Genomic DNA, 57,671 nt, shown 5'->3' with positions numbered 1-57,671 from the left:
TCGCACGACTACTCAAGGGCGATACGGTGCGTGCGGCGTTCGAACACACGCTGGCCGCAGTCGATGCCGTACTGGCCGCCACGCACCTCGCCGGACGCTACGAACTGGAGATCGTCCGTGCGCAGGACGAGATCGTCACGCCGCCGCGCCGTTACGAAGCGCAGGCGGTGTGACGTCAACGCGCTCCCCCCGGAGCGCCCGGCATACGCCTGGCAAGGCCGTTCTTATCCCCGTCCTGAACCCCGTTCTGAATCCCGTTCTGAATCCCGTTCTTAACGAGCGATTACCGGGCGATCAGTAGGCCCGCAGATGTTCGGCGTGATGTGACAGATGATCTGCCATGAACGTCTGAATGAAGTAATAGCCGTGGTCATAACCTTCGTGGCGGCGCAGGTTCAGCGGTTGCCCGGCTTCACGGCAGGCGCGCTCGAAGATGTCCGGATGCAGCTGGGCTTCGAGGAACTGGTCGTTCAGACCCTGATCGATCAGAATACCGCCCGGAAACACCGCATGCGCTGCCGCGGCGATCAGCTCGCTCGCATCGTACTGCCGCCACGTCTCGCGATCCGTCCCCAGATACCCCGTGAACGCCTTCTCTCCCCACGGGCAATGCATCGGCGCCGCAATCGGGGCAAAGGCCGACACGGAGCGGAATTTGCCGGGATTGCGCAGCGCAAGCGTCAGCGCGCCGTGACCGCCCATCGAGTGACCGAAGATGCCGATACGCCCGGCATCGATCGGCAGCGACTGCGTCACCAGTCCGTATAGCTCATCGACGACGTAGCTGTACATGCGGTAATGCGTCGACCAGGGCGCCTGCGTGGCGTCGAGATAGAAGCCCGCCCCCACACCGAAATCCCATGCATCGGTCTCGCCGGGCACGCCCGCCCCGCGCGGGCTGGTGTCGGGGGTAATCAGCGCCACGCCGTGTTCTGCGGCGAGCCACTGTGCGCCCCCCTTGATCATGAAGGTCTCTTCCGTCGACGTGAGCCCCGCGAGGTAGAACAGCGCGGGCACGACGCGACCGTCGCGCGCTTGCGGCGGGATGAAGACGGAAAAACGCATCGGCAATCCGATCACGGTAGACGTATGACGATAAAAGCGCTGCGTGCCGCCGAAGCAACGGTGTTCGGAAATGAGTTCGAGCATGGCGAAATCCGGGTGAGTGCGAGAAGTCGGTCAATCAATGAACCACTGACGTCGGCAGGGGCCGCGACCGGCGCCGATGCCGGAAGGACTTAGCGGCATGACAGCGTGGCGGGCGGCGCCTCTTGCGAGATATGGCCGTTATCTTACCTTGCGATGCGACGAGTGACATTGGTCAGGTACCAGGCGAGCGCAGCGCGCATGTCGTGCGTACCCCGGGGCCGGGAACCTATGTCGCGCTTTCTGCGGTTTGATGTCTTGTGACAGGCGAACCGGCGTCGCTACGGTTGGCGTCCCTTCCTCGTTACCCGGAGCGCCCCATGTCGACCCCACCGTTCGACCTCGACGATGTCACCAATCTCGTGCAGCACCACGGCATTTCCGCTCGCCTGTCGGAGCAGGAAAAGCGTTTGCTGGTGCGCCTTGCCGCACGTCCGGGCAAGGTCTTCGACAAGCCCGCCCTGATGGAAGCCCTGTGGGGACAGCGCGCGCAATGGATGGAAGACGCCGCCCTCGTACAGCTTGTCTCGCGCCTGCGACGCTCGCTCGCGCCACTCGGCCTGCACCGCGCGATCGTGACCGTCGCTCGCGTGGGATATCGCTTCGATATGCCGGTCGCTTCATTGGCTTTCGCGACCTCAGCAACCTCAGCAACCTCAGCGGCTTCAGCGGCGTGCGATTCGCGGCAGGCCGAACCGGATAAACCGGACGAACCCGGAGATGCCGACGTCATGACACCGGCAACGCCCCCTTACCCGCATGTCGATGCCGGCACGGCGGCACTGTCGATCGGGGACGCAACCGCCCACACGTCGCCCGCGTCCGCGCTCCTGCACGGCGTCGCGCGTGACGGACACGGCGAAGTGCGTCGTCAGGGTGTCACCGTGCGAATTCCGCAAATCGAGTACCGCTTGCTGTGCGCGCTGCGATCACCGCCGGATGTTGCGCATGACAAACGTACGTTGATCGCCACGCTTTGGCCGGAACGCCCCGATCAGGACGACACCAATCTGATGCAGGTCGTCTCGCGTCTGCGGCGCAGGCTCATTCCGCTGGGCCTGCATGGCCACATCGTGACCGTGCCACGCATTGGCTATCGATTCGAACCCTGGCACGAGCCGGGGAACGCTTCGTCGACGCGGACTGCGGGCACCCCCTCCGATACTTCGCCTCCTGCGTCCGGGCGCGGCCGAACGGGGTTTGCAGCAGCGCTCTTGAATGCGCTGCATCGTCTTGGACACCTGACATGCCTGACACGGCGTTTGCGCTGGCGACGCCGATAAGCGAGCGCGACGCTGATCGTGCCGATGCCAACGCGGCAAGCGCCGCCCGGCGACGGCAATCGTCCATTCACTTTCAGGAGTTTGTCGCATGTCTGAATCGTTCGAATCATCCAAGCCATCCCAACCCGGCCAATCGGGCAAACCGGGCAAACCGGGCCAACCGGCAACATCCCCCCAACCGTCCGCCAACGCCAATGCCAACGCGTCGCGTGCGCTCGACGCAACCCCACTTCCTCTGGATGCCTCACCGAGCCAACTGCTGTTCCCGACCGATCCGCACGAGGGCGCGACCGAAACGACCTACGCTCAGAACGGCTTCGACCCGGCCACCAGCACGACGCAGTTGTCATACACGTCGGCGCGTGTGGCGCGCCGCGTCTACAACCGCTACGCCAGAAACGCCTTCGAGCTCTCCGGCTACTACACCGACTGGTCGCAATACGACGGGCGGCTCGACGGCGACTTCAGCAACGAGGCCGCCGGGCGCGGCGTCGATCTGATGTTGCTCGATCCGTTCGCCTACGACCGGCTGGTCGTCGGCTTCGCCGGCATCGTCGGCGATCGCGGCGAGAAGGCGCAGACGATTGCGCGCGCGGCCACGGACTTTTCCCGCAAACCCGATCAGGCAACGTTTGTCGACAGTTGGGGCGACGTGCTCGCGTATCGCAACTGCGGCTTTGCCGGCTGGGTCAGCAACGATGTGATCCCGATGTTCCAGCAATCGCGCGCGCAGGGGGTGCTGGGCGGCTTGCGTCTGCTTCACGCCAGGAACCCCGCGCTGAAGCTGGCCCTCGCCATTGGCGGCTGGACAATGAGCCAGGCGTTTCATGCCTTGGCGGCGAGTCGCGCGCGACGCAAGACGTTCTGTGCGAGCGTCGTCGATCTGCTCAAGCGCTTTCCGATGTTCTCGGAGATCAATCTCGACTGGGAATATCCCGGCTCTCCCGGCGACGACGGCAACCTTTACGACGACGCCGACGGCCCGAACTACGCCGCGCTTGTGAGCGACCTGAAGACCGCATTGATCGCTGCCGGACGTCAGGACGTCGAGATCTCGATTGCCGCCTCGGCCAGTGTGGCCGACATGCGCAAGGCCAACCTGCCCGGGCTGATCGCGGCGGGCATCTCGCGCATCAACCTGATGACGTACGACTTCTTCGGCACGCCATGGGCGCCTGCCCTCGCCCATCACACCAATCTGCACGACACGAATCCGGCCGACGCCGGCGGCTTTTCGATCGACCGCGCCGTGACATGGCTGCGTCAGGCGGGCGTGCCGCTCGCCAAGGTGCACATCGGTTATGCGGCCTACTCGCGCAACGCCCTTGACGCGCAAATCACTCAGGTGAGCGGACTCTCGGGCACATACTCGCCGGGCACCGGCGTGAGCGCCGGCACGTTCGAGTCGGGCACGACCGAGTATTACGACCTGCTGCGCAATTACCTCGATTTGGAAAACGGAACGACACGCAACGGCTTTGTGCTCTACACCGATCCGGTGGCTGACGCGGACTTCCTTTTCCACCCATCGACCGGCCTGTTCATGTCGCTCGACACGCCACGCACGGTGCGCGCCAAGGGCGACTACGTCAAACGCAACGGACTCGGCGGGCTGTTCACCTGGACGATCGATCAGGACAACGGCGTACTCGCCAACGCGGCGCACGAGGGATTGGGGCATCGGGTGACGGTCTCCCACATCGATATGTCGCCGTTCTACTTCGGCGGAAAGACGTCGCTCGACGATTCGCCCGTGGAGGATCGCGCATGAACTTCCTCTTGTCCCGGCTGCTGGAGCCGTCGACCTGGGCCGGTCTGACGGGACTGGCGGTGTCGCTCGGCACGTCTCCCGACGTCATGCATGAGCTGGCGCAGGCCGGCGCGGCGCTCGCCTCGCTCGCGGCGATGGTCTTGCCCGAACACGCGCCGCGCCGCACGTCGAACGACGGCGTTTCCGGACAGCCGTAAGGTCGATTGCCGACGTTGCGGCAGTCGTCGCCGTCGTCGTCCCCATCGCCCTCGCTGTGGTTGTCGCTGTTGTGACGGGTCTGACATGGGCCGGAAGCCTCGCCGCATCTGGCTTGCGGCTCATGTCACTAAAAAATTGTCACGATTTCTAAACTTTTCGCTGCGCGCGTCGCTATACGTTAGAGAACACGCATCAGCGTGTTGCACTGCGTCGCACCATGAAGTTTTGGGAAACCCCGGAAAGTTGTCACATTGACACGCTAAGATGCCGACGACGTAAACAACGGCATTGCGAGACACCCGGAGCCCCAGTCCGTCAGGCAGTTGCGGCAACGAAGTCCCTCAGCATGCATAACAGAAGCGTCGCGCCGGCATCGACCGCGCGGCCCGCTCGTCGGGCGAGCCAGCGGATGCACGATGCGACGACGCACCATAACGACCAGATTCGCCAGAGATTGACCGGGGGCCCTATGAAGCTGATCCTGTTGGCGCTTGCCGCCTCGCTTTTTACGCTCGTGATGATGGTGCAGGCGCGCAGCGAAGCGAATGATGTCGCCATCTCGAAGTCCACCGCACAACCTGCCGGCATCAGCGTGAGTGAGCGAGCGCGCACCCGCAAGGACATGGCGATGTGGAACGCGCGTCGCAAGATGCATGCCGTGCGTCAGGAAGACTGACCAGCCATCCGGCAACCTGGCAAGCCTGTCCCCGGGGGCACGACATACCCCGGTAGCGCCGGTCGCATCGCCATTTCCCATGGCCGCAACATGCTGCGACGCACCAAATTTGGGCATCCTTCGACACCGTCCTATAGTGGAAAAGCACTTAGGAGAGGAGACAAGAACGATGCCCGCATTCCACTTCAATCTCTACGACCTGACCTTGTTCCTGCCGATGGCGGTGGCGGGCGCTCTGCTCGTTGGCGGCATCCCCGTCGCGACCCGGACCACGCGTTACAGCCTGCGTGCCGTCGGCGCGGTCGTCGGTGCGCTCGTCGCATTCCTTGTGGTGGAGGCGCTGCCCGTGCTCGTGTAGCCGGCACGCCTCAGGCAACGTGAACCGACGCAAGGGCTTTGGCGCGCACTCCGCGCGGCGAGAGGCTTTTCGTCCGAATTCCCCGGTCATTGCGGCATGCGACAGGATGGGCATGCCGGGTATGACGCATTCGTCCCGGTCAACCGCGCCCGATAGTCATGGCGCTGTCACGGCTGCGACGTAAGCTGGCTTACGGCAACTTCGGTTGCGCTGTCACCCTCTCTGTTGCGCCGCCGACCCGCTCGGCGGCTTTTTTTATGTGGCTGGCGGCCCACGCGGCAAGATGCCCCTCCGGCCACAGGTCGTCATCGGTGGGCGACGCCTCTCGCACGTCTTGCCCCGTTTTCCCGTTTTGTGGCGACGGGCACCGCCCCATCGCCTACAATCTCCGGAAGTGCAACGCATACGCGTGTCTCCGCAGCACGATTGGCTGGGGTTGCGCGCCACGCATTCAGAGGAGGTCTGCGCATGTCCGACGCGTTCTCCCGCGCCTTCGCCGTCGTCGTCAATCAGTACCGTTCGCCGCGTCAGTACACGGTTTCCGTGGAGCGAGCCAGCGAGATGATCGCCAAGAATATCGGTCTCTTCTCCGACGGTTTCGCCGCCGAGCCTCACCTGATCGTGGGCCTTTTCGAAACGGAAGCCGAAGCCTGGGCGCTCGCCCGGCGACTTCAACGCACGCGCACCACGATGCAAGCCCTGCTTCAGACGCCTGCGCGTGCCTCCACCTCATCCGCTTCGACCAGCACCTCGATGTCGCCGCCAGCGCTGGACGCCAGCGAGTGAGCGCCTTGCGGGCCGGCCGACTTTCGCCATCGCCCGTTTTCCGCCCTTCCCGTTTTTTGCCCTTTCTTGCCGTTTTCTTGTCGGCTTTCCATCTCCTCATCCCTTGCCGTCGAATGCGCGAAAAAACTTGCGCCGGAAGGTGCGTCCCAGCGTAGAATTCGGAATTCCAGATATCACGTCCTCGGGAAATGCCGGGAGCCCCTCTTTGCCCATGTCGTCCCCCGCCGAATCCGACGCGCCACTCGCCCCGCTCTCTGCGCTGGCCAGTTCACCGGTGCTCATCGAGCAGGTGTACTCGCGTTTGCGCGACGCGATCGCCGACCTCACGCTGGCGCCGGGCGAGCGTATTCGTCAGGCCGAACTGGCCGATTCGCTGGGCGTGTCGCGTCAGCCTGTGAGCCATGCATTGCAATTGCTCAAGCGAGACGGACTCGTTTGCGAGAGCGGACGTCAGGGACTCGAGGTCGCGCCCATCGATGCGGACCATCTGCGCCAGCTTTATCAGGTGCGCACCGCGCTTGACGGTTTGGCCGCGCGACTCGCAGCCATGCGCCGGGCGCAGGGCTCTCTTCCCCAAGACGCACTTGAGCGTCTGCAAGACGCAGTCGCTGCCGGCATGGCCATGGCGCGCGGCACGCCAGTGGCGAAACAGGTGCGTGTGGAAGTCGCGTTTCACACGGCGTTGCACGACGCGTCGGGCAACCCGCTGATCGGGCAGACCGTCGCGCCACAGTGGCCGCATATCATGCGCGCGATGGCCGCCACGCTCGGAACGCTACCGATGCAAGAGGTCGTCTGGCACGAGCATGGCGAAATCGTGGCGCGCATCGCGGCGGGCGATGCCGATGGCGCGGAACGCGCTGCGCGTGAACATACCGAGACCGACGGCGGCAACGCACGCCGCGAATGGCTGGCTCGTCTGGCGCAACCGGAGTGAATTGCCGACTCATGCAAGCCGTCATCTCCGCCGCCTTCCCCGTGTTCGGGCTGATCTTCCTCGGCTATCTCTGCGCACGCCGGTCGTGGCTCGGCAATAGCGCCCTCGACGCCCTGAATCGATTTGTCGTCTACCTCGCACTGCCCGCCGTGCTGTTCCAGTCGATGGCGCAAATCACGTGGGCAGAACTGGTCAATCCCGGATTTCTGGGGGCATTCGGCGGCGGCATGGCGGCGACGTTCGCGCTGTCGTTTGCGCTCGACCGGGCCGTGCGCGGACGGCTCACCGACGCGAGCATCGAAGGCATGGGCGCCGCCTACCCCAACGCGGGCTTCATGGGCTTGCCGCTTTGCCTCGTGGCGTTCGGCCCGGCGAGCGTGCCGGCCGTGGTCGTCGCCATGCTGCTCACGGCCACAGTGCTCTTCGCCATCTCCATCGCGATCATCGAAACGGATCTGCAGCCCGTGCCCGACTGGCGACGCACCACCCGATTCGTTGCCCGCGCCCTCATTCGGAATCCGCTGGTCGTCTCCCCGTTCATCGGCATGGCCTTCGCGGCAGCGGGTATCGCACTGCCTGCGCCGGTGCTCCATTTCACGACACTGCTCGGCGGCGCCGCAAGCCCCTGCGCGCTGGTGGCGATCGGCATGTTCCTCGCACAGAGCGCCGGCGCAGCGAAGGAACCACGCATTGCGCGAGCGGTCGGGCGTCTGGTCGGCTTGAAACTGGTTTTCCAACCGGCGATCACCGCATTTCTCGCGTTTCGCGTGTTCGATCTGCCCGCCATTTGGGCGCATAGCGCACTGCTGCTCTCGGCACTGCCCATCGGCACGGGACCGTTCATGCTTGCGCAACTCTACGGACGCGAAGCCGCCGTCGCCTCGCGCGCGATTCTGATTTCCACGGTGCTATCGGTCGTGACGGTGTCGCTGCTAATCGGTTGGTTTAGCGTGCGGTGATCGCTGGCGTGCGTGCGCGACGCAGGTCGGCCGCGCTCCACGCCGAAGGATTCCAGCACTCCCTCACCAGGGTCGATCGACTAGCGAAGGCTCACCGCAGGGGCGACGACCACACGATCGCGCCCAGAGCGCTTCGCGGCGTATAGCGCGGCATCGGCGGCGCCGAGCATGCGCATCGGCAAGGTTTCCGGATCGGCGACATCTCGCGGATCGACGCTGACCAGACCGATGGAGATGGTGAGCGGCACGAGCGTGCCGTCGTCGTCGGGGACTTCCAGCCGCGACACCGCGCGACGCACCCGTTCCGCTACCGTCCCCGCCCAGTTCTGCTCCGTTTGCACGAGCAGCGCCGCAAACTCTTCCCCGCCGTAACGCGCGAGGGTGTCCGTGACGCGCAACTGCGCGCGCATGCACGCGCTGGCCGCGCGCAATGCGCGGTCGCCAGTGGCGTGACCATGACTGTCGTTGACCCGCTTGAAATGGTCGATGTCGATGAGCAGGCACGCGAGCGGCGCGCCGTAACGGGCCCCACGAACGACTTCTTCGCGCAGACGCTGATCGAAATAGCGGCGGTTGGACAAACCTGTCAACGGGTCGGTCAGTCCGATGCGCTTGAGACGTTCGCGATTCCACATGTTCTCGAGGCACACCGCGACAACCGCACCGAAGCGCTCGAGAAAGTCGGTCGCCATCTCGGGCGCGAAGCGCCGTGCATCTCGACTGCCCAATGCAATCACGCCGATATACCGCCCGTTGCGGGCCAACGGCATGACAACGGCGCTCGCCGGTGCGCGCTCGCCGAACAACGGCGCGTGACGCTCGCGCGGCGCGCCGATCCAGAGTTGGCCATTGCCGCACACTGCGGCGAAGGTGCCGGCGTCCTGCGCGATGCACAGGCCGGCATCGAGCGCACGAATGCCTTCGGCGGTGTCGATGAGGTCGCGCAGCGTGTCGTCGACCTCGGCGAGCATCAGACGCACCCCCGACAAATCGAAATCATGGCGAAGGCGATTGAGCACCACCTCCAGGAATTGCCCGAAATCCGGCGCGCCCATGAGCGCCAGTTCGATGTCCTGAAAACGTTTTAGCGAGCGCTCATTGCGCTGCACGGTCGCCAGCAGCGATTGCAGAGTGTCGAGCGTCGGTGCCTGATTGGATGCCACGTAAGGTCTCGAAAGACACGCGGCACTGCGCGGCCGCCTAGCGTGTTTGCCTCACCATGATGACGTCACGACGGGGCTTGTTGCAATGCCGCCGTGAGCCAACCATGAGGCCGTTAACGGCACGCGTGCGTCAAATTTAAGGGTGATGAGAATCATTTTTGCTACCGCGAAATCGTGTAGCGACGCGTGCTTTGCGTACCGCTAGGGAAAGTACCTAGACAAAAAGAAGGCGATGCCGCAACGCACAAAACTCGTCCATTTGGGTGCGTGACGGCACTTGGGCGGTCGGTCGGCCATCGTTCGTCTCGACAAGGCATTTTTGCGGCCCTACAATCGCGCCCGCCCGATCACCGGCAGGAGGGACATGACGGCCGTCAGGGCCATTGATTCCCCTTGAGCGGTGGCAAACAGGGCATGCCGTCCGGCGGCCGCCTTTTGTCAGCCTTTGACTCGATCTGACGCTTGCCGGGCGCTTTCAATTCCATGGAGACACGGTTGTCCAAGTTCTACTCACGCACCCTGCGCAATGCGTACGTTGTCCTTACGACGTTTTCACTGGCGCTCGCCGCCATGGTCGCGCCATCGGCATACGCCGCGACGACATCGAAGACGTCGCATGGGTCGTCCCACACATCGCATGCGTCACATGCAGCACGAGCGAAGTCCGCACATCGCTCGGCACCCCATCCCCAAGTGCGCCACGCGTCACATGCGAAAGCGCATATGACGCCGCATGCGTCCAAGGCGAAACGCAGCGCCGCATCGAAAACGTTGCATCGCCACAGCGCGAAGTCCGCTTCACCGAAAAAGACACACCTCTCAAAAACATCAGGTACGCATCGCGTTGCCGATCGCAAGCACGCCACCTACGCAATCAAGCATCGGAAGTCTGGCAAACGCGCATAGTGCGGTGACACCCCGGTGAAACCATGGCGTGACGGCACGTACGTTGTGCCTGCGCCACATGATGTGATGCAAGCGTGCTGTCGCGCGAAAATATTTTTGCTTCGTGATGGGCATGTGGCTAGCGCCCTGCCTGTCTCACTTCACTGAGAAGACTTCCCGGCAAACGGGAAATGGGGAGGTGAAATTCTGCCGGTGTCCGACGCGTGCTGCGCTATGGCGGCAGCGCAGAGCGCTGCCGCGCCGCGCGACGTTGCGAAAGCGATTCGACCGGCCGTCCGGTCATGCCGAATGCATGTCGCATCGCAGCGAAAAATGGCTGGAAACTGGCGTGGATCAACAATCCCACAGTTTCCCTGCTTGACACCTTCCCACCTTTCCCGTAAAAAAACGGGTGCATGAACGTTGTATGGCGAGTCTTGTGTCATCTAATGTCGCCCTCTGCGTCAACTCGGTTGTACCTGATCAGCTTTAATGTCATGCGCTCGCTGAGCATCTCGCTCGCTCATTTGAAAACTTTAAGGATTTAAGAAATGGCAACTGGTACCGTCAAGTGGTTCAACGACGCCAAGGGTTTTGGTTTTATTACGCCGGACGAAGGTGGTGAAGATCTCTTCGCTCACTTCTCGGAAATCCAGGCAAAGGGCTTCAAGTCCCTGCAAGAAAACCAGAAGGTCAGCTTCGAAGTGAAGATGGGACCGAAGGGCCGTCAAGCCAGCAACATCCAGCCCATCTAAGGTCTGATGCTTCGCTGAGCGATCGCTAACGCGATCGACGCGCCTCGGGCGGTGCGCTTACCCTAGCCACTGCCCGAACTGAAAACCCCGCTCAGGCGGGGTTTTTTCGTTTCCTGTGCGATAGCGGCGTCATGCGACTCGTTGCGAAACGCAAACGGGCGTCGCAAGCCGAAGCCTACGACGCCCGCTTGCTGCGCGCTTGTTCCCTGCTAATTACCGTCCAATGCCCCGGCGCGCTTAACGCGTTCAACGCATTCAACGCTTTTAACGCTTTTAACGCATCCAGCGCAAGATGCCCAGCATCGTCAAACCGCGCGCGGCTTCACACGGCTTGCCGCTTCCACCGCGTTGCGTCGGGCAACGTCGAGGTTCTCATCGTAAGCCAGCGCCACGCCCATCCGACGCTTCACGAAACTCTCCGGTTTGCCGAACAGGCGAATGTCGGTCTGCGGCACTTGCAGCGCCTGATCGACGCCATCAAAGACAATACCCTGCGCATCCACACCGCCATAGATGACGGCACTCGCACCCGGCGTCTTCAGCGTGGTGTTCACTGGCAGGCCAAGAATCGCACGCGCGTGAAGCTCGAACTCGTTTTGCCACTGCGTGATCATCGTCACCATGCCCGTGTCGTGCGGACGCGGACTGACTTCGCTGAACCACACATCGTCGCCCTTCACGAACAGTTCGACACCGAAAATGCCCTGCCCGCCGAGATTGTTCGTCACCTCGCGCGCGATCACACGGGCGCGCTCAAGCGCAACCGATGACATCGGATGCGGCTGCCAGCTCTCCACGTAGTCGCCGCTGACCTGCTTGTGTCCGATCGGCGCGCAGAAGTGCGTTTCGACTTGCGCATCCGCACCCCGCGCACGCACGGTCAGCAATGTGATCTCGTAATCGAAGTCGATGAAGCCTTCGACGATGATGCGGCCGTGGCTCACGCGACCGCCCGCCATCGCGTAGTCCCATGCGGCCTTTACGTCGGCTGCGCTGTCGATCTTGCTCTGCCCTTTGCCCGAACTGCTCATGACAGGCTTGACGATGCACGGATAACCGATGCCGCCGTCGATGGCCGCTTGCAATTGTTCGAGCGAATCGCAGAACTGGTACGGGCTCGTCGGCAGACCCAGCGTCTCGGCGGCCAGACGGCGGATACCTTCGCGGTCCATCGTCAGGCGCGCGGCGCGCGCCGTCGGGATCACGCGCACCACGCCATCGGCTTCCAGCGCTTCGAGCATGGGGGTGGCAATCGCCTCGATCTCGGGCACGACGAGATCCGGCTTCTCGGCTTCGATCAGCGCCTTGAGTTGTTCGGCGTCCGTCATCGCAATCGTGCGCGCATGGTGCGCAACCTGCTGGCCCGGCGCATTTTCGTAGCGATCGACGGCAATCGTCTCGACACCAAGACGCTGCAACGCGATCAGCACTTCGCGACCGAGCTCGCCTGCGCCCAACAGCATGACCTTCGTCGCATTCGGCGACAGCGGGGTTCCGATAGTGGTCATTTTCGACCTTTGGAGAGTGAGAAATGAGTGAGGACGACAGGCATCGCAAACCTGTGGGGGGGTTCGCCGCATGAGGTGTCGTACGCGAAGGACGTATTGTAGCGAGCCTGCGCGACGATGCGGCACTTCCCCGGGCGAGGCGCTCAAACTGCCATTTGCACGATATGCACGTTATGCGCGATATGCACCATATGCGCGGCGCGGCATGTCAGCGCGGCATGTCAGCGTATCAGGCCAACGCACCGCCGAGCACGCGACGGCAACTCGCCACCATGCGCGCCTGTGTGTCCTGATAGCCCGTGAGCACCCACGCCGTGCCCGCGTTCGTCATGGCGCCGACAAGCGCCAGACCGACGATGCGGGCCTGCGCCTGCGCCTCGTCGTCGAGCGGCGCGGACCTCTGCGCGACCGGCGTCATGGCAAGAATGAGCTTCGCGAACTCGAAGATGTAGCGCTGGTACGTCTGATCCATCTGCGGACTTACGCCCATCACTTCGAGCAGTAACACCCGCGCCGCGTGAGGATTGCGCAAGAACGCGAAGAAGGCATTCAGCCCCGCGTCCAGGCGGGCGTCGAGCGTCGGCTCGCTCGCGGCAATGGCGGCCTGCAACTGCGCGAGCAACGCTTGCGCATGATGCGCGTATGTCGCCCGCAGCAGATCCTCCATATTGTCGAACGCCGCATAGAAGTACCGATCGTTGAGTCTGGCCAGGCCGCACACCGCTCGCACAGTCGCCCGGCGAAAGCCGAGCGTGCCGAACACTTCCGTGGCCGCGCCGATCAGCGCCGCGCGGCGCGCCTGCTCGCGCTGCGCCTGCCCCAAGCCGCCATAGCGCCGCCCGCGCGCCGGGGGATCGCTCTGATGGCGCTCTGCCCCTTCAGCACCTTCAGCCGCTTCAGCCCCCGCAACGCTCGTCGTCATGTCCGTCGATTCGAGTCCCTGTTCCATTTCGCTATTTGACATCAACGAGGCCAAAAACTAAAGTGGTGACACTCAACACCAGATTCAGTAAGCGAAACGTATCCAGCGATTCACGAGCGATGTATGAGCGATGTATGACCAATATAAGCGCACCCCGAGCGCACTCGCCGGGCGCGCGCGACGCCATCGATGCTGCCGTCAGGGAGACAGCGTAATGAAGACATTCACCGACAAGGTCGCCGCCATTACCGGGGCAGGATCGGGCATGGGTCGCTCGCTGGCGCTCGAACTGGCGCGTCGGGGCACGCATCTCGCGTTGTCCGATATCGACGAGGCCAGTGTCGCTGCCACCGCAGCAGCCTGTCGCGCGCTGGGGGTGCGTGTCACGTCGCAACGCCTGGACGTGGCCGAGCGCGAAGCCGTCTTTGCCTGGGCGCGTGCGAGCGTCGCGGCGCACGGCAAGGTCAATCTCGTCTTCAACAATGCCGGGGTCTCGCTGTCGGTACCGGTCGCGACCGCGCGACAGGAAGACTTCGTCTGGCTGATGGATATCAACTTCTGGGGCGTCGTTCACGGCACGCAGGCGTTTCTGCCGTATCTCACCGCCTCCGGCGAGGGGCACATCGTCAACACGTCGAGCCTGTTCGGCATCATCGCCATGCCCACGCAATCGGCGTACAACGCCAGCAAATTCGCAGTGCGCGGCTTCACCGAAGCGCTGCGCATGGAACTCGATCTCGCAGGCGCCCCGGTGTCGTGCACTTGCGTACATCCCGGCGGCGTCGCGACGAACATCGTGACGGCGTCTCGCATCGACGACAGCATCGCCGCGTTCACCGGCGTCGACCCGCAGACCCACCGGCGCCGTGCCAACCAACTCATCGATGTGACCAGTGCGGACGCCGCGGCGCGCCAGATCCTCATCGGCGTCGAGCGCAATGCGCGGCGTGTTCTCGTCGGGCCAGACGCGCGCCGCGTGGACAAACTGGCCCGCGTGCTGGGGGCGAGCTATCAGGCGTTGGTCGTGTGGTTCTACCGACGCTCCGCCATGTCGGCAAAGCGCTCGCGGGCCAGCGCTGCGGCGGCCGATGCAACCACGCACTCCACGAACTGATGCTGCGCCAACCGAAGGACATCGCCATGACGCCATCTTCACCCACGGATCTCGACGTCATCATCGTCGGCGCAGGACTGTCGGGCATTGCCGCCGCGCACTACCTGCGCGAGCAGTGTCCGGGCACGCGCTTCGCCATGCTCGAAGCACGACAGTCGCTCGGTGGCACGTGGGACCTGTTCCGCTATCCCGGTGTGCGCTCGGACTCGGACATGTTCACGCTCGGGTTCAGCTTCCGCCCGTGGGCAAGCGATCAGGCGATCGCCGACGGCGGCAAGATTCTCGATTATCTGAAGGAGACGGCTCGCGCCGAACAACTCGAGGACGTCATCCGTTACGGACACAAGGTCAGCGAAGCGCGTTGGGATTCCAGTATCGCGCGCTGGACGCTCGACATCGAGCGCACGCATGCCGATGGACGCAAGGACACGCTATCGCTGACCTGCCGGTTCCTGTTCATGTGCAGCGGTTACTACGCGTACGATGCCGGTCACACGCCAACCTGGCCGGGCATAGAGACATACGCCGGCACCGTCGTCCACCCTCAGCACTGGCCCAGGGATCTCGACTATCGCGACAAGCGCGTCGTGATCATCGGCAGCGGCGCCACCGCCGTCACCCTGGTGCCGAGCCTGGCTGCCACTGCCGCGCACGTCACCATGCTTCAGCGCTCGCCGAGCTATCTGCTCTCGATGCCGCAGCGCGACGGCGTGGCAGAGCGGCTGCGCGCCTGGCTGCCCGCCGGCATGGCACATCGCATCGTGCGCATAAAAAACGTGCTGATCACGCTCGGTTTTTACAACGCGGCGCGGCGATGGCCGCAAGCGATACGGCGTGTTCTGATCCGGCGTGCCGCGCGCCAGGCCGCGGGCCATGCCGATGTGCAGCGCGATCTCACGCCCCGCTATAACCCTTGGGACCAGCGCTTGTGTCTTGCGCCGAACGGCGACATCTTCAAGGCACTGCGCAGCGGGCGCGCCAGCATCGTGACCGACGAGATCGCGTCGTTCACACCGCACGGCATCGCGCTCAGACACGGCAAGGCGCTCGACGCGGACATCGTTGTGACCGCGACCGGATTACGCGTGCAATTGATGGGGGGTGCGCGACTGCTTGTCGACGGCAAGCCCGTGTCGCTCGCGCAGACGGTCGCGTACAAAGGCATGATGTACAGCGGTGTGCCGAATCTGGCGTCGATCTTCGGCTACACGAACGCTTCGTGGACCCTGAAGGCCGAACTGATCGCGCAGTACGTCTGTCGCTTGATCAACCACATGAACGCCCACGGCGCCGACACATGTGTCCCGCAACTGCGCGAGGGCGAGCATGGCGATTTGCCGGCGATTGGCCTCACCTCCGGCTACATACAACGCGCCGCCGGGGCGCTTCCCAAACAGGGCGCACGCAAGCCATGGGTCTTCTATCAAAGCTATCTGCGCGACTGGCGCCTGATGCGCTGGGGGAGTGTCGACGACGGCGTGATGCGTTTCGAGCGACGGGCGACGCGCCGCGTGACGCCACAGACGAGAGAGGCCGCCGCGGGCATGGCGAATGTACCGAATGTGTCTAACGACATTGCCGCAACACCGGGGGCGCACTGATGTTTATCGTCTATGTAATCGCATGCCTTGCCATCGCCATGATCGCGGTGACGGCCGTGCTGATGCGCTTCACGCGTCGCGTTGCCCGACGGGCCGAAGCCGCCGTCCCGCCAGACGGGCAATTTCTGGACATCGACGGCGAACGCTTGCATTACGTGGACTTCGGCCAAGGGCCGGCGATTGTCTTTATTCACGGGCTTTGCGGCCAGTTGCGCAACTTCGCCTATTTGCCGTTGGCGGCATTGGCTCGCACGCATCGCGTCGTGCTGATCGACCGTCCAGGTTCCGGGTATTCCACGCGCGCCCGGGGACGCGACGCCGCCCTGGCATGGCAGGCGAACATCGTCGCGCAGGTCATCGACAGGCTCGGTCTGGACCGCCCGCTGGTCGTCGGACATTCGTTGGGCGGCGCCGTATCGTTGATGCTTGCCCTCAACCATCCGCAACGCGTTGGGGCGCTCGCGTTGATGGCGCCGCTGACCCAACCGGTGTCCGAGGTTCCCGCCGCCTTTCGCGGGCTCGCGATACGCAATGCATGGTGGCGCCGCTGGGTCGGACGCACGCTCGCGGTACCCATCGGCATGATGACGGGACGCGCCACGCTTGCTTATGTCTTTGGACCGGAAGACGCCCCGAAGGACTTTCTGATTCGCGGCGGCGGTGTGCTGGGCTTTCGTCCGGGCAACTTCGAATCGGGCAGCGTCGATATCCTCGCGGCAGAACGCGACATGACCGCACTGGCCGCCCGTTACGCCGCGTTGACGGTGCCCGTCGATATCCTTTACGGACGCGGCGACCGAATTCTCGACTACCGCCAGCACGGCGAGCGCATGCCTGTTGCGAGCCATCGTGTGCGCCTGGCGCTCGTCGATGGCGGCCATATGCTGCCGGTAACGCAGCCGGAAGCGACGATGCAGTGGTTGCAAGCGGTGGCTGCGCGTATGCCGCCGACGCACGACAACCGCGCGACTCACGACGTGGCGACCGTCTCGACGCAGGCCGCGAATGATGCAGCCTGATAGCGCCGGGCAGATAGCGTCGGAAGGTGTCGGATGGTGTCGGCCGCGCACCGCTCCGATTCGCCGCGCCGTCCCGATTTCCTCGCATTCGTACGCTAACGACTGACGTGCTGCCCGGTGTCGCCCAACCCGGCTCTCAACCCGGCTCTCAACCCGGCCCTCAAGCCGGCGCCCCCCCGGGGCTCACCCACCTGCGGCGTTACCATTCCGATGGCACACTAGGGACTTTCCAATTTCGCGCGACTTGCGCGCGTACGTCGTCATGACAGATCGTCCGGATACCTCTGCTGCGCTGCCGTCGTCGTCCGCGGCTGAGCATCGCCCGTGCGCGCCGGTGTCGCTCCGGATGGCGGCGAGTCTCGTGGTTTTGCGCGAGCGCCCAAGCGGCATGGAAGTGTTGCTGCTGCGACGGGCTGTGCGCGCCGGCGACTTCAGCTCGGACGCTTACGTCTTCCCGGGCGGGGTGCTCGACGCGGCCGACCGACTCGGACATGCCGTGTGCGAGGGCTTGGATGAGGCCACCGCGAGCCAACGTCTGGCCCTCGACGCCGGGGGACTCGACTACTACGTCGCAGCAATACGCGAGTGCTTCGAAGAGACAGGCGTGCTGTTCGCGCAAGACGTCGATGGCGCGCCGTTGGATGCGAGACGCCTGAATGACATCCGGGCGCAGCGCGAAGCGCTGCACGACGGCAAGATCGACATCGCGTCGCTTTGCCGCTCGCGGGATATCCGGCTCACGCCGCGCCATCTGCATTACCTCAGTCACTGGGTCACGCCGCTGGCCCTGCCCAAACGCTTCGATACGCGCTTTTTCCTGACCATACTGCCTGACGGCCAGCATGTCGAAGTCGATCAGACAGAGACGGCCGCGCATCGCTGGATGCGTCCGCACTATGCGCTGGCACACGCCGATCAATTGCGCCTGCTGCCCCCCACGCGCAAGCTGCTGCAATGGCTGGAGGGCATGGCAACGGCGGAACGGGCGATATCGACAGCGGCCGCATTGCGTGAAGTGCCGCGGATTGAGCCGCGTCTCGCGAATGGCAAACGTGGCCGCTGGCCCGTCACGCCGGATGAACCGGCATGGGCCGAACTCACGCTGACGGATCCGCAGGCGCGGGGCACGGGGAGCTACGAGATCGTCCCCGGAGAGGTGGTCACGCTCATGCCCGGTGTGCTGCGCATCGCCGCACCAAATCCGGGCATGATGACCGGCCCCGGCACGAACACGTATCTCGTCGGTGGGGGCGCCGACAACGACTGGGCCGTCATCGATCCGGGGCCTGACGATCCGATCCATATCGACGCCATTTTGCGCGCCGCGCCAGGCGCCATCCGACAGATTTTCGTGACGCATACCCACCGCGACCATTCGCCCGGGGCGCGGTTGCTCAAACAACGCACGAATGCAACGTCCTATGGTTTGCAAGCGCGTCACCGCGAGGGGCAAGACACGCTGTTCTTGCCGGATGTGACGTTATCGGATGGCGATGAAGTCACGCTGCCCGACGGGCGAACCCTGCGTGCCATTCATACACCGGGTCATGCGGCCAACCATCTTTGCTATGAACTCGCCGACGTGAAGCTGGTGTTCACCGGCGATCACGTCATGCAGGGCTCGACGGTCGTCATCAATCCGCCTGACGGTCACATGGGGACATATCTGGCATCGCTCGAAAAGCTCGCGACGCTCGGCCCAGCGTGGCTTGCCCCCGGGCACGGGTTCATGATGGATCGCCCGGCGCAGCGCATTGCGCGACTCATCGCCCATCGGCTGGCACGCGAAGCGAGCACTGTGCAAGCGCTTGAGCGGATCGGCGCTGCGAGCATCGAAGCGCTAACGCCGTTGGTCTATGCCGACGTGCCCGCCGTGCGGCATGGCGTTGCACGGCGTTCGCTGCGGGCGCATCTGGAGAAGCTTGCGGAGGATGGCCGGGCCGAAGTGTCCGACGATGGGGTGTGGCGCTTGCGGCGTTAGTACCGATTGTGGCGTTTGCCCAATTGGACAGCGATGCGCAGACAGCCCGCTACGGGCGCCACGGTCGGGACATTCCACCGATCGGCCCGGCCGAAGCATGGGCGTTGGCATCGAGGCTGCGCGCTCGAATGCGCGAGCGTGACCACAGGTCCGCCACGGGCACCGCATTCAGTGCCATGGGCCGTTCGTTACGGCGCTCGTAATGCCGCCCGGCGTCAGGCGTCGCCGTCTCCGAGCAATTCGTCGACGATGCGCTCGCCGGCTTTTCGTCCGGCCATTTCCGCATCCAGGCGATTGTCGCGATGGCCGTCCGGCGAGCGCACCTCCGGTCCTTCCGGCTGGTCGTGCCTGAGCACCTGCACCAGATAGTCCCACGGTCCGGCGTATTCGCTCTGAAAAGCGCGTACGCGAATTCGATAGCCCGCGCGGTAGTCGTAGACCTGCTCATGCGATGCATAGCTCATGACAGACTCCCTGTTTCCGGTTAGCGAGGCGCCGCCCAGGCGGCCAGGTGGATTGGCATGGTGCGACGTCGTGCAAGCGGCGCTCGGCCGCGTCGGCGCGAACGCCGTTCGGCCGCCTCAGGGGGCCGTGACGTCGACCGGTTCGGTGGTCGCCCCCTTGGCGACGGTTTTGCCTGCCAGTTCGACGATTTCATCTTCAAAGTCGACGAACTGATCGAAAAGGGCTTCCCCGCCTGCGTCGACGCCTGAGAGACGATTCAGCGACGCGCGCCCGATCTGGCAAGTCCATACCTTGCCGTCAACATTGACGTTAAACCGTACGGACTCGCCGTCGCTGCCCAGCCCGAGGCCGCCGTGCAGAAAGGTGCTCATGGGTGTCTCCGATGTCACGAAGGTCGAAAAAACGCGCTGTCTTGCCAAAAATCCTAGCACGTTCGACTTCGATCGGTGACATTGCGGCAGCATGCCAACGGCGCAAACCGCCCTGTCCGGGCCAAAAAAAACCCACCTCAGGAAGGTGGGCTTTGAACCGGGACGCATGGGGCACCATGATCACCCCGGGAAGACAGGGTCATGAAAACATGACGAATCCATTATGGACCGCGCCACCCTGCCTGGCGGCACGCGTCGAACGACGAATTAGACCTAGATCAAACTTTGCGATTGCCCCGGGGGCGAGTTTAGGTCGCCGGGTGTTGCCGGTGACGAGAGGGTACGCATTGGAAACGCATAAAGCGTGCCCGCAGACCAAGGACATCGCGGCAGAAAGGGAGCGCGAACCCGCCAGGGGTTCGCGCGAATCATCATCGAACGTGACGCCGTACTGGGACCGTTACAACGCATGGGACATGCGTGCCCGCAATGCATCCGAAGTGTTTCTTGCTATTTAGCAAGAGCGCTTTGGTTTAATCGGCGTCATGGCATACCGACTGCGGAAATGGCGGTGTTCTAGGAGTCGGGACGTAGAAGCGAAGCAATCGGCGTTTGACCGGAGCGAGTGATGGGTATCGAGCAAACCGAGTACTCCGGACTGGAACATCGACTGCCCTTGCATGCTTCTTCATATGTCGCCCGGGTCACCGATTCAGGCCCTTCGATGACGAAACGGCTCTTATCGGTCCACTGCCCGGAACCGGCGACATCGACGCCCCATAACGTGCACAGAGCGTCTCCCGCAGCCCCGCCGCATGTCCAGGTCGCTACGATTGCGGTCATGCCACCGCATATCGCCGCGTCAGTTAGAGGTTGGGCATGCACGAAACCGCTCGCACATGCGGATGTCAGAAAAAATGCCAACTTACGCGCTGCAAACATTGTGTTTGATTACTCAGCACCCCGACCTATCAATTATCTTTTTTTGAAATATACCTGAGGCGTTCGAAATTGGCCAAATCACTGAGACCGGTGTCTAACCGATCTTGGTGGCATACGCTCCCCGGGGCTTCATTTGCCAAGCTTGGCACGCGAAACCACCGCCTGAAATCGACCGTGCCCCGCATTTGCCGCGAACGGCTTCGAGCCGACTTCAGCAGACGCGCGAGCCCGAGCCGTGCAGCGGACTTCCCAGAGACATCTCAAAAATCCGGGCGTTCGCGCCAGTGTTCGAAGCCCCATCGGTTACACTTCCGGTTTGCGTCGATTCGTTTGCCAAATCGGAGCCATGCCGCGTAGAGGATCGGAGCGAGGCCTTGAAGAAAGTTGCCATTCTGCAGTCCAACTATGTCCCGTGGAAGGGATACTTTGAAATCGTCGCTGCCGTCGATGAATTTATCTTGTATGACGACGTACAGTTCACGAAAAACGATTGGCGCAATCGCAATCGGGTGAAGACGCCTTCAGGCGCCCAATGGCTAACCATTCCTGTGGGGTCGTCGATTCACCGCCAGATTCGGGACGTGACGTTCACCGATACGGTATGGGCCCAACGACACTGGAAGACGCTCTGCGCCAATTATCAGGGCGCTAAGGCATTCACCGAGATCGCTGACTGGCTCGCCCCCCGATATCTCGGCAATCAGCACACTCATCTCTCGATGTTCAACCGAGAATTGATCGAATCGATCTGCGCGTTTCTTGAGATCGATACGAAAATCACTTGGTCCTGGGATTACGCAATGACGCAAGGCAAGACCGAGCGTCTGATCAGCTTGTGCCAACAGGCTGGTGCGAATGTCTACGTGTCCGGACCCTCGGCACGCAATTATCTCGACGAAACTGCGTTTGAGGCGGCCGGCATCGGCGTGGAGTGGGTTCAATATGGCCCCTACCGAGAATATCCCCAGTTGTGGGGCCCCTTCATTCACGAGGTCTCGATCCTGGATCTCCTGTTCAACTGTGGGCGCCAGAGCGCCCAATATCTGAACTGCTCGCGAACGTGAAACTTTCCATTGTCACTACACTGTACCGTTCGAGCGGTTTTCTTGACGAGTTTCATCGTCGAGCTAGTGCTGCGGCACGGGCGTTCGCGCAAGACGATTATGAAATCGTCTATGTCAACGACGGCTCGCCCGACGACAGCCTGGCGCGTGTGCTCGATATCGCGCAGGCAGACGACCACGCCGTTGTGGTGGACTTGTCTCGTAACTTCGGTCATCACAAGGCCATGATGACCGGTCTGGCGCAGTCCTGTGGCGACGATGTCTTTCTTATCGATTGTGACCTCGAAGAATCGCCCGAGTGGCTGCCCGATTTTGCGGCGGCGCGTGAGGCGGCTTCCAGTGACGTCGCATATGGCGTGCAGGCCACACGCAAAGTGGAGTTGCCCCTGTAACTCAGGACAGGCGGACACTGTTAGGTTGATGACACCGCATTACGCCTGAACTCGCGAGGCGAGCGGTATTTCAAGGCTTTGTGCGGGTGGCGCTCATTGTAGTGTTCAAACGCGATTGCCAGACGCGAGAGCGCTGTTGGTGCGTCAGGCTTGTCCATATAGGCGACGTAATCGTGCTTCATGGTCTTCACGAACGATTCGGCCATGCCATTGCTCTGCGGCGAACGGACCGGCGTGGTCAGCGGCTCAAGACCCAGTTCGCGAGCGAAGCTGCGCGTGCGGTAGTCGATGTAGGCCGAGCCGTTGTCCGTCAGCCATTCGATGGGGTGCGCGGCCTGCGTGGTGCCGAAGCGCTGTTCGACGGCGGCCAGCATCACGTCTCGCACCACATCACCGCTATGCCCGCCGGTCGTTGCGGCCCAGCTAATCGCCTCGCGGTCGCAGCAGTCCAACGCAAACGTCACGCGCAGCGGCGTACCATCGTCGCACCGGAACTCGAAGCCATCGGAGCACCAGCGGGTGTTGCTGCGCTCCACGGCAACGCGACCGTCATGCCGCCGCTTGTCTTGCCGCACGCCGGGGCGGCGCAGCAGCAACTGATGCTCCCGCATGACCCGATACACGCGCTTGACGTTGATGCACGGCGCACCGCTCTGCTCCCGACTGCGGCGCAGCAGCGCCCAGACACGCCGGTAGCCATAGGTAGGAAGGTGCGCCACATGGGCCTGAATCTCCTCGACCAGCCCGGCATCGTTGGTCACGCGGGCACGGCGACCATCGCGCCAGTCGGACGAGCGAGCTCGCTTGACCGCCACGGCAGAGCGCGCCACGCCGAGAACTTCGCAGACCGTCTTCATCGGTCGTCCCCCGGCAGCAAGGGCGAGCGCGCAATCAGGTTTTTTGACCGGCCCCATTCCACGGCTTCTTTCAGGATTTCGACCTCCAACGTCTTCTTCCCGAGTAGCCGTTGCAACTCCTTGATTTCCTTGATGGCGGCGGCTAGCTCAGATGCCGGTACAACGGTTTCACCCGCCTTCACCGCCGCCAGACTGCCTTCCTGGTATTGCTTGCGCCAGCCGAACACCTGGTTGGCATTGACGCCGTGCCGACGTGCAACGGCCGACACCGACGCTCCCGGCTCCAATGTTTCCTGCACGATGGCGATTTTTTCCTGCGCCGTGCGCCGACGACGGCGCTCCGGCTCGGTCAGAATTTCGATGCTTTCCACGTAATGACTAGGCTTACTGATAGGCACAAGACTATCCCTTATTTTAAGAGAGTCCTCGTGTCCTCAGATACGTGGGGCCGCTCCACAAAGGCGGGTGGTTCGAGCGCCTGAGCGGCCAGTGGTTCTGGTCGCTTTTCAACTGGTTGAGCGATATGCAACTGCCAGCCAATCTCGTCACGGCTCGCCTGATGTCGCGCCGCTATGTCGACGCGCTCCTCCAACATCGGGAACGAGAAGTTTTCATGGCGGGCCTCTGGCACATCACTGGTTTTGCGCAAACCGCACTCACGGTCGGCAAGCTCAGCAACAGTTCATCGACGTACACCTTCCGAAAAAAAGTGTCGTTGCTGGTGAACTCGATCACTTCGTTCAGCAATGCACCGCTGGTCGGCATTTTCTACACCGGGGTGACCATCTCGCTGATGGCAGCCGCCTATGTCGTCTTTCTACTCGTTCACTGGCTTTTCTTTAACCGACCGCCCTCCGGATGGACATCGGTCATGGCATCGATTTGGCTGATCGGCGGATTGCTGATGTCAAGCGTGGGCGTCATTGGTATTTACCTTTCCAAGGTCTTCCTGGAAACGAAGCAGCGCCCGTACACCATTGTTCGTCAGGTCTTCCGTCGCCCGCTATGACACGCAAAATCGCTTTCCTTTGTTCCGGCGGCGGAGGCAATCTTCGTTTCGTCGCGCAGGCCATCACGGTGGGCCTGCTTGGGGACGCGCGTCTTTGCATTGTGCTGACAGACCGCGAATGTCTTGCAAATCAGTTCGCGCGAGATCAGGGAATCTCCACGCAGGTGATGGATTTCTCCCGAGCAGAGCAGATAAACGTTAGCGCGGCATTGGCCGACGCGGGCGCCGATATCGTCGTTACCAACGTTCACCGCATTCTCGGCCCGGCGCTCGTCGAGGCGTTCGCGGGGAAGCTGGTTAACTTGCATTACTCATTGTTGCCTGCCTACGGGGGCATGATCGGCACAGCACCGATCAAGGCGGCACTCGCGGAGGGCGCCAAGTTTATCGGCGTGACCGCACATGATGTGACCATCGAAGTCGACGCAGGGCGCCCTATTGCGCAAGCGGTCATCCCGACGGATCCGGAGGATACCGTCGATACCGTGATGGATACGGTATTCAGAGCCGGTTGCCTGACACTTTTGAGCGCGCTGGCGACTCCCACCGACATGGCAGGGTATTCGAACTGTCGCCTACATGACAGAGAGGTCGCTTTCAATCCGCCATTGCCATTTTCAACGTCCGCCTTCGACGACGACTTCTGGCAAACTCTTGCGCGTTACCCAAGCCACGCGACAATTTCGCGCCCCCGTTCCTGACGCCCTCAGCGCCGTCATATATCCGAAGCCTCAGGAGATTCGCCGCCATGGCGCAAGTCACTCACGGTATCCGCAGCATTCTGTCGCATCCGGCTGTCTACTCCGGTTTTCAGCGGTTCATGGGAGCGGAACGGGATCGCGCCCATTATGTCAACGAGTATCTGATGGCGAGCAGCGGGATGCGTGTTCTGGACATCGGTTGCGGTCCCGCCGACATACTCGCCCATTTGCCGGACGTCGAATACTACGGCTTCGACATCAGTGAGCGATATATTGCCCAAGCCAATGCTCGATTCTCCGCCCGCAACGCGCGGTTCACATGCGCGATGCTGGACGAGGATAGGCTCGCGGCCTTGCCTCGATTCGACCGGGTCATCGCCATCGGCCTGCTCCACCACCTTGACGACCAGGATGCCGTTGCCGTTCTGCGCATGGTCTCCGCACGCCTCGCGCCGGGCGGCCGCGTAGTGACGCTGGACCCCTGCTTTACCGACGATCAGAATGCCATCGCACGCTGGCTCGTCAAGAGCGACCGGGGCCAGAATGTGCGAACTCGCGAAGGGTACAACGCCATTGCGCAGCAAGCCTTTAGCCGCGTTCGTGCGACAGTCCGTCACAAGTCGTGGATTCCCTACACGCATTGTCATCTCATTTGCGAGCTGGATTGATGCGCGCGTTTTCTCTCTCTCTTACTGCCAGCCCATGAACTCGGAAAACATCGAATTCAATCGCCCATTCATGACGGGCAAGGAACTGGAATACATTTCGCAAGCCAACGAATGGCATCGGCTTGCCGGCGATGGCCCGTTCACCAAGCGCTGCCATGAATGGCTCGAAGCCCGCACGGGCGCCCGCAAGGCGCTATTGACCCACTCATGCACTGCAGCACTTGAGCTAGCCGCCTTACTGCTCGATATTCAGCCGGGTGACGAGATCATCATGCCGTCGTATACGTTCGTCTCGACGGCTAACGCATTCGTCCTGCGCGGAGGCGTCCCTGTATTCGTCGACATCCGTGACGACACGCTGAATCTGGATGAGCGCAAGGTGGAGGACGCCATCACGCCGCGCACCCGGGCAATCGTGCCGGTGCATTATGCGGGGGTTTCGTGCGACATGGACGTTCTCATGGATATCGCGAAGCGTCGCGGCCTCGCCGTTGTGGAAGACGCGACACAAGGTATCGAGTCCACCTACAAGGGCCGAAAGCTGGGCAGCATCGGAACATTCGGGGCACTCAGTTTCCATGAAACAAAAAATGTGATATCCGGCGAAGGTGGTGCGTTGCTCGTCAACGATCCTGCGCATATTCAACGGGCAGAGATCATTCGTGAAAAGGGAACGGACCGAAGCCGATTCTTCCGAGGAGAAGTCGACAAATACACATGGCAGGAGGTGGGTTCGTCCTTCCTGCCGGGGGAATTGATCGCAGCGTTCCTATGGGCTCAGTTCGAGCAGGCCGAAGGCATTACCCGGCAGCGCCTCGATATATGGAATTACTATCATGACGCTCTCGCGCCGCTCGAAGCGAGCGGTGTGCTACGTCGCCCTATTGTCCCAAATGATTGCGAACATAACGCGCACATGTACTACGTATTGCTTGCGGACGGTATCGACCGGCAGACAGTACTCGGTGCGCTCAAGGCTTGCGGAGTGCATTCCGTATTCCACTATGTTCCATTGCACTCGTCCCCTGGCGGGCTGCGCTATGGGCGCACGCACGGTGAGCTGACGACGACCGATCATCACGCTGAACGCCTGGTACGTCTGCCGATGTGGATCGGCCTGACGCCGAACCACCAGGACCACATCGTGCAAGCGCTAGCGCAGACGTGCACGAACCGATAAGCAGGAACTATCAACGCGTCGGCCATCTCGTCGACGTGCAGCGTTGTGTTTAATCAACTATGAAATCGCTTCTTCTCGTCATCCCAGTCGCGCTGCTCGTCGCATACAGCCAGATCATGATCAAATTTCGGGCAGCCGGGGTCGTGGCAGGCGATACGCTGACGTCGAAACTTGCGGTCATGCTGCGCGACCCGCTGATTGTGTCCGCATATGGGGCCGCTTTTCTGGCGTCGATTGCCTGGATGGTCATCGTTACGCGACTCCCGCTCGCTGTTGCATTTCCGATATACATTGGCGTGACATTTGTCATGGTGATCATCGGGGCGCACTGGTTTTTGGGTGAGCAGATCAGCCTGGCTACGGTGACCGCAGCCAGCTTGATCCTCGCGGGCATTACGATTGGCGTCACCGCCGGGCAGTGACCCAGGCCCCGACGCTGCGCTCGTAACACAATACAAAAAAGCGCTCACAGACTCGCAAACATGAACTGCTCGTCACTGATACCGGAAATGAAAGAATGGCTTGAACTCGTTCGGCGGCAGATTGCTGCCAAGGCGCCGGATCTGCTCGAAATCTTCGAGACCTATGCGAACGAAGCGCTTTTCGCACGCCGGTATCTCGACCAGGACCTGAGCGGACTCGCCCAAGGCGCCGAGGTGCTGGAAGTCGGGGCGGGAGCCTATCTGCTGAGCTGCCAACTGGTCCGCGAAGGATTTCGCGTCAGCGCTCTCGAACCCGTGGGCCAAGGATTTTCACTCTTCACAAAGTTTCAAGAGATGGTGCTGTTCGTGGCGCGGCAGGCGAATTGCGTCCCCACGATCATTGCCAGTCCGGGCGAATCGCTCGACATCGTCAACCGCTTCGATTTTGCTTTTTCCATTAACGTGATGGAGCACGTCAGCGACGTTGGGTGTGTCGTGGACCGTGTCGGACGCAGTCTTCGTGATGGCGCGTCATATCGGTTTACCTGTCCGAACTACACGTTTCCGTACGAACCGCACTTCAATATTCCGACACTGTTCAGCAAGCGCCTTACCGAGCGATTGATGCACCGTCGGATATTCGAATACGACAACCTTCCCGATCCTGCGGGAACGTGGCGCTCCCTGAATTGGATAACGGTTGGCACGATCGAACGGGCGACGCGCGCGCATCCGGAACTGAAGGTCCGCTTTAATCGCGATATGCTGACGGATACTTTCATACGCGTTACGTCCGACCCCATTTTTGCGGCAAGGCGCTCGCCCTTGATGCGGCACCTCATCACCGCGCTTGTTCGCAGCGGCCTTCATCGCCTGCCCTCTTTCCTGCCGGCTGCGGCCCTTCCAACCATAGACTGCCGCATTCAAAAGATCGTGAACTTGGGCTCCACACGTCAGTGACGCTCAATTCGGCGAGCGAACGACGCGCGCCGTCCTTTTCCGACACAGCGGCCCGCACCCCAATGGTTTTGCACCCCGCGCGGCAGGATGCGATGCGTATCCAATGCAGCACGCGCGATCAGATCATTAGCGCGAAATAGCATACGGCGAAGGCAACGCAGCAGAAAGCGGAGAAATTTGACGCTTATCAGGGGTAACTTTCCCGAATTAGGAAAATGAGAAGCACTTAGTGCTTTGAACTACAAGGGAATTTTGGGGTGACCGATGGGACTCGAACCCACGACGACTGGAATCACAATCCAGGACTCTACCAACTGAGCTACGGCCACCGCCGTGATCAGCGCCTTGACTTGCTCGCTGAACAGAAACAAGATTATAGCGACGTTTTTATCGCGCTGCCAACACTTTTTTCACTTCTTCGAAATATTCCTTCCCTTCCGTGCGCGTTCGATGCGCGACATGGTCATCTCGCGCGGCGAACGCTCGGCGTCAAGCGCTGCCATTTCAGCGTCGATAGCATGACGTGCACGACGACGGGGACAAGTCAACGCGTCACGCGACGCTCGTCATGCCGCGGTCACCGACGCCGTATCGTCGCGTTCGTTGAATGCCCCGGCACGGAGCTGCGCCCGCGCTTCCTCGAATGCGCTCACGCCTGCTTTGAGACGCTTCGGATCCGACAGCACGCGGCGCCACCCGCGTGCACCCGGCACGCCCCGATACAGCCCGAGCGCATGACGGGTGATCGCACCGAGATATTGACCACGCTCGACCTGCGACGCCGCGTATTCGATCAGCGCGTCCTCGACCACCTCACGTGACTTCACAGGCGCCGTGTCACCGTAAAAGCGCGCATCCACCTCCGCAAGCACATACGGGTTGTGATACGCCTCGCGCCCCAGCATCACGCCGTCCACATGCTGAAGGTGCAGTTCAATTTCGTCGAGCGTCTTCACGCCGCCGTTAATCAGAATTTCAAGGTGAGGGAATACCTGTTTGAGACGATACGCATAGTCGTATTTCAGCGGCGGAATCTCGCGGTTTTCTTTCGGGCTCAAGCCTTTCAGGATGGCATTGCGCGCATGCACGATAAAGGTTGAACACCCAGCCTCGGCAATTTTGCCGACGAAGTCTTCCACGAATGAGAACGACTCGACGTCGTCGATACCGATGCGATGCTTGACGGTCACGGGCACCTGCACCACGTCGCGCATCGCCTTGACGCAATCGGCCACCAACGCCGGCTCCGCCATCAGACAAGCACCGAACGCCCCACGCTGCACACGCTCCGACGGGCACCCGCAGTTGAGGTTGATCTCGTCGTACCCCCACTGCTCGCCAAGCTTGGCCGCGCGCGCCAGGTCCTGCGGCTCGCTGCCGCCAAGCTGCAACGCGACAGGATGCTCCACCGCATCGAAATCGAGATGACGTGCGACATCCCCATGCAACAGGGCTCCTGTCGTCACCATCTCGGTGTATAGCCACGTATGACGCGAAAGCTGACGGTGGAAGACACGACAATGGCGATCCGTCCAATCCATCATCGGGGCCACGCTGACGCGGCGGGGAGGTAAAGTCATGCAAATTCCTCAGATACGGAAAACGCCGTCTCGCCAACGCACCCGCCACCGGTCCGAACAGACCCGTTGGGTGATTTGAGACAGCGTTTCTGGATGTACGAAACGCAAAGTATACGTCATGCCCTTCTCTGCCGCCGACGCCGGAGGAACCGCCCGCCCCGCCGGCGCGCTGTGAGAAGGACCGTCGGACAGCTTTCTCAGCAGGACACGTCGACGCGCCGGGAGTACACTCTCGCCCTGCGTCGATAACAAATTAACGAATACCGCCCAAGGAGATGCCCGCATGACACCGAAGGACCTCTTGCAGGCACTCATCGTGGTACTCGCCTGGGGCGTGAACTTCGTTGTCATCAAGGTCGGCCTGCATGGCGTGCCGCCCATGCTCCTGGGCGCACTGCGATTCCTGCTCGCCGCCTTCCCTGCCATCCTCTTCGTCAGGCGCCCACAAGTGCCGCTGAAATGGCTCATCGCCTACGGCGCGACGATCTCGTTCGGACAATTCGCGTTACTCTTTACCGCAATGTACGTAGGCATGCCCGCCGGACTGGCGTCGCTGGTGCTGCAAGCGCAAGCCTTCTTTACGTTGGGACTCGCAGTGCTGTGCCTCGGCGAGCGCTTTCGCGCGCAAAACATCGTCGGTCTGTTGATCGCTGCGACAGGCCTGACCGTCATCGGCATGCAGGGCGGCGGCGACATGACGCTGATCGGCTTCGTGCTGACGTTGTGCGCATCGCTCAGCTGGGCGACGGGCAACATCGTCACGAAAAAGATCGGCAACGTCGATCTGGTCGGACTCGTTGTCTGGGCCAGCCTCATTCCCCCCATTCCCTTTGCATTGCTCTCCTATTGGTTTGAAGGCCCGCAACAAATTGCCGCTTCGCTCACGCACATTCCGGCATCCTCGGTCTTCGCAATTGCCTATCTCGCCTTCATCGCAACACTCGTCGGCTACTCGCTCTGGGGACGACTGATGACTCGTTACCCCGCCAGTCAGGTCGCGCCATTCTCCTTGCTTGTGCCGATCATCGGCCTCGCATCGGCCGCGCTGCTGCTCGATGAACAACTCACCTCGGCGCAGATCGCCGGCGCCGCGCTCGTCATGGCCGGCCTGGTCATCAACGTTTTCGGCGCACGCATCAAGCAACGCCTGCTGCCTTCGGCGCGTTAAATCTGTATGTGAGCCTGTGTTTAAGCCTGTGTTTGAGCCTGCATGTGAGCCTGTACAGATCACACCCGACGGCAGCATGGACTAGCGCAGCGGCGTCGCCACCGCCCTACCCCCAGTCTTGCGTCGAGATGAACGACGGGCTAGTGCCCGTCTGACGCCGAAACATCGCAATGAAGGCGGACGGCGTGCTGTATCCCAGATCGTCCGCAATACGCTGCACCGGTTTCCCCTCTTCGATCTGCGACAACGCGATCACGAGTTTGAGTCGCTGCCGCCACTCGTTGAACGATATCCCCATGCTCGACTGAAAACGCCGCGACACGGTACGCTCCGTTGCGCCCAGACTTTCCGCCCAGTCGGCAAGCGAGCGGCGGTCGCTCGGATGGCTTTGCAACGCGTCCGTAATCGGCCGCACCAGCGGATCGTCCGACACCGGCAGATAACTGTCGCGGCGCGGCGCCTTACGCAGTTGGTCCATCAGCACCCGAGCCAGACGCAGATCATCCTCGCCCTGCGGCGTCATCACGTCCCGGGACAGAAAGTCGGAAAAGATCACCCGGATCAACGGGCTGAGCGCCAACGTACACGCCGTCTCCGGCATGTCGCGACACCCGTCGTGATCGATGTAGATCGTGACGAACCTGACGCTCTGCCGATTGTGACAACGATGAGACGCCTGCGCCGGTATCCAGGTCGCGTAATGCGGCGGCGAGAGAAAGTGCTTCCCCTCCACGATCACCTCCATCACCCCGGTCAGCGCAAACCCGACCTTCCCCCACGGCTGGCGTCTCGATTCGAACACCTGCCCACCCTCGAAGGTCGCAGACCGGAACGTCAAAGGCGCCGGTTCTGGCAACACGCCGCTCAGTTGGCTCCAAGCAGCTTGTCGGTCTTGTCCGGTTTGATCCATGTTTGTCTGAAAGTCGTTATATAACGATAAAAAGATATTCGCTATTCTAGCCTCACTGTGCCATTTCGCATTTGAGGCTTTCGAATGAATCCCGGTTATCTCCTTCTTTGCCTGCTGGCCGTGGGCATCTGGGCGGGCAATGCCATCGTCGGCAAGCTCGCCGCCGGCGCGATTCCGCCCGGCACCATTGCGTTCGACAGGTGGTTGATCGCTTTTCTCGTTCTGACGCCTTTCGTCGCGAAGCGTGTCTGGCAATATCGCGCGACGATCCGCGCGCAACTTCCCCGGCTCGCGCTGCTCGGCCTGCTTGGCATGGCCACGTGTCAGGGCCTCGCGTACTACGCCGCGAGCTACACGTCTGCCACGAACATCGGCATCCTGTTGTCTCTCGTGCCGCTGCTCACACTCCTGATTGGTGTCGCACTGTTTCGCGACTTGCCGTCACGACGCGCCATGCTGGGCGTCGCGATCTCGTTCGCGGGGATTGTGCTTGTCATCGGCAAAGGCGATCCCCGTGCGCTGCTGTCGCAGGGTGTGGGACGCGGCGACGCCATGATGCTCGTCGCGGCGCTATCCGTGGCGGCTTACGGCGTGCTGCTCAAGCGCTGGGCAAGCGCATTGCCAACGTTCACGTCGATCTACGTGCAAATGGCGTTCGCGTTGATTTTCTTGCTGCCGGGCATGTGGCTCGAACCGGCGATGACGTATTCCGCACCGAACGTTGCGATGGTGCTCTACGCGGCGATTCCGGGATCGATCGTGGCGCCCTATGCGTGGATGATGTCGGTCAGCCATCTGGGTGCGAATCGAGCGAGCATTTTCATGAACCTCATTCCCATCGCCACCGCGCTGGCCGCAGCGCTGCTGCTGCGCGAGACCTTGCATGGCTATCACCTGGTCGGCGGGGGACTGACGATCCTCGGTGTGGCGCTGAGCCAGACCCGCGCACGCCGCATGGCACAACGCCCGGCAGCGGCACCCGTCAAGGGATGAATTTTTTCACCGACTTGCATCAGCGACAGGAGACACCCCATGCAGCACGTCATCGTGAAGTTGTCCGAAGGACGCAGTGAACATCAGAAACAGGATCTGGCCGATCGCATCACCGAGACGTTGCAGACCGTGCTGGGCGTTGAAGCCAACGCGATTTCCATCGCGGTACAGGATGTGTCGCCCGCGCTCTGGTACGACGCCGTCTATCGCCCCGAGATCGAGGAAAAGAAGGGCTACCTCTACAAGAAGCCGGGATACTGCCCGCGTTAAGGCGCAGCCTCCGCCGTTGCGAGGCGCATGTGCAATATCGGGAATGGCCGCCCTTGCCCGTCGAGCGCCGAGCGGCCGATCACTTCGAATCCCTCGCGCTGGTAAAACGCCAGCGCCTGCGGATTCTGTTCGTTGACGTCGACACGCGTGCAATCGAGCTCGCGCACGGCATAGGCCAGCAGCGCGGCACCGATCCCCTGGCGGCGCGCCTCGGGCGCCACGAACAACATCTCCACATTGCCCGGCGACACGCCGAGGAAGCCGCGAATGACGCCAGCGTCGTCGCGAAATACGCGCAACGTTACCGCACGCAGATATTCATTGCGAATGCGCGGACGCAGCCAGGCAATATCGTCGTCGCTCAGGAATTCGTGCGTCGCGCGCACGGAGGCTTCCCAGAGTTCGGTAATGGCGTCGAATTCGTCTTCGTGCGCGATATAGATGCCGGACATGGAGACCTCGCGGGTTTAGCAGATATCGATGGTTCACACAATGTCGCGTCCATGCCGCACCGATTCCGCACGATCGCGGCATGAGGGCCCTCATCGGACCTTTCATCGGGGGGGCTTACATCGGACTCCACAGCGACAGAAACGCAAAAAGCCTGATTTCTTGAAGAAATCAGGCTTTCGAATTTGGTTGCGGGGACAGGATTTGAACCTGTGACCTTCGGGTTATGAGCCCGACGAGCTGCCAGACTGCTCCACCCCGCGTCTGAAGAATTAGATTATATGACAATTGCCATCGCAGTGCAACATGACAGGCCGAATATTTTCCCGGCGCGCCTTCCCATGTCGAAGGAAACCGCCATGCAGGCCAACGTTCGCCCCAACACACGGGTTATCCCGGCACCCGGCGTGCGTCGCCGCACAGCGCGCGTTGCCGATGATACACTCGCAGCAACCATGAACCGACGTCCTCCCACCCAATTCTGTTCCGCCTGCGGCCATCCGGTCGAGCTGCGCATTCCGCCCGGTGACAACCGCGAGCGGCATGTGTGCACCCATTGCGGCGCCATCCACTATCAGAACCCGCGCAACGTGCTCGGCACGGTGCCTGTGTGGGGCGATCAGGTGTTGCTGTGCAAGCGCGCCATCGAGCCGAGGCTCGGGTACTGGACACTGCCGGCCGGGTTCATGGAAATCGGGGAGACGACGTCGCAGGCTGCTGCACGCGAAACGCTGGAAGAAGCGGGCGCCATCGTCGATGTCGGTGCGCTGTTCTCGCTACTCAACGTGCCGCATGTGAATCAGGTCCACATCTTCTATCTGGCACAAATGCGCGAGCCGCAATTTGCCGCGGGTGAAGAGAGTCTCGAAGTCGCCCTGTTCTCGGAAGACGAAATCCCGTGGGACGACATTGCGTTCCCGACCGTTGCCAAGACACTGCGATATTTTTTCGAAGACCGCCGTGCAGGTGCGTTCGGCGTGCACCTCGAAGCCTCCACGCCCGACGCCGCGATGCCGGGCGTCCCTGTCCCGTCGTTGCCCGTGCATACGGCGCACACCGAGGACATTCTCACGCCGATGCTGCGTGTCTGAACGCGTCGGGGCTCGCGTCGCCATGCGCATCGACCGGGTCGACTTCATCGGTAATGCGGTGAAGTCGGCGCAAATCCCGCAACGCTAACGTCGCCATGGTCGTCTGGCTCGAAGCAAACGATCCCTTCCCCTCGGTCGACGAGGCACTCGACGCGTCGAGCGACGCGCCCGGATTGCTCGCCGCCGGACTCGATCTCTCGCCGCAACGGCTGCTTGCCGCTTATCGGCAAGGCATCTTCCCCTGGTACTCGCAAGGCCAGCCGGTGCTCTGGTGGAGTCCCGATCCGCGTATGGTGCTGCGCCCGGAAAATTTCGTCGTCAGCCACAACTTCCGCAAGTTGCTGCGCCGCGTAATCCGCGAAGACGCCTGGGAAATTCGCCTCGATGCCGATTTCCCCGCGGTCATGCAGGCGTGCGCCGAGGCGCCGCGCCGGGGGCAGGACGGCACGTGGATCACCCCGGCGATCGTCGCCGCCTACCGCGCCCTCCACGACGCCGGCCTCGCGCACAGCGTGGAGACGTTCTACGAGGGGGAGCGCGTCGGCGGTCTTTATGGCGTGGCGCTCGGTCGCATGTTTTATGGCGAATCGATGTTCGCCAGGCGCACCGACGCCTCGAAAATCGCGCTCGCGGCACTCGTCGCGTTTGCACGCACACACGCAATAGAGGTGATAGACTGCCAGCAAAGTACCGCTCACCTGGCGTCGCTTGGCGGGGGTGAAATTCCTCGCGAGACCTTTCTGGCGCATGTGAAAAAGGCGGTCATGGCCCCCGCGCCGGTCTGGCGTCTGGACAAGCAGACGCTCAGCGCACTGGCCTACGGTAACGCAGCAGACAAGGCTCACGAGGTTTCGCAGTGACCCATCCGAACGAACTGCCGCTCTCTCCGCTGTCCGCCCTTCAGTTCTACGCAACGGCGCCCTATCCCTGCAGCTATCTGGATAACCACACGGCGCGCTCGCAGGTGGCCACGCCCAGCCATCTGATCAACTCCGACGTCTACAGTGAACTCGTACGCTCGGGGTTTCGCCGCAGCGGCGTATTCACGTATCGTCCTTATTGCGACGGATGCCGGGCCTGCGTTCCGGTCCGAGTGCCAATTGCGCGCTTCGTCCCCAACCGCACACAGCGACGGATCTGGAAGCGTCACGCCTCGCTTGCCGTGAATGTCTCCGGGCTGCATTACACCGAAGAGCATTACCAGCTCTACATGCGCTATCAGTCGCGACGCCACGCCGGCGGCGGCATGGATCACGACAGCCGCGAACAGTACGAGCAGTTCCTGCTGCAAAGCCGCGTGAACTCGCGCCTCGTGGAGTTTCGCGAGCCACCGGGCCATCAGGGGGCGGGCACGCTTCGCATGATCAGCATGGTCGACATCCTCAGCGATGGCCTGTCGTCCGTCTATACGTTCTTCGATCCGGATGTCGAAGGCGCGTCCTACGGCACGTACAACATTCTTTGGCAGATCGAGCAGGCGCGCGCGCTCGGCTTGCCGCACGTCTACCTCGGCTACTGGATCCAGCAAAGCCGCAAGATGGTCTACAAGGCGAATTTCCGCCCGTTGCAAGGTCTGATCGACGGCCAATGGCAGGACATGCCGGAGGCCATGCTCGATACCGCCGGGCAGGCACCTCAGTCGTAGTCATGGCGCGCTGTCGAGTGTACAAGCCGCCGACAGTGCGCATCGCGTTCATCGACACGCCAAACATCTCGCGAACGAGAGTACGCAGAGCGTAGAAAAAGACACGCTTCGGCGCCGGGATACCGGTAAAATGGCGACTTTCCGATTCTGCCGACCCCGACATCGTGCTTGCGCCCCTCTATCCTCTGGCTCGCCGCGCCCTGTTCTGTCTTGATGCCGAACAAGCCCACCATCTGACACTGGCCACGCTGCGCGGCGCCGCCTCGCTCGGCCTGGCCGGTCTCGTCGGTCAGACGCTGCCCGAAGACCCGCGCACGGTCATGGGCATTCGCTTCCCGAACCCGGTCGGCCTCGCGGCGGGTCTGGACAAGGACGGCAGTTGCATCGACGGCCTCGCAGCGCTCGGCTTCGGTTTCGTGGAAGTGGGAACGGTCACGCCGCGAGCGCAAGCCGGCAATCCGAAGCCGCGCATTTTCCGTCTGCCGCAAGCCGAAGCGATCATCAACCGGATGGGCTTCAACAACGGCGGCGTGGAGCAGTTCCTGCAAAACGTGCAATCGGCTCGCTACAAGGGGCCGCTGGGCCTGAACATCGGCAAGAACGCCGACACGCCGATAGAGCGCGCTGTCGACGACTACCTCATCTGCCTCGAAAAGGTCTACCCGTACGCCACGTACGTAACGGTCAACATCTCGTCTCCCAACACCAAGAACCTGCGTCAACTGCAAGGCGGCGACGAACTCGATGCCCTGCTCGGCAAGCTCAAGGACAAGCAGCGCGCGCTATCCGATCGCCACGGCAAATACGTGCCGATCGCGCTGAAGATCGCGCCGGACCTCGACGACGAACAGATCAAAGTCATCGCCGGCACGCTAACGCGTCATGGCTTCGATGGCGTGATCGCCACGAACACCACGCTCTCGCGTGAAGCCGTTGCCGGCCTGCCTTATGCCAGCGAAACCGGGGGCTTGTCGGGACGCCCGGTGTTCGATGCGTCGAATCGCGTGATCCGCGCGCTCGCCACCGAACTGGGCGGCGCCCTGCCGATCATTGGCGTAGGCGGCATCCTGTCGGGCGCCGACGCGCAGGCCAAGCTCGATGCCGGCGCCAGTCTGGTCCAGGTGTACAGCGGCCTGATTTACCGCGGCCCCGAGCTGGTGCGAGAATGCGTGCAAGCGCTGCGCACGGTCTGACCGACCAGGCGCTGCGTCCCATTCATCGACACAGGGAAAAACCAGACATCATGAAATCCTGGCTCAAGACGCTCTGCCTCGTTCCGCTGGCTGCCGCCGCGCTGATCGGCACCTCCCCCGCCCGCGCGGCCGACCTGCTCGACACCGTGAAGTCTGCGGGCGTCCTGAAGATCGGCATCGAGGGCACCTATCCGCCTTTCAACTATCGCGACAAGTCCGGACAGCTCGACGGCTTTGACGTCGATGTCGCCAAGGCCGTCGCCCAGCGACTCGGCGTGAAACCCCAGTTCGTCACCACCGAATGGAGCGGCATCATCGGCGGGCTTCAGGCCGGCAAGTTCGACGTCATCGTCAATTAGGTCGCAATCACCGACGAGCGCAAGAAGTCGCTGGACTTCAGTGAGCCTTACACGTATTCGGCGGCACAGCTGATTCGCCGCAAGGACGACAAGCGCGAGTTCAAGACGCTCGACGCGCTCAAGGGACACAAGCTTGGCGTGAGCCTGGGCAGCAACTACGACAAGATGGCCAAGGCCGTGCCGGGGATCGACGTGCGGACCTATCCGGGCGCGCCCGAATATCTCGCCGACCTCGCCGCCGGCCGTGTCGACGCGGCGCTCAACGACCAGTTGATGATGGCGTACCTGCTTGAAAACGCGAAGCTGCCGCTCGAAGCCGGGGCAGTGCTGCCCGGCACCAATCAGGCAGTCGGTATTCCGTTCCGCAAGGGCAATCCGAAATTCGCCAAGGCCATCGACGACGCTCTGACGGGCATGAAGCAGGACGGCTCGCTCGCCAAGCTCGCGCAGAAGTGGTTCGGCAAGGACACGTCCAAGCCCGCGCAGTAAATACGCAAGCCGCGTAGCGACGTGCTTCACGTACCGGCCGCACGACTTCATGCAGGTCGCGCGGCATCGGGTCGCGAAGGCGTCACCCCGGCCGGCATCTCGCCCATTTCGCGAATGCCGGCCGTCGTCTTTCTGCTTCACGACACTTCATCAGACATCCCCCCATGAATCCATTCGAACTTGCTGCCCAGTCCTTGCCAGTGCTGTTGCAGGGCACCGTGCTCACGATCAAGTTTGCCTTGATGTCGATGGTGTTCGGCCTGGCGATCGGCATTCTTGTCGCGGTCATGGGCATCGGCAAGGTGCGGGTGCTGCGCGCGATTGCGCGGGCCTACGTCAGCATCATGCGCGGGACCCCGCTGCTGGTGCAGATCTTCGTGATCTATTACGGCCTGCCCGGCATTGGCATTTCGCTCGAACCGACGCCGGCCGGCGTGCTCACGCTCAGCCTGAATGTCGGCGCCTATTTGTCCGAGAGCATGCGGGGTGCGCTCGAAGGCATGCCTCGCGGCCAGTGGCTGGCCGCGTATAGCCTGGGGTTGTCGTACTGGCAAACGTTGCGTTACATCATTGCACCGCAGGCGCTGCGGATCGCCGTGCCGAGCCTTGGCAACAGTCTGATCAGTCTCATCAAGGACACGTCGCTCGTCTCGGTCATCACCGTGACGGAGCTGTTGCGCTCTGCACAGGAAGTGATCGCCTCGACGTATCAGCCCCTGCCGCTATACCTGGCGTGTGCCGCCATTTATTGGGTCCTGTCGACGGGATTGTCGGCGTTGCAACGACGCATCGAAAAGCGTCTCGCGTTGCCCGCGCGCACCTGAGCGGCGCCGGGGAACCATTAAGACGGTTAAGACCGCCAAGGCAGCTACGCTGCGGACGCAAAAAAAGCTGGCGCTCCTTCGGGAGGCCAGCTTTTTTTCATTCGACGGCGGTCGACCGATACGTCCGGCGCACGTGCCGGACTCACGATTTATCGCGGTGCGCGACGCTCGCGATACATGGCACGGAACGTCTTGCCGCTCGGCGCCGGCATCTCCCGCGTATCGGTCCAGCCGCCCGCAAAGGGCAGCTTCGAGATACTGCCGCGATCGCGCCCCATGCGCTTGAGTGCCCAGGATCCAAGGCCGGAGAGCGCTGCGTACAGTCGCGGACGTCGAGCCGCAAAGGCCCACGCCGCCAACGCCGCACGTTCTTGCCATGGCCGCAGCCCCCGATCCACCTGCCGCTCGCGCAGCTTGCGCAGCAAGTCGGAAATCGGAATTCCCACCGGACACACGCGATTGCACTCACCGCACAACGTGGCAGCCTGCGGCAGATCGAGCGTCTTCTCCAGCCCCACATAGCTCGGCGTCAGCACCGAGCCCATCGGCCCCGGATACACCCAACCATACGCATGCCCGCCGATCTTCTGATACACCGGGCAGTGGTTCATGCAAGCACCGCAACGAATGCAACGCAGCATCTCCTGGAACGCGCCGCCGATGAGGCCCGAGCGCCCGCCGTCGACCAGCACGAAATACATGTGGTCGGGACCGTCGACTTCGCCCTCGGCGCGAGTGCCGGTGAGCAGCGAGAAATAGTTCGACGTGCCCTGCCCCGTCGCCGAGCGGGGCAGAAGACGCATGGCCGTGGCCAGATCTTCGAGCGTAGGCAGGACCTTCTCGATCCCCGTCACCGCTACGTGAACGCGCGGCATGATCGTACACATGCCCTCGTTGCCTTCGTTGGTCACCACGGCGACCGACCCCGTCTCGGCCACGAGGAAGTTGCCCCCGGTCACCCCCATGTCCGCCGACAGGAATTGCGGACGGAGCATCTCGCGCGCCTCGCGCGTCATCAACGGAATCTCCGTCAGACGCGGCTTCTGGTGCACACGCGCGAACAGGTCGGCGACCTCGTCCTTGTCCTTGTGCACGACCGGCGCAATGATGTGCGACGGCGGTTCGTTGTCATTGATCTGAAGAATGTATTCGCCGAGGTCCGTTTCCACGGACTGCACGCCCATGTCGGCGAGCACCTTGTTGAGTTGCAACTCTTCGGTGACCATCGACTTCGACTTGATCACCTTCTTCACGTCGTGCTTGCGCGCAATCTCCGCAATGAGGCGTGCCGCGTCCTGCGTGGACTCGGCGAAGAGCACCGTTGCGCCGCGCCGCGTGGCTTCGCGCTCGAAGATTTCCAGCCACACATCGAGATTTTCGATGCCGCGATTGCGTCGCTCCTTGAGCGCCTCACGCGTGGCCTCGAAGTCGATTTCCTCGATGGCGGCGGCGCGCGCCGTCACGAACTTTGTGGAGAGCTTCTTGAGGTTGGCCTGCAGGCGCTGGTCCGCGAGCTTCTGCCCGGCGCGCGCCTTGAATTGCATCGATTGAACTTGCATCGCAACTCACGAGAGGTGGAGACTGACCGGGCACGCGAACGCGAGCACGTGCACGGATCGGATGATCGGGAGGACCGCAAGCATGAGGCCGCGATTACGCATCGCCGGCGAGCACCTGCGCAATGTGGAGCACGCGCGTTTTGGTGTCGCCCGTGCGGCGCAGACGCCCTTCGATGTTCAGCATGCAGCCCAGATCGCCGAGCACGACGGCCGGGGCGCCGCTTGCCGCGATATTGGCGCACTTCTCGTCGACGATGGCCGTCGAGATGTTGCCGTATTTCAGGGCAAACGTGCCGCCAAAGCCGCAACACGCCTGGCAGTCCTTCATCTCGGTCACCTTCACGCCCGGCATCTTGGCGAGCAGCGCACGCGGCTGCGACTTGACGCCAAGCTCACGCAGGCCGGAGCATGAATCGTGATACGTCACTTCGCCGTTGTAGTCGCCGGGCACCGTGTCGATGTGCAGTACGTTGACCAGGAAGTCGGTGAGCTCGTACACCCGCGGGCGCAAGCGCTCGTAGCGACCCATGAGTTCCGGATCGTCGGCAAAGAGATCACCGTAATGCGCCTTGACCATGCCGCCGCACGATCCCGAGGGGACGACGACGTAATCGAAGGACTCGAATTCGTCGAGGAACTTCTGCGCGAGATCGCGGGCGATGGCCCGCTCGCCGGAGTTGTACCCCGGCTGGCCGCAACAGGTCTGGGAATCGGGAATCACGACTTCGCAGCCGGCTGTCTCGAGCAGCTTGAGCGTGGAAAAGCCAATCTCCGGCCGCATCATGTCGATCAGACACGTGACAAACAGTCCGACGCGCATTGGGGGAATCCTCTTTTCGGGAATAATGCGCCATTATAAGTCGCTGGGCCGAACCGGCCCAGCGTGGATTCCCGCATATCGCGCGAGCGCTTACACCCGATGCGTCGGATGCTGACTGTAGTAGCCCCACGAGTTCGCACGCTCAGGAGGCGGGCGGCTCGCAGACCGGGAGGCGCCTGCGCCGGCTGTCGCGACCTGCCTGCCGCAAGAATGGGCGTCCTGCGCGGCGATGACCCGCTGCAGGTCCGCTCTCATGACATCGAACTTTTCGCTGAGACTGTCGAGGCGGTTTTCCACCCGATCGATTCGTCCGTCGAGACCGTCGAATCGGCGCTCGATGCCATCGATCCGATTGCTCAGCCGCATCTCCAGCGATGCGAACTGCCGGGCGGTGGTGCTCTCAAGCTGATCGAGCCGACGCATCGTGTCCTGCTGCCCGTCCTTGAGCACGCCCAGCGTGTCCCACATCATGTCGTCCAGACGTTGCGAAGCGCTTGCCTGAATCCCTTCCAGATACGTTCTCATTTCCGTCTCCTCATTCCTCAACCATTGCTTTGTCGACTCCAGCATGCTCTCGGTCGCCTTCCAGCCGCGCTCGCGATCGAAGCCGCGAATGCTGCCCAGACTCACGATACGAATGAGCATCGTCACGGCGAATCCGATGACCGCGATGGCCAGGCCTACCTTCGCAAGCGCCAGTGCCGCAACAGTCGCCGCCGCCAGATACAGGCCACCCGAGAGCGAAAATCGTTTGCCATAGTGCTTCTTGTCGGGCCAGACCTGTTTGGACGCGAGTCCCACCGCCCGACGGGCATCGGCAAGACACCGACTGGTCTGCGCGATAAGCGCCGAGCAGTCCGCCTTGACGCCGGCATACGCCGCACGCTCGTCGGACGGGCTGACAAACGTGTCGCGCGCAAGATTCGCGGCGCGATCACAAATTCGTTCGCAATGTCCAATCGCCTCCTCCTCCTTGATCAGCACTTCGTTCAGGCGCTCCAGAATTTCCCGGAACCGGCGGGCGGACGGCGTCAGTCGATCCGGATGACGAACGTCGAGTTGATCGCGCACCCGCGAGTACGCGCCGTGTTGCCCGATGGACGATGGATAGCGCCAGCACCCATCCCACAGTCCGCCCTTCCAGTAGCCGGACGTCGCCTTCCTGTACGACTTGTCGAACGCCGCCCCCAACTCCCCGATATCCTGGGTGCTCATCCCCAGACGCGATCTGGCGTTCGCGATACTGGCGAACCTGCCGGCGATTTCCGCGCGTTTTTCGGCGATCGACGACCTCGCGCCGGTCTGACTGACGGCGTCGACTTGCACCCGCTTTTGCCTCACAGGCCATTTCGCAACCGCCGGTGCGTACACATACCCGAACATGCGCAACACCTCCGTTGAGACGCGCCGACCGCTCGCGCTACGACGAGTGACCCTCGCGTCGTTGATGAAGTACGGACGCATGCTAACGGCTGCCGATTCCGGCCACTTTCGGTTTCGGCACGCAGATACTGCAACTTCGACGCACCCTCTGTGGAAGTGACAACAATCCTCGGCTTTTCGCAGAACTCCTCTACGCAAGGGGTGCGAATTTTTCACCATATGATATAAAATCGACGCTATACGAAACTCGGCCCCACCTCATGAAAGACGACATCAGTCAAGGCGCGGAATCGCGCACGTCCATTCAGGTAATCGAGCGCATGATGCGTCTGCTCGATGCGCTGGCCGGACATGCCGATCCCGTGAGTCTCAAGGAGTTGGCGCAGGCCACCGAACTTCATCCGTCCACGGCGCACCGGATCCTGAACGACATGGTGGCGTGTCGCTTTGTCGATCGCTGCGATCCAGGGACTTATCGTCTCGGCATGCGGTTGCTTGAACTCGGCAATCTGGTCAAGGCCCGACTCTCCGTGCGCGACGCGGCGCTCACGCCCATGCGAGGGCTGCATCGCATTACCGGGCAGACGGTCAATCTGTCGGTGCGTCAGGGCGACGAAATCGTCTATATCGAACGCGCCTACAGCGAACGCTCCGGCATGCAGGTGGTGCGCGCCATCGGCGGCCATGCGCCGCTGCACCTCACGTCGGTCGGCAAGTTGTTCCTTGCCGCCGACGAAGCGTCGCGCGTACGCGCTTACGCCACTCGCACCGGTCTGTCGGGCCATACGCGCAACAGCATCACGGATTTGCAAAAGCTCGAGCGCGAACTGACGCACGTGCGCAAGTCGGGCTACGCGCGGGATAACGAAGAGCTTGAATTGGGCGTGCGGTGCATCGCTGCGGGCATCTACGACGACAGCGGCAAGCTTGTGGCAGGGCTCTCGCTCTCTGCCCCTGCCGACCGGTTGCAAGACGCCTGGCTCGCGAATCTGAACGAAACGGCGCTGCAAATTTCGTCGTCGCTCGGATTTCATGCACCGAGCCCCGACGCTGGCGGTGGCATGTCGCACGTTGCAACGGCGGAGTGATTAGGCCGCGGGAAATGACTGTGGCGCACTGGATGGGCTCGGCCTTGCCCCCGCCTCCCGATGTCACGTCACGCGCAAGCTACGCGGAATGTGCGAAGCCCGTCGCCGGTGAAAACAAAAAGGCGCTCCCTCGGGAGCGCCTTTCCATTTCCGCAGACCGCTGGGGCTACGGCTAACGCATCACGACTTATGGCACGAATTACAGCGCGTGTCCGTTGTTGGTCGCGACCTGCGCGGTCGGTGTGGTGCCTGCCGTGCGCTGCGGGGTCGCCCCGCCGCCTTCCATCAGCCACTTGCGAACGCGCGTGGCATCGGCAAAGCGGGAGTACTTGCCGGTCGAGTCCAGCAAAATCATGATCACCGGACGACCATCGACGTTGGCTTGCATCACGAGGCATTGACCCGCTTCGTTGATGTAACCCGTCTTCTGCAGCCCGATTTCCCAGCCCGAATGCCCAATGAGGTGGTTCGTGCTGACGTAATGCAATTCGCGACGCCCGGTGTTCACATCGTAATTGCTGTCCGTCGAGAAACGGCGAATCACCGGATACTGGTACGCTGCCTTGACCATCTTCACGAGGTCACGCGCACTCGACACGTTCTGGCTCGACAACCCGGTCGGGTCGTTGAAGTGCGTGTCGTTCATGCCCAGTTGCTTCGCTTTCGCGTTCATCGCGGCGAGGAACGCCGGACGACCGCCCGGGAAGTAACGCGACAGGGCAGCCGCCGCGCGATTCTCCGATGACATCAGAGCAATGTGCAGCATGTCTTCGCGCGAGAGTCGCGAACCGACCGACAGGCGCGAGCCCGTGCCCTTTTCGTAGTCGCGATCTTCGTCGGTCACTTCCATGACATCGGTCATGGGAATGCCCGCATCGAGCGCCACCATGGCGGTCATCAGCTTCGAGATCGAGGCGATGGGCAGCACGGCTTGCGAGTTCTTGTCGAACAGCGATTCGCCGGTGCGCTCGTCGACGACATAAGCGACCGACGAACGCAGCGCGAGCGCGTCAGGCGTTTCATGCAGACCAAAAGCGCGGCCCGTCGACAGACGCTCCGGCGCTTGCGGTGCAAAGTTGACGGTGCGATACGACGTCACGACGCGGCGCTTGCCGTTCTTGTAGACGACACGTTTGACGGCAACCTTTTTTGCTGCGGGTCCGTCGTCGTCGACGGTCGCGAGCTTGCGCGCTTTGCCGCCAGCCTTGGCGCTCTTGACTTCACGAGCAGCAGGCGTGGCGGCAGCACCTTTGGCGCCGGACTTGGAAGTGACGACAGCCTTCGTCGCCTTGGGGCTCGCGCACGCGCGTTTCTGAGCGGCAGTCTTGGCCGCCTTGGGCGAGCATTCGCTCGTCTTACCGGCGGCGTGAACGACTACCGGGGTACCGGCGGCGAGCGAGATCGCCACGACGGCAGCACCCCAGAGGCGGGAGCGGCACAGACGCGCAAGGGTGGTGATCGCGTACATAGATTGGGAGTAGCGTGAGGTTGGCAGGCAACGAGTTTGGGAGAAGTTTAGTAACTTCCGAAAAAATAAGCAATATGAATGACTTAGCTGAAATACTTAAACCGGCATCTGGCAGTTTTGTGCAACGCAACGCGGCGATTTACACATTTGCCAATTATTGCCAAATAACGCAAACTCCATGGGGCTTCAAGTCAAAAAATGCGCCCACTCATCGAGGGGCGCACGCTCTGTGACGAGTCCGTTTTCCACGGCGTTCGGGTCCGCGTAACCCATTGCCATGCCGCACACCACCATCCGTGTCGGAGGCAAACGCAGTTCCGAAGCAATCACCTGATGAAACGTAGCAAATGCCGCCTGGGCGCAAGTGTCGAGCCCGCGAGCCCGCGCCGCCACCATCACGCTTTGCAAAAACATGCCGTAGTCCAGCCAGCTTCCCTGTTCCAGATGCCGGTCGATGGTGAAAAGCAGCCCGACTGGCGCGTCGAAAAACGTGAAGTTGCGTGCATGCTGACCGTGCATGCGCACCTTGTCCTCGCGGCCGATACCAAGCAGCCCATACAGATCCCAGCCCACCTTGCGACGTCGGGCCTGATATGGCTCGGTCCACTCGCGCGGGTAGTACGCATACTCCTCCTGATGCGTCACTCGCTGGGCAGGATCATTGAATGCTTCCAGCAAACGCGTCGTCAATCGTTTCAGCGCGTCGCCAGTCAGTACGTACGTCTGCCACGGCTGAATGTTGCTGCCGGACGGCGCGCGCGACGCGACCGAGAGTATTTCCGCCACGGTGGCTTGCGGCACCGGTGTCGGCAAATAGGCCCGGATCGAGCGTCGACTACGAATCGCCTCGTCGACATATTCCACGCGCAACCCTGCTTTGTCGTTGACAGAGACGGGATGCGTACTTTCCCCAGTCCCCGACTGGACATGCGACGCTGCCGCCGTGTCGTTGATCGAAGACGCAGTGTCTGCGCGCGAAGGTGGGTGTTTCATGAACGTCGACTCACAACAAAAAACCACTGGACACGCATGGCGAGGCCGCGCTTATGGCGCAGAGGACGGTGGCGAGGGAGGTGATGAAGACGGCGCAGACGGCACGCTCGTCGCTGCTCGCCGTTCGATGACAAGCGCGACGCCCAGGGCGGCTACAACCATACCGGCCGCGCTCAACGGCGAGAGCGTTTCGCCGAACAGCAGCCATGCCATGACGGCAGTCGTCGGGGGTGTCAGGTACATCAAACTCGAAACCTTGGTCGCCGCGCCATGGCGAATGAGCACAAACAGCAGCGAGATCGCCCCGATCGACAGGGCCAGCACCGACCAGGCCAGCGCGCCGATCATCTCGGCATTCCAGCGCACCGCCATCGTTTCCAGCGCCCATGCGGCGGGTAGCGTCACCACAAAGGCGGCGCCAAACTGCACTACCGTGCCTACACGCAAGTCGAATTGCGCGCAGTAACGCTTCTGATACAGCGTACCTGCGGTGATCGCGACCAGGCTCAGGACGCATAGCGCCACCGTCCCCGCCCCTACGCCGCGAACGCCTACCTTGTTCGCGACCACCAGTCCGACACCAATGAACCCGCACAACAAGCCGAGCCACTGGCGCCGCGAAACCGGCTCACCGACGACGCGAGCAAAGAGTGCCGTCAACAATGGTTGAATGCCGACGATCAGCGCCGCCAGCCCCGCCGGCGCACCCTGCTTGATCGCCGCCCAGACGCCGCCGAGGTACACCGCCTGGATCAGAATGCCGGAGACAGCCAGATGCACGAGTAACGGCCAGTCGAGACGTGCGGCGCTGGCGGCGTTGATCGCATCGGCGGTATTGGAGATATTTGCGGTAGTAGCGGTAGTAGCGGTAGTAGCGGTAGTAGCGGTATTAGCGACACTTGCCCCACGCTTCGGCCACGGCGTGCGCGTGAGCAACGCCACCGGCAACATCACGACCAGCGTGCAACCGAAGCGCCACGCAAGAAACGTCAGCGGCTCGGCGTTCGGCATGCCATATTTGGCGACGATGAAGCCGGTGCTCCAGATCAGCACGAACCACCAGGGCATGGTCGCGGCCCAGATCGCACCGCGCTCGTGCTTCGTTTCACTTCTCATGTTGGCGGCGTTCGAGGCGTGTGGCGGCAGGGTTCGGCGCTCACTCATACGAGGGCACCCGCTGCAAAGGCCCGAGATTCGCGACGCTGCGTACGCGCAAACCGGCTCGCAAGACGGATCGTGGCGAAGTGCGCGGCAACGGTCTGATCGATATCCCGGCCATAGCCCCCCGCCATGGCGATGGCGACCGGCAACCCGCGTTCGGCACATGCCGTGAGCACACGTTGATCACGGGCAAGCAAACCGTCATGGGAAAGGGCAAGCCGCCCGAGACGGTCGTTTTCCAGCGGATCGGCACCTGCCAGATAAATGACCAGCGACGGGTTGAACTGCGCGAAGAGGTCCGTCAGGGCGTGACCGAGCGCGATGAGGTATTCGTCATCGCCGCAGCCGTCCGGCAACGCGACGTCGAGATCGCCGGTCGCCTTATGGAACGGATAGTTGTGCTCGCCGTGCAGCGACAGCGTGAAAACGCTCGGGTCGCGCTCGAAAATCGCGGCGGTGCCGTTCCCCTGATGCACGTCGAGATCGACGATCGCCACTCGCGTGCCCGGCCCGAGTTCGGCCTGCATCACACGGGCAGCCACGGCCGCGTCGTTGAAAACGCAGAAACCCTCGCCGCGGTCGGCGTATGCGTGATGGGTGCCACCGGCCAGATTCGCCGCCACGCCATCGACAAGGGCTGCGCGGCACGCGGCCACCGTCGCGCCTGCCGAGCGGCGTGAGCGTTCCACCATCTCGGCAGACCACGGAAAACCGATGCTGCGTTGCTCTTTCGGATCTAACTCACCCGCGCTTACGCGCGCCACGTATGCCTGCGAATGGGCTCTCACGAGCATGGCGTCATCGGCAGGTAACGCTTCAGCCAATGCGACGTCCGGCAGTTCGCGTGCGACGCGTTCTCGCAAACGGGCGTACTTCTCCATGGGGAACCGGTGTCCGGGCGGCAACGGAAGCACGAAATGATCGCTGTAAAACGCTTGCATCGATGCAGATGGCCAGTGGGAGCGGCGTGCGAGAGCGCGTTGAATGACAGCGGCACTGGCGGGCGGCGCGCGTGAGGCAGCGCTCTAAACAAGCGCTTGCCAGATTCGCGTGACCGTCCCGCCAGTGCCGGAACGAATGGATAGTACCACCGCCCGGGGACGCGCGCGGAGGCACTAATTCAGTGCAGACCAAGGAAAAAATGCCGCCGCAAAGCCGCATCCACCAAGGTTTTCCGGCGTCCTGAAGGCGCGTCGCGATGCGACGCTCAGCATCTGCCACGGGATCCCAAGTTTTTGATTTTTTAAGCTTTTATTGAATTTGTGCACCGCACAAAAATCACTTGACAGCCGCAAAAATATCTCTACACTAGCAATTGTGCGATGCACAAAAAGGATTGCACCGAATTTGAGAAGGCCCCAACCGTGGTTTCACCGCCATAAGGTGAGAACCAACGAGCGAACACGGAGCGGGTCCATATGTTGTGTTTGACATCATAGGAGAACGCCATGTCGTTTCTGACCCCCGAGCAACTCGCAGCCGCCCACAAAGCCAATCTGGAAACCCTGTTTGGCCTGACCAACAAAGCCTTCGAAGGCGTTGAAAAGCTGGTCGAGCTGAACCTGCAAGCCGTGAAGGCATCGCTGGCCGAATCCGCTTCGACCGCCCAGAAGGCATTCGCAGTGAAGGATGCGCAAGAGTTGCTCGCTCTGCAAGCCAACCTCGTTCAACCGGCAGCCGAAAAGGCCCTCGCCTACGGCCGTCACCTGTACGAAATCGCTTCGTCGACGCAAGCCGAAGTGACCAAGGTGGCCGAAGCTCAACTGGCCGAAGGCTCGCAGAATGTGCAAGCGCTGTTCGACAATCTGGCCAAGAACGCCCCGGCCGGTTCGGAGTCGGCCGTAGCGCTTGCCAAGTCGGCACTGTCCGCCGCCAACAGCGCATTTGACAGCGTCCAGAAGGCGACCAAGCAAGCCGTGGAAATCGCCGAGACGAACTTCGCTGCCGCGACCAACGTCGCATCGAAGGCAGCGGCTCAGGCTTCGCGTGCTGCCAGCGCCAAGAAGTAATCGAGCGCGTCCTGCCTTGACGAGGGACGCTAACGGTTTGTCGCTGTGCCCGTTGCGCTCGCAACCCAAGCGGTAGCTACACTCAGTTGTCTCCTCGGTACCGCAGGTACCTTTCGAACCCGGCCTCGCGCCGGGTTTTCTTTTTGGGGCATGCCTCCCCTTCCTGCACTGCCCCGATTGCCCGTCGACTGGCGACAAAAAAACCGCCATCCCTTTCGGAATGACGGCTTCTCGACCGCATGGCTCGCGCGAGCGAAGCCGCTTTATGACTTCTTGCGCGGCGGCGGCACGTCGGTGCACACACCTTCGTAGATCTCTGCAGCCATGCCGACCGACTCGGCCAGCGTCGGGTGCGGGTGGATCGTCTTGCCAATGTCCACCGCGTCCGCGCCCATTTCGACGGCCAGACAAAGTTCGCCGATCAGGTCGCCCGCATGCGTGCCGACGATGGCGCCACCCACGATGCGATGCGTCTCCTCGTCGAACAGCACCTTGGTAAAGCCTTCGTCACGACCGTTCGCAATAGCGCGTCCAGATGCCGCCCACGGGAACACCGCCTTGCCGTACTTCACGCCTTCGGCCTTCAGTTGGTCTTCCGTCTTGCCCGCCCAGGCCACTTCCGGATCGGTATAGGCAACCGACGGGATCTGGATCGCGTCGAAGTAGGCCTTCTCGCCAGCGGCGGCCTCCGCTGCCACGTGCGCTTCGTGCACGGCCTTGTGCGCGAGCATCGGCTGACCGACGATATCGCCAATGGCGAAAATGTTCGGCACGTTCGTGCGCATTTGCTTGTCCACCGAAATGAACCCGCGATCGCCCACGACCACACCCGCATTCTCCGCACCGATCTTCTTGCCGTTCGGGCTGCGGCCCACGGCCACCAGCACGAGGTCGTAGCGCTGCGCGTCCGCCGGGGCGGCTTCGCCCTCAAACTTCACGTAGATACCGTCGGCCTTCGCTTCGGCGCCCACCGTCTTGGTCTTGAGCATGACGCGACCAAAGCGCTTTTCGTTCATCTTCTGCCAGACCTTGACCAGATCACGGTCAGCGCCTTGCATCAGACCATCGAGCATTTCCACGACATCGATCTCGGCGCCAAGTGCGCTATAGACCGTTGCCATTTCCAGACCGATGATCCCGCCACCGATAACGAGCATCTTCTTCGGGATCTGACGCAGCTCGAGCGCGCCGGTCGAATCGACGATGCGCGGGTCTTCCGGCAGGAAGGGCAGCTTCACGGCTTGCGAGCCGGCAGCGATGATCGCTTGGGCGAACTTCACGACACGCTTGTTGCCATCCTTGTCGACGACTTCGACGTGATTGGCGTCGAGGAACGCGCCGACACCGTGCACGACTTCGACCTTGCGCATCTTGGCCATTCCGGCCAAACCGCTGGTCAGCTTGCCGACCACACTTTCCTTGTAGGCGCGCAGCTTGTCGAGGTCGACTTGCGGCTTCGCAAAGGAAATGCCGTGATGGCCAAGCGACTGTGCCTCTTCGAGCACCGCTGCGGTGTGCAGCAGTGCCTTCGATGGGATACAGCCCACGTTCAGACAGACACCGCCCAGCGTGGCATAACGCTCGACGAGCACCGTCTTGCGACCCAGATCTGCGCTGCGAAACGCCGCCGAGTAGCCGCCAGGTCCCGCACCCAGTACGAGCACTTCGCATTCGATATCGGCCGCACCGGTATGTTTGGCGGCCACGGGAGCCGGGGCGCTCGGCGCCGCTGCAGGTGCCGGTGCGGGCGCAGCAGCGGGCGCTGCAGCCGGGGCTGCCGGCTTGGCAGCGGCGGCGTCTTCGGATTCGACGATCGCGATCAGCGTACCTTCGCTGGCTTTATCGCCGACCTTGATCTTCACTTCCTTGACAGTACCTGCCACTTCAGACGGCACTTCCATGGAGGCCTTGTCGGACTCCAGCGTAATGAGCGACGCATCCTTGGCGATCTTGTCGCCGGGCTTGATCATCACTTCGATGACATCCACGCCCTCTGCGCCGATGTCCGGCACTTTGACTTCAATGAGACTCATGCGGGGTCTCCCTGTCGCATTTATGACTTGATGGTGGTATCGATCGGAAACGCATGCACCTGAAACGGGCCGGACGAACTCTTGTCGAATTCGGCCCCGGCCTTGACGCCCGCTTCGGCGATGGCACGTGCGCTCAGATCCTGGTCGTAGAGGGCATACATGGCGCCGAGCGCGAAATTGCGCCCTGAACCGATCCCCCAGAACCGATCGAAAACAAACACTTCCCGGTAGGAATACACCCCGTAGATCCCTGTCGGATTCGCAATCACGCTGGTGATCTGCGACGACTCATACGGGTCGTCTTCCTCTTCCTTGGTGTTGAGGAAATACTCTTCCTTGAGCTTCTGATGGACGCGACAGAACGTGCGAAAGACTTCGTCGCGCGAATGCAGACGACATTCGTCCGCCATCCCGGAAAGAATGGCCCGCATCACCGGAAAGTGAGCCGTCGTGCCCGCCAGACCGACATACGAATCGCCCACGAGGAAAACTTTGCGGTTCTCTTCATAGGATTGCGAGAGTCGCGTGTCGCCGAATGTGACGAGCGAATCAGCGGCAATGGCGATCTCGCCCGCCTTCTTGACGACGACTACGGTGGTCATGCTGCCCTCCCCGTCCAGAATCCAGAAGCTTGCGCGAGCCGCCGGTACGCTCATGCGTGCGAGGCGGCCCGTGCCATTACAGCATCGCGCGACGGAAGTCCGCCAACAGCTGGCCCAGGTAAGCATTGAAGCGCGCAGCTTCCGCGCCGTCGATCACGCGGTGATCGTAGGACAGCGACAGCGGCAGGGTCAGTTGCGGCAGGAACTGTTGCTTGCTCTCGTTCCACACTGGCTTCTGATACGAGCGCGACAGGCCCAGAATAGCCACTTCCGGTGCGTTGATGATCGGTGTGAATGTCGTGCCGCCGATGCCGCCAAGCGAGGAAATCGAGAAGCAGCCACCTTGCATCTGGTCCGGCTTGAGCTTGCCTTCGCGCGCGAGCTTCGCCAACTCCGACGTTTCGCGAGCAATCTCGAACACGCCCTTCTTGTCGGCGTCGCGAACGACCGGCACCACGAGACCGTTTGGCGTGTCGGCAGCAAATCCAATGTGGAAGTACTGCTTGAAGACAAGGTTGTCGCCGTCGAGGCTCGCGTTGAACGTCGGGAATTTCTTCAGGGCCAGCACGCAGGCCTTGATCACGAACGCCAGCATCGTCACCTTGATGCCGGCCTTTTCGTTTTCCTTGTTCAACTGCACACGGAACGCTTCGAGTTCGCCGATATCGGCTTCGTCGTTGTTCGTGACGTGCGGGATCATCACCCAGTTGCGATGCAGGTTCGCGCCGGAGATCTTCTTGATGCGCGACAGTGCCTTCGGCTCGACCGGTCCGTACTTCGCGAAGTCGACCTTCGGCCACGGCAACAGGTTGAGCTCGCCGCCACCGGCCGGTGCTGCGCTTGCCGCCGCAGGGCGGTTGCCCGCGAGCGCACTCTTGACGAAGTTGCGCACGTCCTCGACGACCACACGGCCTTTCGGCCCCGTGCCCTTCACTTGCGTGACATCGACGCCCAGTTCGCGCGCGAACTTGCGCACCGACGGGCTCGCATGGCTGATCGGCTGACTACCCGCTGCGGCAGCAGGCGCTGCCGCCACGGGGGCGGGAGCCGGAGCGGGAGCCGGGGCCGCGGCTGCGGCCTGAGCGGCCGGGGCCGGGGCCGAGGCTGGCGCAGCCTTCGCGGGGGCAGCGGACGCCGCGGCAGTCCCTTCCAACACGAGGATCAGCGAACCTTCGGAGACCTTATCGCCGACGTTCACCTTCAGTTCCTTCACCACGCCTGCTGCCGGGCTCGGCACGTCCATCGACGCCTTGTCCGACTCCAGCGTGACGAGCGACTGCTCGGCAGTGACCGTGTCACCCACCTTCACCAGCACCTCGATCACGGGCACGTCGTCGTAACCGCCGATATCCGGCACCTTCACCTCGATCTTGCTCGTCCCTCCCGAAGCCGCCGGGGCCCGAGCCGATGCTGCAGCCGGTGCCGGTGCCGGTGCCGGTGCCGACGCGGCCTGCGGCGCGGCGGCAGGTGCAGCCGCCGGCGCAGCAGCACCGTTGGCTTGCGCGCCCGAGCCGTTCGCCGTCTCGAGCGTCAGGATGAGAGAACCTTCGGACACTTCATCGCCCACCTTCAGACTGAGCGCCTTGATGACGCCTGCGGCAGGGCTCGGTACGTCCATCGTTGCCTTGTCCGACTCCAGCGTGATCAGGGCTTGCTCGGCGTCGATCTTGTCGCCCGCCTTCACCAGCACTTCGATTACGGGCAAGTCCTTGAAGTCACCGATGTCCGGGACTTTCACTTCGATCACTTGACTCATTTTCCACAGTCTCCTCTGGGCTGCGCCTGACGTGCGCCACGCGCCCGCCCGCCGCTGGGGGGCGGCGGGCAGACGCGCGCTGCACGTAGCGTGCCTTTAGACGGTCATCGGGTTGGGTTTATTCGGATCCAGGTTGTACTTGGCAATCGCCTCCGCAACCTTGCTGGCCGGCAGCGTGCCTTCGTCGGCGAGCGCCTTGAGGGCAGCGACCGTCACCCAGTTACGATCAACTTCGAAGAAGTGACGCAGCTTTTCGCGCGTATCCGAGCGGCCGTAACCGTCGGTGCCCAGCACCACATAACGACCACGCACGAACGGACGAATCTGCTCTGCATACGTACGGATGTAATCGGTCGAAGCGATGACCGGACCACGCGTATCGTTGAGGCACTTCTCGACGTGCGACAGACGGGCCGTCTCGGTCGGGTGCAGCAGATTGTGGCGGGCCACGTCGTTGCCTTCGCGCGCCAGTTCCGTAAAGCTCGGGCAGCTCCACAGATCCGATTCCACGCCCCAATCGTTCCTGAGCATCTCGGCAGCAGCAATCACTTCGTTGAAGATCGTGCCCGAACCCAGCAGTTGCACGCGCGGCGCCTTGGCATTGTCGGTACCGCGGCGGAATGCGTACATGCCTTTCAGGATGTCGTTCTCCACACCTTCCGGCATCGCCGGGTGTGCGTAGTTTTCGTTCATCACCGTCAGGTAGTAGTACACGTCTTCCTGATCCTGCACCATACGACGCAGACCATCCTGCACGATCACGGCGAGTTCATAGGCGAACGTCGGATCGTAAGGCAGGCAGTTCGGAATCGACGACGCCCACAGCAGCGAATGACCGTCTTCGTGCTGCAAACCTTCACCGTTCAGGGTCGTACGTCCGGCCGTGCCACCCACGAGGAACCCGCGAGCGCGCATATCGCCGGCCGCCCAGGCCAGATCACCGATACGCTGGAAGCCGAACATCGAATAGAAGATGTAGAACGGGATCATCGTCTCGCCGTGCGTCGAATACGACGTTGCGGCAGCGATCCAGTCGCACATACCGCCAGCTTCGTTGATGCCTTCCTGTAGAATCTGGCCATTCTCAGATTCCTTGTAGAACATCAGCTGGTCCTGGTCCTGCGGGATGTAGCGCTGGCCGACCTGACTCCAGATACCGATCTGGCGGAAGAGACCTTCCATGCCGAAGGTACGCGATTCGTCCGGCACGATGGGGACGATACGCTGACCCAGCGCCTTATCCTTGAGCAGCACGTTGAGAATGCGCACGAACGCCATCGTCGTGGAAATTTCACGGCCTTCGGCGGTGGCCTTGAGCAGTGCATCGAACGCGCTCAGTGCCGGCACCGGCAGCGAAGCCGCCTTGGTGCGGCGCTGCGGCAGGTAACCGCCCAGCTCCATACGGCGCGCACGCATGTATTCCAGTTCCTTCGAGCCTTCCTCGAACTTGAGATACGGCACGTCGGCGATCTGGTCGTCAGAGATCGGCAGCTTGAACTGATCGCGGAACTTCTTGAGCGACTCCACCGGCATCTTCTTCTGCTGGTGGGTAATGTTCATGGCCTGACCGGCTTCACCCATGCCATAGCCCTTGATGGTCTTGGCGAGGATGACGGTCGGCTGCCCCTTGTGGGTCGTGGCGGCCTGATAGGCGGCGTAGATCTTGTGCGGATCGTGGCCGCCACGGTTCAGGGCCCAAATGTCCTCATCCGACCAGTCGGCCACCATGGCCTTGAGTGCCGGCGTATTGAAGAAATGCTCGCGAACGTACGCACCGTCTTTCGACTTGTACGTTTGATATTCGCCATCTACGCATTCCATCATGCGTTTCATCAACAGACCTTGCTTGTCGCGAGCGAGCAGCGAATCCCAGCGGCTGCCCCAGATCACCTTGATGACGTTCCAGCCTGCGCCGCGGAATTCCGATTCGAGTTCCTGGATGATCTTGCCGTTACCGCGCACCGGGCCGTCCAGGCGCTGCAGGTTACAGTTGATCACGAACACGAGGTTGTCGAGTTGCTCCCGCCCTGCCATGCCGATCGCACCCAGCGATTCCGGCTCGTCAGTCTCGCCATCGCCAAGGAAAGCCCAAACCTTGCGGCCCTCGGTCTTCACGATCGCGCGCGACTCGAGGTACTTCATGAAACGCGCCTGGTAGATCGCCATGATCGGGCCCAGGCCCATCGACACCGTCGGGAACTGCCAGAAGTCCGGCATCAGCCACGGGTGCGGGTACGACGACAAACCGCCACCATCCACTTCCTGACGGAAATTCTCGAGCTGGGTCATTTCCAGTCGACCGAGCAGGAACGCACGGCTATAGACGCCAGGCGACGAGTGGCCTTGCACGAACACCAGGTCGCCGCCGTGCTTGTCGGACGGGGCGTGCCAGAAATGGTTGAAACCGACGTCGTAAAGCGTTGCGGCCGAGGCGAACGAGGCGATGTGTCCGCCAACGTTCGTGTCCTTGCCCGCACGCAGCACCATCGCGATCGCATTCCAGCGCGTGTACGAGCGGATCTTGTGCTCGATGTCCTGATCGCCCGGGATACGCGCCTGCTGGTCAACGGGGATGGTGTTGATGTAGGGGGTGTTGGCCGAGAACGGGTGGTGTTCGCCGTTGATGCGAGCGAATTCGATCAGCTTCTCGAGCAGGTAGTGTGCACGCTCCGGTCCCTCGGCAGCCAGCACGCCTTCGAGCGAGGCCAGCCATTCTTGCGTTTCTTGGGGATCGGCGTCCGCAGGGGATACGATCTTCAGGGCTTCTTCAGGTACGGCGGACATGGTGTCTCCTTGTCTGTCGTTAGCGGGTTGGCGTAATGGTCGTAACCCGCTTCATGGACGGGCCTACCGGCATTTTTTACCGGGGCATTGTACGAAGGATATTCCTGCCTTCGCAAGCGAAATTTCAGATTACGATAGCAATTTTCATAATACGGAATTCTGCTGCAGTGCACATAAAATCAATGGGTTGCCGATATCATCAGACCACGGATTTCTGCCGTACCGATCGGTCTCACGGCGACTTTGAGCGGCCTTCTTACCAAAAAGATCGGACACTTCCGAAAAGCGGCGTGCCTCCCACTATGACAGCGGGAAACATGCCGGCCTGCGCTACAATCTCGCCATGCTTTCGCCACGCCTCGCAAACTCCTCCCCACCGTCCCGGTCCGCTGCCACGCCCGCCCGCTCCAACCGCTGGTTGCAGGGGTTCGCGGAGTCGCACTACTACTTGTTGGTGCCGCTCGTCTCCATTGTGATCTTCCTCGTGGTCATGAGTTTGATCCTCTGGAGCCTGAATCGCCGGGAGACGGAGCAGCAGCAGGACACGCTCTATCGCAACGTCGCGTGGGCGCAGCAGCAGATACGCCTGAACATGCTGGCCATTCAGGACCAGATCAGTTCCCTTGCCCGCGATACTGCTGCCAAACCGCAGGACATCGCGCATTTCCAGAATACGGCAAGCGAGCTGATGCAGAATCATGCAGACATTGTCTTCATGAACTGGCTGGACGCCTCGCAACGGCCGAGGTGGGCAGTCCCGGCGGACTCCCCTTTCGCCTCGCGTCTGCAAGGCTCCGCGCAGCATCCGATGGAGGACGAACTGCTCGTCGCGTTTCGCGCAGCACGCGATTCACGCCGGTCCGCGTACTCCACGCTCATCTACGACGCTTCGGGCGCCAGTTACATCGTGGTGCAAGTGCCCGTGCTGCGAGAGCGGGAATTTCTCGGCA

Annotated in this window: 54 protein-coding genes, 2 tRNA genes and 1 pseudogene (2 of these 57 cut by a window edge); 34 read left to right on the top strand and 23 right to left on the bottom strand. The window is 62.2% G+C overall.

The window, feature by feature from the left end; genetic code table 11:
- Positions 1–173: the final stretch of a pyridoxal kinase PdxY gene (gene pdxY, locus UC34_RS10190; protein WP_044455441.1), read on the top strand. 688 nt of this gene lie to the left of the window's left edge; the window shows 173 of its 861 coding nt (coding positions 689–861); its start codon lies beyond the left edge, outside the window; the stop codon is at positions 171–173.
- 121 nt (positions 174–294) lie between these two features.
- On the opposite strand, the gene fghA is transcribed toward pdxY, so the two are convergent.
- On the bottom strand, positions 295–1,149 hold the full coding sequence (gene fghA, locus UC34_RS10185) for an S-formylglutathione hydrolase (protein ID WP_044455440.1): 855 nt from the start codon (positions 1,147–1,149) through the stop codon (positions 295–297).
- Between the two features lie 317 nt (positions 1,150–1,466).
- Here fghA and UC34_RS10180 point away from each other — a divergent pair, with 317 nt between their 5' ends.
- From UC34_RS10180 to UC34_RS10140, 8 genes are all read left to right on the top strand, one after another.
- Positions 1,467–2,429, top strand: coding sequence for a winged helix-turn-helix domain-containing protein (locus tag UC34_RS10180; RefSeq protein WP_044455439.1), 963 nt, complete (start codon positions 1,467–1,469; stop codon positions 2,427–2,429).
- Positions 2,430–2,517: 88 nt separating this feature from the next.
- The gene (locus UC34_RS10175; RefSeq protein WP_084070522.1) at positions 2,518–4,200 is read left to right on the top strand and encodes a glycoside hydrolase family 18 protein; all 1,683 of its coding nucleotides are present in this window, start codon (positions 2,518–2,520) and stop codon (positions 4,198–4,200) included.
- Positions 4,197–4,397: a hypothetical protein gene (locus UC34_RS10170; RefSeq protein WP_044455437.1), complete on the top strand. Its 201-nt coding sequence runs from the start codon at positions 4,197–4,199 to the stop codon at positions 4,395–4,397. Before UC34_RS10175 ends, UC34_RS10170 begins: the two co-directional genes overlap by 4 nt.
- A 470-nt stretch (positions 4,398–4,867) precedes the next feature.
- A complete protein-coding gene (locus tag UC34_RS10165; RefSeq protein WP_157123129.1) occupies positions 4,868–5,074 on the top strand; it encodes a hypothetical protein in 207 nt (68 codons plus the stop codon).
- Between the two features lie 169 nt (positions 5,075–5,243).
- Positions 5,244–5,432 carry a hypothetical protein gene (locus UC34_RS10160; RefSeq protein ID WP_023596398.1) on the top strand — a complete coding sequence of 63 codons (189 nt, stop codon included), beginning with the start codon at positions 5,244–5,246 and terminating at the stop codon, positions 5,430–5,432.
- 468 nt (positions 5,433–5,900) lie between these two features.
- Positions 5,901–6,218, top strand: coding sequence for a hypothetical protein (locus tag UC34_RS10150; RefSeq protein ID WP_044455434.1), 318 nt, complete (start codon positions 5,901–5,903; stop codon positions 6,216–6,218).
- A gap of 211 nt (positions 6,219–6,429) precedes the next feature.
- Positions 6,430–7,155, top strand: a complete 726-nt coding sequence (locus UC34_RS10145; protein ID WP_044455433.1) for a GntR family transcriptional regulator — start codon at positions 6,430–6,432, stop codon at positions 7,153–7,155.
- Between the two features lie 11 nt (positions 7,156–7,166).
- Positions 7,167–8,114: an AEC family transporter gene (locus tag UC34_RS10140; RefSeq protein WP_044455432.1), complete on the top strand. Its 948-nt coding sequence runs from the start codon at positions 7,167–7,169 to the stop codon at positions 8,112–8,114.
- Between the two features lie 80 nt (positions 8,115–8,194).
- On the opposite strand, the gene UC34_RS10135 is transcribed toward UC34_RS10140, so the two are convergent.
- Positions 8,195–9,277: a GGDEF domain-containing protein gene (locus UC34_RS10135; RefSeq protein ID WP_044455431.1), complete on the bottom strand. Its 1,083-nt coding sequence runs from the start codon at positions 9,275–9,277 to the stop codon at positions 8,195–8,197.
- A gap of 1,436 nt (positions 9,278–10,713) precedes the next feature.
- On the opposite strand from UC34_RS10135, the gene UC34_RS10125 reads away from it, so the two are divergent.
- Entirely contained in the window at positions 10,714–10,917 is a 204-nt protein-coding gene (locus UC34_RS10125; protein ID WP_039399001.1) for a cold-shock protein, read from the top strand.
- Positions 10,918–11,222: 305 nt separating this feature from the next.
- Here UC34_RS10125 and purT read toward each other — a convergent pair whose 3' ends face one another.
- Positions 11,223–12,425, bottom strand: coding sequence for a formate-dependent phosphoribosylglycinamide formyltransferase (gene purT, locus UC34_RS10120; RefSeq protein WP_044455429.1), 1,203 nt, complete (start codon positions 12,423–12,425; stop codon positions 11,223–11,225).
- A 229-nt stretch (positions 12,426–12,654) separates the two neighbouring features.
- The gene (locus UC34_RS10115; protein WP_237165286.1) at positions 12,655–13,389 is read right to left on the bottom strand and encodes a TetR/AcrR family transcriptional regulator; all 735 of its coding nucleotides are present in this window, start codon (positions 13,387–13,389) and stop codon (positions 12,655–12,657) included.
- 172 nt (positions 13,390–13,561) lie between these two features.
- On the opposite strand from UC34_RS10115, the gene UC34_RS10110 reads away from it, so the two are divergent.
- From UC34_RS10110 to UC34_RS10095, 4 genes are all read left to right on the top strand, one after another.
- The gene (locus UC34_RS10110; RefSeq protein WP_044455428.1) at positions 13,562–14,461 is read left to right on the top strand and encodes an SDR family NAD(P)-dependent oxidoreductase; all 900 of its coding nucleotides are present in this window, start codon (positions 13,562–13,564) and stop codon (positions 14,459–14,461) included.
- A 26-nt stretch (positions 14,462–14,487) separates the two neighbouring features.
- Complete coding sequence (locus tag UC34_RS10105) at positions 14,488–16,062, top strand: flavin-containing monooxygenase (protein ID WP_237165285.1); 1,575 nt, start codon at positions 14,488–14,490, stop codon at positions 16,060–16,062.
- A complete protein-coding gene (locus UC34_RS10100) occupies positions 16,062–17,081 on the top strand; it encodes an alpha/beta fold hydrolase (protein WP_084070517.1) in 1,020 nt (339 codons plus the stop codon). Before UC34_RS10105 ends, UC34_RS10100 begins: the two co-directional genes overlap by 1 nt.
- A gap of 262 nt (positions 17,082–17,343) precedes the next feature.
- Entirely contained in the window at positions 17,344–19,062 is a 1,719-nt protein-coding gene (locus UC34_RS10095) for an MBL fold metallo-hydrolase (RefSeq protein ID WP_084070992.1), read from the top strand.
- Positions 19,063–19,277: 215 nt separating this feature from the next.
- Here the strand turns inward: UC34_RS10095 and UC34_RS10090 are convergent, their stop codons facing one another.
- Together UC34_RS10090 and UC34_RS10085 are read right to left on the bottom strand one after the other, a co-directional pair.
- A complete protein-coding gene (locus UC34_RS10090) occupies positions 19,278–19,526 on the bottom strand; it encodes a hypothetical protein (protein WP_044455427.1) in 249 nt (82 codons plus the stop codon).
- A gap of 117 nt (positions 19,527–19,643) precedes the next feature.
- Positions 19,644–19,898 (bottom strand): DUF1488 family protein, encoded by a 255-nt coding sequence (locus tag UC34_RS10085; protein ID WP_044455426.1) that lies wholly within the window; start codon positions 19,896–19,898, stop codon positions 19,644–19,646.
- Between the two features lie 1,316 nt (positions 19,899–21,214).
- Here UC34_RS10085 and UC34_RS10080 point away from each other — a divergent pair.
- Both UC34_RS10080 and UC34_RS10075 read left to right on the top strand, forming a co-directional pair.
- Positions 21,215–21,904 (top strand): WbqC family protein, encoded by a 690-nt coding sequence (locus UC34_RS10080; protein ID WP_044455425.1) that lies wholly within the window; start codon positions 21,215–21,217, stop codon positions 21,902–21,904.
- A complete protein-coding gene (locus tag UC34_RS10075; protein WP_052810978.1) occupies positions 21,901–22,296 on the top strand; it encodes a glycosyltransferase in 396 nt (131 codons plus the stop codon). The genes UC34_RS10080 and UC34_RS10075 overlap by 4 nt, the downstream gene beginning before the upstream one ends.
- Before the next feature lie 20 nt (positions 22,297–22,316).
- Here the strand turns inward: UC34_RS10075 and UC34_RS10070 are convergent.
- Positions 22,317–23,515, bottom strand: a protein-coding gene (locus UC34_RS10070; protein ID WP_167370682.1) for an IS3 family transposase whose coding sequence is annotated in 2 segments (ribosomal slippage) — positions 22,317–23,200 and positions 23,200–23,515 — 1,200 coding nt in all. Because the reading frame shifts where the segments join, the coding sequence is not laid out codon by codon here.
- An 80-nt stretch (positions 23,516–23,595) separates the two neighbouring features.
- Here UC34_RS10070 and UC34_RS10060 point away from each other — a divergent pair.
- From UC34_RS10060 to UC34_RS10035, 6 genes are all read left to right on the top strand, one after another.
- Positions 23,596–24,162, top strand: a complete 567-nt coding sequence (locus UC34_RS10060; protein ID WP_052810977.1) for a hypothetical protein — start codon at positions 23,596–23,598, stop codon at positions 24,160–24,162.
- On the top strand, positions 24,159–24,863 hold the full coding sequence (locus UC34_RS10055) for a formyltransferase family protein (protein ID WP_052810976.1): 705 nt from the start codon (positions 24,159–24,161) through the stop codon (positions 24,861–24,863). The genes UC34_RS10060 and UC34_RS10055 overlap by 4 nt, the downstream gene beginning before the upstream one ends.
- A 47-nt stretch (positions 24,864–24,910) precedes the next feature.
- Entirely contained in the window at positions 24,911–25,531 is a 621-nt protein-coding gene (locus UC34_RS10050; RefSeq protein ID WP_044455424.1) for a class I SAM-dependent methyltransferase, read from the top strand.
- A 34-nt stretch (positions 25,532–25,565) separates the two neighbouring features.
- Positions 25,566–26,711 (top strand): dTDP-4-amino-4,6-dideoxygalactose transaminase, encoded by a 1,146-nt coding sequence (rffA, locus tag UC34_RS10045; protein ID WP_044455423.1) that lies wholly within the window; start codon positions 25,566–25,568, stop codon positions 26,709–26,711.
- 59 nt (positions 26,712–26,770) lie between these two features.
- Positions 26,771–27,133 carry a hypothetical protein gene (locus UC34_RS10040; RefSeq protein WP_044455422.1) on the top strand — a complete coding sequence of 121 codons (363 nt, stop codon included), beginning with the start codon at positions 26,771–26,773 and terminating at the stop codon, positions 27,131–27,133.
- A gap of 87 nt (positions 27,134–27,220) precedes the next feature.
- The gene (locus UC34_RS10035) at positions 27,221–28,093 is read left to right on the top strand and encodes a class I SAM-dependent methyltransferase (protein ID WP_044455421.1); all 873 of its coding nucleotides are present in this window, start codon (positions 27,221–27,223) and stop codon (positions 28,091–28,093) included.
- Positions 28,094–28,346: 253 nt separating this feature from the next.
- Here UC34_RS10035 and UC34_RS10030 read toward each other — a convergent pair.
- Together UC34_RS10030 and dusA are read right to left on the bottom strand one after the other, a co-directional pair.
- Positions 28,347–28,422: transfer RNA gene (locus tag UC34_RS10030), tRNA-His, on the bottom strand.
- A 237-nt stretch (positions 28,423–28,659) separates the two neighbouring features.
- Complete coding sequence (gene dusA, locus UC34_RS10025) at positions 28,660–29,673, bottom strand: tRNA dihydrouridine(20/20a) synthase DusA (protein ID WP_072617462.1); 1,014 nt, start codon at positions 29,671–29,673, stop codon at positions 28,660–28,662.
- A gap of 283 nt (positions 29,674–29,956) precedes the next feature.
- Here dusA and UC34_RS10020 point away from each other — a divergent pair, with 283 nt between their 5' ends.
- A complete protein-coding gene (locus tag UC34_RS10020) occupies positions 29,957–30,841 on the top strand; it encodes an EamA family transporter (RefSeq protein ID WP_044455419.1) in 885 nt (294 codons plus the stop codon).
- 106 nt (positions 30,842–30,947) lie between these two features.
- On the opposite strand, the gene UC34_RS10015 is transcribed toward UC34_RS10020, so the two are convergent.
- Positions 30,948–31,643 carry an AraC family transcriptional regulator gene (locus UC34_RS10015; RefSeq protein ID WP_218919569.1) on the bottom strand — a complete coding sequence of 232 codons (696 nt, stop codon included), beginning with the start codon at positions 31,641–31,643 and terminating at the stop codon, positions 30,948–30,950.
- A gap of 192 nt (positions 31,644–31,835) precedes the next feature.
- Here UC34_RS10015 and UC34_RS10010 point away from each other — a divergent pair, with 192 nt between their 5' ends.
- Together UC34_RS10010 and UC34_RS10005 are read left to right on the top strand one after the other, a co-directional pair.
- Positions 31,836–32,744 (top strand): DMT family transporter, encoded by a 909-nt coding sequence (locus UC34_RS10010; RefSeq protein ID WP_044455417.1) that lies wholly within the window; start codon positions 31,836–31,838, stop codon positions 32,742–32,744.
- 39 nt (positions 32,745–32,783) lie between these two features.
- Complete coding sequence (locus UC34_RS10005) at positions 32,784–33,014, top strand: tautomerase family protein (protein ID WP_044455416.1); 231 nt, start codon at positions 32,784–32,786, stop codon at positions 33,012–33,014.
- On the opposite strand, the gene UC34_RS10000 is transcribed toward UC34_RS10005, so the two are convergent.
- A complete protein-coding gene (locus tag UC34_RS10000) occupies positions 33,011–33,466 on the bottom strand; it encodes a GNAT family N-acetyltransferase (protein ID WP_044455415.1) in 456 nt (151 codons plus the stop codon). The two genes, UC34_RS10005 and UC34_RS10000, sit on opposite strands and share 4 nt — an antisense overlap.
- A 184-nt stretch (positions 33,467–33,650) precedes the next feature.
- Positions 33,651–33,727 (bottom strand) — tRNA-Met (locus tag UC34_RS09995).
- Positions 33,728–33,919: 192 nt separating this feature from the next.
- On the opposite strand from UC34_RS09995, the gene UC34_RS09990 reads away from it, so the two are divergent.
- The 6 genes and pseudogenes from UC34_RS09990 (at position 33,920) to UC34_RS09965 (ending at position 39,065) form a co-directional block, all read left to right on the top strand.
- Complete coding sequence (locus tag UC34_RS09990) at positions 33,920–34,555, top strand: NUDIX hydrolase (protein ID WP_044457981.1); 636 nt, start codon at positions 33,920–33,922, stop codon at positions 34,553–34,555.
- Positions 34,556–34,650: 95 nt separating this feature from the next.
- Positions 34,651–35,415: a leucyl/phenylalanyl-tRNA--protein transferase gene (aat, locus tag UC34_RS09985; RefSeq protein ID WP_044455414.1), complete on the top strand. Its 765-nt coding sequence runs from the start codon at positions 34,651–34,653 to the stop codon at positions 35,413–35,415.
- Positions 35,412–36,200, top strand: coding sequence for an arginyltransferase (locus tag UC34_RS09980; protein WP_044455413.1), 789 nt, complete (start codon positions 35,412–35,414; stop codon positions 36,198–36,200). Before aat ends, UC34_RS09980 begins: the two co-directional genes overlap by 4 nt.
- Before the next feature lie 164 nt (positions 36,201–36,364).
- Positions 36,365–37,393, top strand: a complete 1,029-nt coding sequence (locus UC34_RS09975) for a quinone-dependent dihydroorotate dehydrogenase (RefSeq protein WP_044455412.1) — start codon at positions 36,365–36,367, stop codon at positions 37,391–37,393.
- A gap of 50 nt (positions 37,394–37,443) precedes the next feature.
- A pseudogene (locus tag UC34_RS09970) lies at positions 37,444–38,241 on the top strand (transporter substrate-binding domain-containing protein).
- A gap of 164 nt (positions 38,242–38,405) precedes the next feature.
- Positions 38,406–39,065: an amino acid ABC transporter permease gene (locus UC34_RS09965; protein WP_044455411.1), complete on the top strand. Its 660-nt coding sequence runs from the start codon at positions 38,406–38,408 to the stop codon at positions 39,063–39,065.
- 149 nt (positions 39,066–39,214) lie between these two features.
- On the opposite strand, the gene UC34_RS09960 is transcribed toward UC34_RS09965, so the two are convergent.
- The 3 genes from UC34_RS09960 to UC34_RS09950 form a co-directional block, all read right to left on the bottom strand.
- On the bottom strand, positions 39,215–40,624 hold the full coding sequence (locus tag UC34_RS09960; RefSeq protein ID WP_044455410.1) for a lactate utilization protein B: 1,410 nt from the start codon (positions 40,622–40,624) through the stop codon (positions 39,215–39,217).
- A gap of 94 nt (positions 40,625–40,718) precedes the next feature.
- Positions 40,719–41,444, bottom strand: coding sequence for a (Fe-S)-binding protein (locus UC34_RS09955; protein ID WP_044455409.1), 726 nt, complete (start codon positions 41,442–41,444; stop codon positions 40,719–40,721).
- 90 nt (positions 41,445–41,534) lie between these two features.
- Positions 41,535–42,659, bottom strand: a complete 1,125-nt coding sequence (locus UC34_RS09950) for a hypothetical protein (RefSeq protein ID WP_157123127.1) — start codon at positions 42,657–42,659, stop codon at positions 41,535–41,537.
- Positions 42,660–43,087: 428 nt separating this feature from the next.
- Between UC34_RS09950 and UC34_RS09945 the strand changes: the two genes are divergently transcribed.
- The gene (locus UC34_RS09945) at positions 43,088–43,915 is read left to right on the top strand and encodes an IclR family transcriptional regulator (RefSeq protein WP_150625935.1); all 828 of its coding nucleotides are present in this window, start codon (positions 43,088–43,090) and stop codon (positions 43,913–43,915) included.
- A gap of 199 nt (positions 43,916–44,114) precedes the next feature.
- Here the strand turns inward: UC34_RS09945 and pbpG are convergent, their stop codons facing one another.
- From pbpG to UC34_RS09925, 4 genes are all read right to left on the bottom strand, one after another.
- Positions 44,115–45,383, bottom strand: coding sequence for a D-alanyl-D-alanine endopeptidase (gene pbpG / locus UC34_RS09940; protein WP_044455407.1), 1,269 nt, complete (start codon positions 45,381–45,383; stop codon positions 44,115–44,117).
- 186 nt (positions 45,384–45,569) lie between these two features.
- Positions 45,570–46,376 (bottom strand): nitroreductase, encoded by an 807-nt coding sequence (locus tag UC34_RS09935; protein ID WP_084070514.1) that lies wholly within the window; start codon positions 46,374–46,376, stop codon positions 45,570–45,572.
- Positions 46,377–46,427: 51 nt separating this feature from the next.
- Positions 46,428–47,492 (bottom strand): DMT family transporter, encoded by a 1,065-nt coding sequence (locus UC34_RS09930; RefSeq protein ID WP_044457979.1) that lies wholly within the window; start codon positions 47,490–47,492, stop codon positions 46,428–46,430.
- Positions 47,493–47,536: 44 nt separating this feature from the next.
- Entirely contained in the window at positions 47,537–48,478 is a 942-nt protein-coding gene (locus tag UC34_RS09925; protein WP_044455405.1) for a histone deacetylase family protein, read from the bottom strand.
- Positions 48,479–48,985: 507 nt separating this feature from the next.
- On the opposite strand from UC34_RS09925, the gene UC34_RS09920 reads away from it, so the two are divergent.
- Positions 48,986–49,546: a phasin family protein gene (locus UC34_RS09920; RefSeq protein WP_044455404.1), complete on the top strand. Its 561-nt coding sequence runs from the start codon at positions 48,986–48,988 to the stop codon at positions 49,544–49,546.
- Positions 49,547–49,809: 263 nt separating this feature from the next.
- On the opposite strand, the gene lpdA is transcribed toward UC34_RS09920, so the two are convergent.
- The 4 genes from lpdA to aceE form a co-directional block, all read right to left on the bottom strand.
- Entirely contained in the window at positions 49,810–51,579 is a 1,770-nt protein-coding gene (gene lpdA / locus UC34_RS09915) for a dihydrolipoyl dehydrogenase (RefSeq protein WP_044455403.1), read from the bottom strand.
- 20 nt (positions 51,580–51,599) lie between these two features.
- Complete coding sequence (locus UC34_RS09910; protein ID WP_044457978.1) at positions 51,600–52,181, bottom strand: Ntn hydrolase family protein; 582 nt, start codon at positions 52,179–52,181, stop codon at positions 51,600–51,602.
- A gap of 76 nt (positions 52,182–52,257) precedes the next feature.
- A complete protein-coding gene (gene aceF / locus UC34_RS09905; protein ID WP_044455402.1) occupies positions 52,258–53,937 on the bottom strand; it encodes a dihydrolipoyllysine-residue acetyltransferase in 1,680 nt (559 codons plus the stop codon).
- Positions 53,938–54,033: 96 nt separating this feature from the next.
- The gene (gene aceE / locus UC34_RS09900; protein WP_044455401.1) at positions 54,034–56,721 is read right to left on the bottom strand and encodes a pyruvate dehydrogenase (acetyl-transferring), homodimeric type; all 2,688 of its coding nucleotides are present in this window, start codon (positions 56,719–56,721) and stop codon (positions 54,034–54,036) included.
- A gap of 343 nt (positions 56,722–57,064) precedes the next feature.
- Between aceE and UC34_RS09895 the strand changes: the two genes are divergently transcribed.
- Positions 57,065–57,671: the 5' portion of a PAS domain S-box protein gene (locus UC34_RS09895; protein WP_044455400.1), read on the top strand. 1,877 nt of this gene lie beyond the right edge of the window; the window shows 607 of its 2,484 coding nt (coding positions 1–607); the start codon lies at positions 57,065–57,067; its stop codon lies beyond the right edge, outside the window.

It is taken from the genome of Pandoraea vervacti (assembly GCF_000934605.2).
In the GTDB taxonomy this organism is placed as follows: Bacteria; Pseudomonadota; Gammaproteobacteria; order Burkholderiales; family Burkholderiaceae; genus Pandoraea; species Pandoraea vervacti.
This window is presented reverse-complemented; position numbering and strand designations above follow the sequence as displayed.

Coding starts and splice junctions, on each gene's coding strand:
- fghA (WP_044455440.1), bottom strand. CDS start 1,149: ATGCTCGAACTCATTTCCGAACACCGTTGCTTCGGCGGCACGCAGCGC.
- UC34_RS10180 (WP_044455439.1), top strand. CDS start 1,467: ATGTCGACCCCACCGTTCGACCTCGACGATGTCACCAATCTCGTGCAG.
- UC34_RS10175 (WP_084070522.1), top strand. CDS start 2,518: ATGTCTGAATCGTTCGAATCATCCAAGCCATCCCAACCCGGCCAATCG.
- UC34_RS10170 (WP_044455437.1), top strand. CDS start 4,197: ATGAACTTCCTCTTGTCCCGGCTGCTGGAGCCGTCGACCTGGGCCGGT.
- UC34_RS10165 (WP_157123129.1), top strand. CDS start 4,868: ATGAAGCTGATCCTGTTGGCGCTTGCCGCCTCGCTTTTTACGCTCGTG.
- UC34_RS10160 (WP_023596398.1), top strand. CDS start 5,244: ATGCCCGCATTCCACTTCAATCTCTACGACCTGACCTTGTTCCTGCCG.
- UC34_RS10150 (WP_044455434.1), top strand. CDS start 5,901: ATGTCCGACGCGTTCTCCCGCGCCTTCGCCGTCGTCGTCAATCAGTAC.
- UC34_RS10145 (WP_044455433.1), top strand. CDS start 6,430: ATGTCGTCCCCCGCCGAATCCGACGCGCCACTCGCCCCGCTCTCTGCG.
- UC34_RS10140 (WP_044455432.1), top strand. CDS start 7,167: ATGCAAGCCGTCATCTCCGCCGCCTTCCCCGTGTTCGGGCTGATCTTC.
- UC34_RS10125 (WP_039399001.1), top strand. CDS start 10,714: ATGGCAACTGGTACCGTCAAGTGGTTCAACGACGCCAAGGGTTTTGGT.
- purT (WP_044455429.1), bottom strand. CDS start 12,425: ATGACCACTATCGGAACCCCGCTGTCGCCGAATGCGACGAAGGTCATG.
- UC34_RS10115 (WP_237165286.1), bottom strand. CDS start 13,389: ATGTCAAATAGCGAAATGGAACAGGGACTCGAATCGACGGACATGACG.
- UC34_RS10110 (WP_044455428.1), top strand. CDS start 13,562: ATGAAGACATTCACCGACAAGGTCGCCGCCATTACCGGGGCAGGATCG.
- UC34_RS10105 (WP_237165285.1), top strand. CDS start 14,488: ATGACGCCATCTTCACCCACGGATCTCGACGTCATCATCGTCGGCGCA.
- UC34_RS10100 (WP_084070517.1), top strand. CDS start 16,062: ATGTTTATCGTCTATGTAATCGCATGCCTTGCCATCGCCATGATCGCG.
- UC34_RS10095 (WP_084070992.1), top strand. CDS start 17,344: ATGACAGATCGTCCGGATACCTCTGCTGCGCTGCCGTCGTCGTCCGCG.
- UC34_RS10090 (WP_044455427.1), bottom strand. CDS start 19,526: ATGAGCTATGCATCGCATGAGCAGGTCTACGACTACCGCGCGGGCTAT.
- UC34_RS10085 (WP_044455426.1), bottom strand. CDS start 19,898: ATGAGCACCTTTCTGCACGGCGGCCTCGGGCTGGGCAGCGACGGCGAG.
- UC34_RS10055 (WP_052810976.1), top strand. CDS start 24,159: ATGACACGCAAAATCGCTTTCCTTTGTTCCGGCGGCGGAGGCAATCTT.
- UC34_RS10050 (WP_044455424.1), top strand. CDS start 24,911: ATGGCGCAAGTCACTCACGGTATCCGCAGCATTCTGTCGCATCCGGCT.
- rffA (WP_044455423.1), top strand. CDS start 25,566: ATGAACTCGGAAAACATCGAATTCAATCGCCCATTCATGACGGGCAAG.
- UC34_RS10040 (WP_044455422.1), top strand. CDS start 26,771: ATGAAATCGCTTCTTCTCGTCATCCCAGTCGCGCTGCTCGTCGCATAC.
- UC34_RS10035 (WP_044455421.1), top strand. CDS start 27,221: ATGAAAGAATGGCTTGAACTCGTTCGGCGGCAGATTGCTGCCAAGGCG.
- dusA (WP_072617462.1), bottom strand. CDS start 29,673: ATGACTTTACCTCCCCGCCGCGTCAGCGTGGCCCCGATGATGGATTGG.
- UC34_RS10020 (WP_044455419.1), top strand. CDS start 29,957: ATGACACCGAAGGACCTCTTGCAGGCACTCATCGTGGTACTCGCCTGG.
- UC34_RS10010 (WP_044455417.1), top strand. CDS start 31,836: ATGAATCCCGGTTATCTCCTTCTTTGCCTGCTGGCCGTGGGCATCTGG.
- UC34_RS10005 (WP_044455416.1), top strand. CDS start 32,784: ATGCAGCACGTCATCGTGAAGTTGTCCGAAGGACGCAGTGAACATCAG.
- UC34_RS10000 (WP_044455415.1), bottom strand. CDS start 33,466: ATGTCCGGCATCTATATCGCGCACGAAGACGAATTCGACGCCATTACC.
- UC34_RS09990 (WP_044457981.1), top strand. CDS start 33,920: ATGAACCGACGTCCTCCCACCCAATTCTGTTCCGCCTGCGGCCATCCG.
- aat (WP_044455414.1), top strand. CDS start 34,651: ATGGTCGTCTGGCTCGAAGCAAACGATCCCTTCCCCTCGGTCGACGAG.
- UC34_RS09965 (WP_044455411.1), top strand. CDS start 38,406: ATGAATCCATTCGAACTTGCTGCCCAGTCCTTGCCAGTGCTGTTGCAG.
- UC34_RS09960 (WP_044455410.1), bottom strand. CDS start 40,624: ATGCAAGTTCAATCGATGCAATTCAAGGCGCGCGCCGGGCAGAAGCTC.
- UC34_RS09955 (WP_044455409.1), bottom strand. CDS start 41,444: ATGCGCGTCGGACTGTTTGTCACGTGTCTGATCGACATGATGCGGCCG.
- UC34_RS09950 (WP_157123127.1), bottom strand. CDS start 42,659: ATGAGCACCCAGGATATCGGGGAGTTGGGGGCGGCGTTCGACAAGTCG.
- UC34_RS09945 (WP_150625935.1), top strand. CDS start 43,088: ATGAAAGACGACATCAGTCAAGGCGCGGAATCGCGCACGTCCATTCAG.
- pbpG (WP_044455407.1), bottom strand. CDS start 45,383: ATGTACGCGATCACCACCCTTGCGCGTCTGTGCCGCTCCCGCCTCTGG.
- UC34_RS09935 (WP_084070514.1), bottom strand. CDS start 46,376: ATGAAACACCCACCTTCGCGCGCAGACACTGCGTCTTCGATCAACGAC.
- UC34_RS09930 (WP_044457979.1), bottom strand. CDS start 47,492: ATGAGAAGTGAAACGAAGCACGAGCGCGGTGCGATCTGGGCCGCGACC.
- UC34_RS09925 (WP_044455405.1), bottom strand. CDS start 48,478: ATGCAAGCGTTTTACAGCGATCATTTCGTGCTTCCGTTGCCGCCCGGA.
- UC34_RS09920 (WP_044455404.1), top strand. CDS start 48,986: ATGTCGTTTCTGACCCCCGAGCAACTCGCAGCCGCCCACAAAGCCAAT.
- lpdA (WP_044455403.1), bottom strand. CDS start 51,579: ATGAGTCTCATTGAAGTCAAAGTGCCGGACATCGGCGCAGAGGGCGTG.
- UC34_RS09910 (WP_044457978.1), bottom strand. CDS start 52,181: ATGACCACCGTAGTCGTCGTCAAGAAGGCGGGCGAGATCGCCATTGCC.
- aceF (WP_044455402.1), bottom strand. CDS start 53,937: ATGAGTCAAGTGATCGAAGTGAAAGTCCCGGACATCGGTGACTTCAAG.
- aceE (WP_044455401.1), bottom strand. CDS start 56,721: ATGTCCGCCGTACCTGAAGAAGCCCTGAAGATCGTATCCCCTGCGGAC.